The following is a 55,104-nucleotide window of genomic DNA, read 5'->3' as shown; positions in this document are numbered from 1 at the left end:
GCCGGAAGCCGATCCCCGGGACACGTTCGCCGATGCGCTCCCACAGCACTCGGGCCCTGGCGGCCGTCTCCAGTTCGGGGCCGGTGGCGCGGCCGCCGACCCAGACCAGGCCGAAGTTGCGCACCGACGCGCCCCTGGCCTCGGGTTCGCGTTCGATCTGGACGACGTCGTGGCCGCGTTCCACGGCCTGCCAGGCGTGCTGAGTGCCGAGCACTCCGCCGCCGATGATGAGGATTCGCACACCGCAGACGCTCGCCTGCGCGCACCAACGCTCCGTGACCGCGGTTCTAACTCCAGGTGAAGTACCTCCGAAATGTGGACCAGACCTGTTATCTTTGCGTTACATTTAACCGCCAGCAGTCCTCTGCTTGCGGTCGTTGAAAGTGCAAACACCGCATCCAGAGGACTAAATGCGCGGAGGGGTCACTCCACGCGGCCCAAGCGGGTCTCGAACGAAAGCCGGTCACCGCGGAACAGCGACCGGACGCGCTCGAACGGGACGCCGTCGGTCCCCCAGGAGGTCCGGTGCATCAGCAGCATCGGCAGCGCCGGGTTCGTCCCGATCAGCAGCGCCTCCCGAGGGGTGGCGAGCACGGTCTCGACCCGCTCCTCGGCGCCGTCGAAGACCACGCCCAGCCTTTCCCGCAAACACGCGTAGAGCGACTGTGTGGGATCGAACACATCCATGAGGGTCGGGAATCGCGCGGCGGTGAGATAGGTCGATTCCAGCCCGACCCGCTCGTCGTCGGCGAGCAGCACCCGTTCGATGTGGATGACGTCGTCTTCGGGGTCGATTTCCAGTTCCGAAGCCAGCGACGGGCCCGCCTCCCGACGTTCCAGAGAGATCAGATTCCGGCCCGGCTGAATGCCCTGCCTCCTGAGTCCTTCGGTGTAACTCACCAAAGCGAGCGGCTGGACGAGCTTGGGGCCCGCGACGTAGGTGCCGCTCCCCTGCCGCCTGCTGAGACGGCCTTCAAGCACCAGTTCGCCGACGGCCTGGCGGACCGTCGCGCGAGAAACCTCGAATCGTTCGGATAGTTCCCTTTCGGTGGGAAGTGCCGCTCCTTGCCCTAATTCGGAGATCACGTCGAGCAGATCGACTTTGACCGCGTAATAGCGAGGAATGCGGCCGTGTTCGGGAATTCCGTCCCGAACCGGGCCTTCGGCGGGCGGATGAAGTCTGGGCGAACGCGCTTTCACGATCCAGATCCTAGGCCGAATTCACCTTGCCTGTACTGACCCGAACGAAGTGTTCATGCCACGCTCACACTCGTGGACGAAACGGGCACCTCGTTCGGCGGATCGCCCCTCTCGCTCCGACGTTCAGCCTTCCGGCGGTTCCGGCGCCCACCGGTCCCGGAGTACCGGCGCTAGGCGCTCTGGGCTACGCCATTGGTCGGCAGTACGCGGCGAACGTCCGTTAATCACCATCATCGGTCGAAAGATCCGAAGAAAGTTGGTTGTCCCGACATCGGCGACCTGCTGTAGTCAGTTGGCCGCAGTCAGTCTCCCTGCCTCCACTGTGGACAGCCGGAAGGAATGAACCCTTGGACATCAAGCGTCGGTTCAGCCTGCTCAAAAAGACCCTGATCGCCGTCGCGGCGGCCGGAACCCTGGCGGGTCTCGCCACGGCTCCGCAAGCCGCGGCCGCTCAGCCGCCGTCCACCGACGTGGTCGGTGGAACCCGAGCCGCCCAGGGTGAATTCCCTTGGATGGTACGGCTTTCCATGGGCTGCGGCGGTGCGCTCTACACCTCGCAGATCGTGCTGACGGCCGCGCACTGTGTGTCGCGGACCGGGGCCAACACGAGCATCACCGCCACCCTCGGCGTGGTGGACCTGCAGAGCGGCTCGGCCAAGAAGGTCAAGTCGACCTACGTGCACCGGTCACCGACCTACCCCACCTCCACCGGCGGTGACTGGGCCCTGATCAAGCTCGCGAGCCCGGTCACCGGGATCGCGACGCTGCCGATCGCGACCACCACGGCCTACAACAGCGGCACGTTCACCGTCGCGGGCTGGGGTGCGGCGTCCGAGGGCGGGGCGCAGCAGCGCTACCTGCTCAAGGCCACCGTCCCGTTCGTCTCCGACGCGACCTGCAAGGCGCAGGGCGGCAGCTACGCCGACCTGATCGCCAACGCCGAGATCTGCGCCGGCAACATCAACTCCGGTGGCGTCGACACCTGCCAGGGTGACTCGGGCGGCCCGATGTTCCGCCGCGACAGCGCCAACGCCTGGATCCAGGTCGGCATCGTCAGCTGGGGTGAGGGCTGCGCGCGGCCGCGCGCTCCCGGCGTCTACGCCGAGGTGAGCACCTTCGCGACCGCCATCAAGAACGCGGCCGCCGGGTTGTAGCTTCGACGCACGGCATGCGCTGAAGGTCCCCTTCACCACAACGACGTGGTGGAGGGGACCTTCTCTTTGCGCGGGCTCGCGGTGTCGCGAAAGCCACTTTCGGGACGTCTGATGTCTCGAAAGTGGCTTTCGCGACACCCGAAGCAGCAGTGAGGCGTCAGCCGGGCTGACCTGCACGCGGATCCGCGCCGATGTGGTGCGAAAGCCACTTTCGCAACGTTCAAGGTTGCGAAAGTGGCTTTCGCAACCCGTCCCGGACCCGCGAACCCGAGCCCAGCACGCGTCAGCGGGTTTTGTCCAAACGCGACAGTGCTTCCTCGTAACCCGAGACCAGCTCCGCGATCACGTCGGCGACCGGGCGCACCCGGTCCATCCGCCCGACGATCTGGCCGACCGGCATCGAGACCACACTCGGATCCGCCGCGTGGTGGATCCGGTTGTGCGCGTGGGAGACCAGCAGGTTCTGCAAGGGCATCGGCAGCGGTTCGGGCGCGTCGGGCGAGGCCCACGCCTCGGTCCACCGCGTTTTGAGCAGCCGCGCCGGTTTGCCGGTGTAGATCCGTGTCCGGACGGTGTCGGACGAGCCCGCCGCGACGAGCGCGCGCTGCATCGCCTCGGACTCCCCCATCGTCTGGAGGTACTCCTCGGTGGCGAGCCAGAAGGAACCCATCCACACCCCGGACGCGCCCAGCGCGAGCGCCGCCGCGACCTGCCTGCCCGAACCGATCCCGCCCGCGGCGAGCACCGGCACGCGGTCACCGACGGCGTCGGCCACCTCGGGCAGCAGGACCATCGACGCGATCTCGCCGGTGTGCCCGCCCGCCTCGTAGCCTTGCGCCACAACGATGTCGACGCCGTTGTCGACGTGCCGGACGGCGTGCTCGGCCTTGCCCGCCAACGCCGCGACCGGCACACCCTTCGCGTGACACTGCTCGATGACGTCCACCGGCGGTGAGCCCAGGGCGTTGGCGATCAACCGGATGGGGTGTTTCAGCGCGACCTCGACATGCGACCGGGCGACCGAATGCAGCCAGCCCAGCACTCCCGCGCGTTCGTCGGTGTCGTCCGGCAGCGGCGGCACCGCGAGGTCGCGCAGCGTCCTCTCCACGAAGTCGCGATGCCCCTGCGGGATGTGTTTCGCGAGATCGATCGACGTCCCTTCGGCCGGGATCTTGGCGGGCATCACGATGTCGACGCCGTACGGTTTGCCGCCGGTGTTCTCGTCCATCCACGACAGGACGGCGTCGAGTTCGGCGGCGTCGTTGAACCGCACGCAGCCCAGCACACCCATGCCGCCCGCCCGGCTGATCGCCGCGGCGACGTGTTCGGACGGGGTGAACCCGACGATCGGCAGGTCGATCCCGAGCCGGTCGCACAGAGACGTCCGCATGAAACTCCTTTACGCCGGTTGGATGGTGACGGGCTCGTGCTCGGTCGCGTAGCGCTCCGCCCAGGGATAGTCCGGTTTCCCGCTGGGCGACCGGCCGATCTCCTCGGCGAGCCAGAGGCTGCGCGGCACCTTGTACCCCGCGATCTCGGTCCGCACATGCGCTTCGAGCGCGGCGAAGTCCAGTTCCTTGCCCGCCCTCGGCTGGATCACCGCGGCCACCCGCTGGCCGAGCCGGTCGTCGGGGATGCCGATGACGAGCGCGTCGAAGACGTCCGGATGCGACTTCAGCGCGCCCTCGACTTCCTCCGGGTACACCTTCTCGCCGCCGGTGTTCACGCACTGTGATCCCCGGCCGAGCAGCGTCACCGTGAGGTCTTCTTCGTAGCGCGCGTAGTCACCCGGCACGACGTACCGCTTGCCGTCGACCTCGACGAAGATCTTCTCGGTCTTCGCGGGATCCTTGTAGTAGCCGAGCGGGACGTGCCCGCGCCGGGCGATCAGCCCGATCGCGCCCGGCTTCGGATCGACGAGCGCGCCGTCGTCGTCCACCAGGATGGCGTCCTTGCCGAAGTTGACCCGGGGGCCGGCGGAATGGTCGCTGTCCTTGCTGACCATGCCGATCCCGGTGAACCCGCTTTCCGACGACCCGATCGCGTCGGTGATCACCACATGCGGGAGCAGCGCCAGGAATTCCTGCTTCACCGACTGGGAGAACAGGGCGGCGTGACTCGACACCGCGACGATCGACGACGCGTCGTAGTCGCCCTCGCGATAGGCGTCGATCAAGGGCCGCGCCATCGCGTCGCCGACGATCGTGAGCACCTGGACCTTGTTGTCCTGCACCGCTTTCCAGACCTCGTGCGCGTCGAACCGCGGGACGAACACGACCGGGCTGCCGGTGAAGAGCGCGCCGAACGCGGCCCACTGCGCGGCCCCGTGGATCAGCGGCGCCGCCGGGAGCCGGACCAGGCTGCCCGACTTGCCCTGTTCGGCGAGCGTCCATTCGTCGGGGACGTACTCGCCGGTGACGAAGTTGATGCCGCCGCCGAGCGCGCGCCAGATGTCCTCGTGGCGCCACAGGACGCCCTTCGGATACCCCGTCGTGCCGCCGGTGTAGAGGATGTAGATGTCGTCGGCGCTGCGCTCGGCGAAGTCGCGCTCGGGCGAGCCTTCCGCGAGCGCGGCTTCGTAGTCCACGCCACCATAGGACGAGCAGTCGCCGTCGCTTCCGTCGTCGACAACGACAACGTGTTTCAGTTTCGGCGTTTCCGGCAGAACGGCCGCGACCTTGTCCGAATACTGGCGCTCGTGGACCAGCGCCACGAGGTCGGCGTTGTCGAACAGGTACCGCAGCTCGCCGTGGACGTAGCGGTAGTTGACGTTGACCGCGATCGCGCGCAGCTTGTACGCGGCGATCATCGATTCCAGGGCTTCGATCGAGTTCCGGGAATAGACACCGATATGGGAGCCAGGTCCCACGCCGTGTGCCGCGAGGTGATGCGCCAGCCGGTTGGCGCGCTCTTCCAGTTCGGCGAAGGTGACCCGCCGATCGCCGCAGACGACCGCGATGCGCTCCGGCACGGCGTCGACGGCGTGCTCGAGTAGATCCGCGATGTTGAGTGCCACGTCCCCAAAGTAGAACATGTTATCGTTCCGGGCAATGGCCGCGATTTCAACGGAGGCTCTGGTGGGCGAACCGCACGCGCTGGTGGAAAAGATCGAACACACTCTCGTGGTCACGATGAACCGGCCCGAGGCCCGCAACGCGCTCAGCGGCGAGATGCTCGGGATCATGGTCGAGGCGTGGAACCGGGTGGACGAGGACGAAGACGTCCGGTGCTGTGTGCTCACCGGCGCGGGCGGCGCGTTCTGCGCGGGCGCGGACCTGAAGTCGATGTCGAAGAACTCGCCGAGCGACTCGTTCGAGAAGGGCACGTTCGACCCCAGCCGGATCGAGGGCCTGCTCAAGGGGCGAAGGCTGACGAAACCGTTGATCGCGGCCGTCGAAGGCCCGGCGATCGCGGGCGGGACGGAGATCCTGCAAGGTACCGATATCCGCGTCGCGGGCGAGAGCGCGAAGTTCGGCGTGTCCGAGGCGCGGTGGAGCCTGTTCCCGATGGGCGGTTCGGCCGTCCGGCTCCCCCGCCAGATCCCGTACACCGTCGCCGCCGACCTGCTGCTGACCGGACGGCACATCACTGCGGCCGAGGCGCTGGAGATCGGCCTGATCGGGCACGTCGTCCCGGACGGGAAGGCCCTGGACAAGGCGATGGAACTGGCCGGCCTGATCGCCGCGAACGGGCCGCTCGCGGTCCGCGCGATCCTCAAGACGATGCGCGACACCGAGGGCATGCACGAGGAAGAAGCCTTCAAGCTCGACGCCCAGTACGGCATCGAGGTCTTCAAGAGCGAAGACGCGAAGGAGGGCCCCCGCGCCTTCGCCGAGAAGCGCAAGCCCGTCTTCCGGAACCGCTGACGCGTTTCGTCCTCTGGATGCGGTAGTTCGCCGGTGAACTACCGCATCCAGAGGACTGATTGCGTCAGGGGGCCTGGTGGCCTTCCCAGTAGGGGTCGCGGAGCTTGCGCTTGTAGAGCTTCCCGTTCGGGTCACGCGGGAGTTCGGGCAAGTAGTCGACGGAACGCGGGAGCTTGAACTTCGCCAGCCGGGCGGAGGCGTACTCGAGGATCTCCGCGGTCAGCTCGTCGGAGGGCTCGATACCGTCCGCGGGCTGCACGACCGCCTTGATCGCCTCGCCCCAGTCCTCGTGCGGGACGCCGAACACCGCGATGTCGGCGATCTTCGGGTGCATCACCAGCTCGCCCTCGATCTCCGCCGGGTAGACGTTGACCCCGCCCGAGATGATCAGATCTGCCTTGCGGTCGTGCAGGAAAAGGTAGCCGTCTTCGTCGAGATGCCCGACGTCGCCGAGGGTGAACAGGTCCCCGACCCGCGCTTTGTCCGTCTTGGCCCGGTCCTTGTGGTACTCGAACTTCGAGTCGCCCATCTTCATGTACACGGTGCCGGTCTCGCCGGCGGGCAACTCCGCTCCCTCGTCGTCGAGGATCTTGATCGTCGAGCCCGGCCACGGCAGCCCCACCGAACCCGGCTTCTTCAGCCACTCCTCGCCCGAGATCGCGGTCCCGCCGCCTTCGGTGGCCGCGTAGTACTCGGTGACGACCGGGCCCCACCAGTCGAGCATCCGGCGTTTGACCTCGAGCGGACAAGGCGCGGCGCCGTGGATCATCACGCGCAGCGAGCTCAGGTCGTGGGCCGCGCGGACGTCGTCCGGCAGTCCGAGCAGGCGCCGGAACTGCGTCGGGACCATATGGCTGTGCGTGACGCGGTGCCGCTCGATCAGCCGCAGCATGTCCTCGGCGTCCCAGCGGTCCATCAGCACCGCGGTATGGCCCAGCTGCAGGGAAATCGCGACGAAGTTGAGCACGGCCGTGTGATAGAGCGGCGATCCGCACAGGTGCACGTGCTCGTCGTGCGGCGCCAGCCCGAAGATCCCGAAGAACCACGTCGACGCGCCGGGCACGGAATCGGGGTCGGCGCCGGACAACGGCCGCCGGACCCCCTTCGGCCGTCCCGTGGTCCCCGACGTGTACAGCATCGGCGAGCCCGCCGTACGCCTTTCGGGACGCCCGTCGCCTTCACCCGAACCGAGTTCCTCGATCCGCCTGAAGCCCGCGACGTCACCGACGGCGAACCGCCCTCGCTCGGGGATCCCGGCCTCGTCGGCCGCGGCGATCGCGACGTCGGCGAACCGTTCGTGCGCGAGGAACGCCTTGGCGCCGCTGTCGGCGAGGATGTAGGCGACCTCCGGCCCGACCAGATGCCAGTTGACCACCACGATGTACAGCCCGGATTGGATGGCGGCGAAGTAGGCCGCCACGAGTTCGTCGCCGTTGGGCTGCAGGACGACGACCACGTCCCCGGCCTCGAGCCCGAGGGCTTGCAGACCCCTGGCGTACGCGTTCGCTTTCGCGGCCAGGTCCCCGTAGCCGATCGAGCGGCCGTCCGGATCGACGAGCGCGACCCGCTCGGGCTCCTGCGCGGCGATGTTCCAGACCCCAAGTGTCCCGGTAGCAGTCGACATACCCGCGAATCTAGAACGCGTTCCACCCAAGGGCAACCACCAGGCGGGCCGAGATGGCCGATCTTGCCGTCAAATCGAGAACGTGTTTCACTCAGACGGTGAGCGCACCTGAACTCCCGCTGTCGGCCCCGCTCAACGTGGGCTTCGACTACACGCGTTCGGTCGGCCCGGTGCTCGGCCGGTTCGTCAACGCCCTGCGCGAGCGCCGTGTCGAAGGCGTCCGGGGCAGCGACGGCCGCGTCCACGTGCCGCCACTGGAATACGATCCCGTGACCGCCGAGGCGCTGTCCGAATTCGTGCCGGTGGCCTCCGAAGGCGAGATCGTCTCCTGGTCCTGGATCGCCGAACCGCTCGACGGCCAGCCGTTGTCGCGGCCGTTCGCGTGGGCGCTGGTCAAACTCGACGGCGCCGACACCGCGATCCTGCACGCCGTCGACGCCGGCAGCCCTTCGAACGTCCACACCGGACAGCGCGTGCGCGTCCGGTGGGCGGAGGAGACGGTCGGCCACATCAGGGACATCGCCTACTTCGTCCCCGCCGACGGTCCCGACACCGAGCCCACCGAGGCACCGCCGCCGGTCGCGAAACGCGAGGAGAACGCGCCCGTCAGCGTGGTGATCACACCGATCCACCTGCGCTACGAGCATTCCGCGTCCCCGGAGGAAAGCCGGTACCTGCGAGGGCTCGCCGAAGGCAAGCTGATCGGCCAGCGCTGCCCGTCCTGCGAGAAGGTCTACATCCCGCCGCGCGGCGCCTGCCCGACCGACGGCGTCCCGACCACCGACGAGGTCGAACTGCCCGACACCGGCATCGTCACCACGTTCTGCATCGTGAACGTGCCGTTCCTCGGCCAGAAGATCAAACCGCCGTACGTCGCCGCGTACATCCTGCTCGACGGCGCGGACATCGCGTTCCTGCACTTGGTGCTCGGCTGCGACGCCGCCGACGTCCGGATGGGCATGCGCGTGCGCGCCGCCTGGAAACCCCGGGACGAGTGGTGGACGTCGCTGGAGAACATCGGCCATTTCGCACCGACCGGCGAACCCGACGCGCCGTACGAATCCTTCGCCCACCATCTGTGAGGACCACAGTGCCAGATGTAGCTGTCGTGGGCTTCGCGCAGGCCCCCAACGTCCGCAGTACCCCGGGCACCACCAACGGCGTGGAAATGCTGGTGCCGATCTTCGCCGAGGTGCTCGAGCGCACCGGTCTGTCCAAAGAGGACATCGGATTCTGGTGCTCGGGTTCTTCGGACTACCTCGCGGGCCGCGCGTTCTCCTTCATCGCGGCCGTCGACGCCATCGGCGCCTTCCCGCCGATCCACGAGTCGCACGTCGAGATGGACGCCGCCTGGGCGTTGTACGAGGCGTGGCTCAAGATCCGGATGGGCGAGGTCGAAACGGCGCTCGTCTACGGCTTCGGGAAGTCTTCCGCCGGTCAGCTGCGGCGGGTGCTGGCCTTGCAGATGGACCCCTACGTCGTCGCGCCGCTGTGGCCGGATTCGGTGAGTGTCGCCGGGATCCAGGCGAGGCTGGGGCTCGAAGCGGGTCTCTGGTCCGAAAAGGATCTCGCCGAAGTCGCCGCGCGCAGCCGCGCCGACGCCACCGGGAACCCCGCCGCCCAGGTCTCGGGCACGGTCGAGGTCGCCGACCTTCTCGACGCCCCGTACTTCGCGGATCCCTTGCGGGCGCACGACATCGCACCCGTCACCGACGGTGCCGCCGTCCTCGTGCTCGCTTCGGCGGAGCGGGCGGCGGACCTCGTCGACAGCCCCGCGGTGATCACCGGGATCGAGCACCGGGTCGACTCCCCCGCGCTCGGCGTCCGGGACCTCACCCGGTCGCCGTCCACGGCGGCCGCCGGACGGGCGCTCGACCTCGACGGCGTCGAACTCGCCGAACTGCACGCGCCGTTCACCCATCAGGAATTGATCCTGCGCGACGCGCTGGGCCTCGGTGAGCAGGTGCGGATCAACCCCTCGGGCGGTGTCCTCACCGGCAATCCGATGTTCTCGGCGGGGCTGGCGCGGATCGGCGAGGCGGCGAACCACATCCTCGACGGCAGCGCGCGCAAGACCCTCGCCCACGCGACCAGCGGCCCCGTCCTCCAGCAGAACCTGGTCGCGACCTTGGAGGTCCTCTCGTGAAGCACCTCGCGGCCGTCTTGGGAACCGGCCAGACCCACCACAAGGCCAAACGCACCGACGTGTCCATGCCGGGGCTGCTCCGGGAGGCCATCGACAGGGCGATGCTCGACGCGCAGACCGGCTGGGACGACATCGACGCCGTCGTCCTCGGCAAGGCTCCGGACCTGTTCGAGGGCGTGATGATGCCCGAGCTGTTCCTCGCCGACTCGCTCGGCGCGAACGGGAAACCGTTGCTGCGCGTGCACACCGCGGGTTCGGTCGGCGGGTCGACAGCGCTCGTGGCGGCGTCGCTGGTGCAGGCGGGAGTGCACAAGCGGGTCCTCACGGTGGCCTTCGAAAAGCAGTCGGAATCGAACGCGATGTGGGGCCTGTCGATCCTTCCGCCGTTCCAGATGCCGGTGGGTGCCGGCGCGGGCGGCTACTTCGCGCCGCACGTGCGCTCCTACATCCGGCGGTCCGGCGCTCCCGATCACATCGGCGCGATCGTGGCGGCCAAGGACCGGCGCAACGGCGCCCTGAATCCGTACGCGCATTTGCGGCAGTCCGACATCACCGTGGAATCGGTGCAGGCGTCGCAGATGCTGTGGGATCCGATCCGCTACGACGAAACCTGCCCGTCTTCGGACGGCGCTTGCGCGATGGTGATCGGCGACGAAGCCTCGGGCGACGCCGTTTCCGGTGGGGCGGCGTGGATCCACGCGACCGCGATGCGCACCGAGCCGACGACGTTCGCCGGCCGCGACCAGGTCAACCCCCAAGCGGGGCGCGACGCCGCCGCCGCGCTGTGGCGCGACGCGGGGATCATCGACCCACTGTCCGAAGTGGACGCCGCCGAGATCTACGTGCCGTTCTCCTGGTTCGAGCCGATGTGGCTGGAGAACCTGGGGTTCACCGACGAGGGCCAGGGCTGGAAGCTCACCGAGGCGGGCGAAACCGCGCTCGGTGGCCGGTTGCCGATCAACCCGTCGGGCGGCGTGCTGTCGTCGAACCCGATCGGCGCGTCCGGGATGCTGCGGTTCTCCGAAGCGGCCAAACAGGTGATGGGCCGCGCCGGGGACTACCAGGTCGACGGCGCGCGGATCGCGCTCGGGCACGCGTACGGCGGCGGTTCGCAGTTCTTCTCGATGTGGGTGGTGGGTTCGGCCAAGCCTGGTTCCTGAGCCGAGCTAATCCCGGCGGCGGGGCCGGAGGCGTTGCGCGGCCAGTGTCGCGACCACCCCGGTCACCGCGCCCACCAGCACCGGTTTGAGGCCGTGCCGATCGGACCGCGCCACCACCGGCCGCACCACCACGGGCGGCGGCGGGCGGACCGGATCCGCCGGAGCGTCCCGCGCCGTCGCCGTCCAGGCCGTGACGAACACCAGCATCCTGGCCACGAGCGAGATGAAGAAGATGAGGCCGATGATGGAGCCGAACGCGACCCCGGTCGGCGAGTTCCCGATCAACCGCAGGTAGATTCCCCCGGCTTGCTTCAGCAGCTCGAAGCCCAGCGCCAGCGCGACCGCGCCGCGCATCGCGCTGCGGACCCCGACCGGTTTCCGCGGCAGCCGGGTGAGCACCCAGAGGAACACGAGCCAGTTGGCCAGCAGTGCCAAGGGAATCGAGATCGCCGACAGCACGTTGTGCCCCCAGGCGGTGTCGTCCACCCCGGCCAGTCCCAGCAGGTACCGGCCGAGCGCCGACCCGGAAATGGTGATGGCGAAGGACACCAGCAGCGCCGTCGCGAGGCCGAGCAGCGCGAGCAGGTCCGCGCCGATCGTGCGCAGCAGCGGGAGATCCGACCGGTTCTGGCCCCACAGCGCGGTGAGCGCGTCCCGCAGCGAGTTCATCCAGTTCCAGCCGGAGTACAACCCGATGATCAGACCGATGAGCCCGACGCTGGTGCGCTGCTCGACGAATCCGGTGAGCAGGTCCCCGGCCTTGTCGCCGAGGCCGCCGGGCAGCGTGCCGGTGATCGCGTTCAGCATCGACTCGATCAGCTGCGGCTGGCTCGCCAGCACGAAGCCCGCCACCGACACCGCGACCATGAGGATGGGCACCAGCGAGAACAGGCTGAAGTAGGTGATCGACGCGACGTAGTGGTAACCGCCGTACTCGATGTAGCGGTTCACCGCCCGCGCCACATGGTCCAGCCAGCGGTAGCGGGCGCGCAGCCGCTTCCATTTCGTCGGTGCTTGCTTCTCCCTCACACGCCAATGTCTACCCCAGCGAGGTCACGGCTCGTGGGCAACACGCGATCAAGCGAGCGCGATCAGCTCCGAGCCGTCGTCCTCGGGCAGGGACGGACCCGCTGTCGCCAGCACGGTGTTGCCGAGAAAGTCCAGCTCACAGCCGAGCGTGGAGAGGAACGCGGTGTCGGCGGCGTCCCGCCCGGTCGCGATCCGGCTCAGGCTCTGCCTCGGCGCGAGACCGGTGGCGTCGAATACGTACCAGCGGCCGTCGATCGCGGCCTCGAAGACGGCGTGGAAGTCCATTGGGGACAGTCCGGGCGCGTAGACCGCGACGAATCGGGCGGGGATGTCGATCACGCGGCACAGTGAGATGCAGACGTGCGCGAAGTCGCGGCACACCCCTTCGCCTGCCAGGTAGGTGTCGACGGCGTCGTCGGTCGGCGAGCCGGAACCGACCACATAGGACAGGTGCTCGCCCACATGCTCGACGATCGCCTCGACCTGGCTGCGCGCGTCGGGGAGCCGGCCGAACCGCGAAAGCGCGAGCCCGCCCATCCGGTCCGACGGGCAGTACCGGCTCGGCCGGGTGTAGCGGATGAGGTCTTCCATGCCGACGCGTTCGGCTTCGGCGTGGCCGAGCGCGCGTTCGGCCCGGTACCGCACGACGTGCTCACCGGTGGGCAGGTCGAGGACCTGGGCACGGGTCCCGTGTTCGAACACCACCTGGCGCGGCGGCGCGGGATAGGCGAACTCCTCCTGCTCGGCCCCGCCCGCGAACGCGACCACGAACGCGGCGGGGCCGGGTTTCGTGACCCGGAAGGACATTTCGACGTCGACCTGAACGTGGGGACCCATGGCCCCATGGTGCCCCACGGCGTCGCTCCGGGCTGATCAGGCGTAACGGACCTGGTAGTGCTTGATCCCGTTGAGCCAGCTCGACCGGAGCCGATCGGGCTGGGCGACTTCGCTGATGTTCGGCATGACATCGGCGATGGCGTTGAAGATCAGGTCGATCTCGAGCCGCGCGAGGTTGGCGCCGATGCAGTAGTGCGAGCCCGTGCCGCCGAAGCCGACGTGCGGGTTGTCCTCGCGGAGGATGTCGAACTTCTCCGGCTCGTCGAAGTGGTCCGGGTCGAAGTTCGCGGAGCTGTAGAACATCCCGACCCGGTCGCCCTTGCGGATGTGCTGCCCGCCGAGTTCGGTGTCCCTGGTCGCGGTGCGCTGGAAGGCGACCACCGGCGTGGCCCAGCGGACGATCTCGTCCGGCGCGGTCTTCGGCCGCTCCTTCTTGTACAGCTCCCACTGATCGGGGTGATCCAGGAACGCCTTCATCCCGTGGGTGATCGCGTTGCGCGTCGTCTCGTTGCCCGCGACGGCGAGCAGGATGACGAAGAAGCCGAATTCGTCGGAGGCCAGCGATTCGCCGTCGACGTCGGCCTGCACCAGCTTGGTGACGATGTCGTCCATCGGGCACTTGCGCCGCTCTTCGGCCATGTTCCAGGCGTAGCCGACGATCTCCGCGGACGCGGCGAGCGGTTCGACCTCGTACTCGGGATCGTCGTAGGAGACCATCTGGTTGGACCAGTCGAAGATCTTGAGCCGGTCTTCCTGCGGGATGCCGATCAGTTCGGCGATGGCCTGCAAGGGAAGTTCGCACGCGACGTCGACGACGAAATCTCCGGAGCCCTTTTTCTTGGCCTCGCTGACGATCCGCTCCGCGCGATCGCGCAGGGTGTCCTCGAGTTTCGAGATCGACCTCGGGGTGAAGCCCTTCGACACGATCCGGCGCAGCTTCGTGTGCTGCGGGGCGTCCATGTTGAGCAGGACCAGTCGATTGGCTTCGAGACTGTCATCCGTCATGTTCTCGTCGAACCGGATGATCGCGGTCTTCTCCCGGGACGAGAACAGCTCGCTGTCCCTCGACACCGCCTTGACGTCCTCGAGCCGGCTGACGACCCAGTAGCCGTCATCGCGGAAGCCCGCGGTGTTGTGCGGCTGCGGGTTCCACCAGACAGGTGCCGTACGGCGGAGTTCCGCGAACTCCGCCAGAGGCAGTCTGGTGGCGTACAGATCCGGATCGGTGAAATCGAAACCGGCGGGGATCAGGGGAGCGGCCACGGGCTACCTCCTACGCGGTTCGCCAATGAAACACGTTCTAGACCCGATTGAAGCATATGGCGCCCATCACGTGAAGGGTTTTAGTGAAACCCGTTAACTAAACCGAGTCGGCTCGCGGACCGCCTGCAAGAAGCGACAACGGCGACCAGTGATCAAAATAAGGCCGACCCTGGGACGACTTGCCCAAATCGAGAACGTGTTCTACTTTTTCCGTAGTGAACAGTGTTTCCCCAGGAGGCGAACGTGGGTAGTCCGGTGATCGTCGAGGCGGTCCGCACCCCTGTCGGCAAGCGCAGGGGTCACCTGGCGGGGCTGCATGCCGCCGAGATCCTCGGCGTGGCGCAGCGCGCCCTGCTCGAACGCGCGGGACTCGATCCCGCGCTGATCGAACAGGCGATCGGCGGCGCGGTGACCCAGGCCGGCGAGCAGGCCGGCAACGTCACGCGGACGGCGTGGCTGCACGCCGGACTCCCCGAGACCACCGGCGCGACCACCATCGACGCCCAATGCGGCTCGGCGCAGCAAGCGACGCATCTGATCGCCGGGCTCATCGCGGCCGGGGCGATCGACGCCGGAGTCTCCTGCGGCGTCGAGGCGATGAGCCGGGTACCGCTCGGCGCGAACCGCGGTGAGGGCATCGGCACGCCACGGCCGGAATCGTGGTCGATCGACATGCCGAACCAGTACGGCGCGGCCGAGCGGATCGCGGAACGCCGCGGCATCACCCGCCACGACGTCGACCGGTTCGGGACCGCCTCGCAGGTCAAAGCCGCCGCCGCGTGGGCGGCCGGACACTTCGACCGCGAGGTCGTCGCGGTGAAGGCACCCGTGCTCGGCGAGGACGGCGCACCGACCGGCGAGACCCGGCTGGTGACCCGCGATCAGGGCCTGCGCGACACGACCGTCGAGGGCCTCGCCAAGCTCAAGCCCGTCCTCGAAGGCGGCGTGCACACGGCGGGGACGTCTTCGCAGATCTCCGACGGCGCGGCCGCCCTCCTCCTGATGGACTCGGACCGGGCCCGGGCACTGGGCCTCGCGCCGCGAGCGCGGATCGTCTCGCAGGCCTTGGTCGGCGCCGAGCCGTACTACCACCTCGACGGTCCCGTGCAGGCGACCGAACGCGTTCTGGCCAAGGCGGGGATGACGATCGGCGACCTCGACCTCTTCGAAGTCAACGAGGCCTTCGCTTCGGTCGTGTTGTCGTGGCAACGGGTGCACCGGCCCGACGAGGACAAGGTCAACGTGAACGGTGGCGCGATCGCGCTCGGGCATCCCGTCGGCAGCACCGGCGCCCGCCTGCTGACCACGGCGCTGCACGAACTGGAACGCCGCGACGCGAGCACCGCGCTGGTGACGATGTGTGCCGGCGGCGCGCTGTCCACCGGCACGATCATCGAACGGGTTTAGTGAGGGGTAAGGCGAACGCAGGTCCGTGAAGGCGGCAGTGGGACTTCGGTACGAGGGGTCGTGAGTGGCGAAGCGGGTTAGCACGACTTTCCCCTCACGACCACCCGTGCACGTGTGTCCGAATGTCGTGAAGGCCCCCTTTGCGACGATCATCGTCCCGAAGGGGGCCTTCACAACCCCCTTGCCTTACCTCTCGACAGCACCTGGCCCGAGGTGACTCGAGCGCCAGGCTCGAGGCAGTGAGCATCCCGCGCGAGGCATCACTCAAGCTGAGAGGTGTGTGGAAACAGGGACAGTGAACGTCCCTGTTTCCACACATCCCTACCGCTTCTCCGCACTCACGACCCACTGTGTGGATTTCTGGTCATCCAACGCCCCGAAATCCACACAGTCCAAATCCACACAGTCGACGTTCTCGGCCCGGCGTCGCGCAGGGGTCACTGAACCGACCGCGGACACGCCACCTATGCCTTACCCGCCAAGGGAACCGCCTCACCGCTCACGCCTGGTCCAGCGCGACCTCGACCACCGGACCGTTGTCCGGCCTCGCGAGCCGTTTGCTCCCCTGCCCCTCCTTCCAGAAGTCGAAATAGATGGTGTTGCCCTCGACCCAGGTCAGCACCACCTCGGTGAGGTCGAGCCGGAACACGTGTGCCTCGCCGTCGTCACCCTGCAGGCGGGCGACCTCCGCCGGATCGGTGATCTCGACGGCGTTGCCCGCCACCTTCGCGTCCGCGCCGCCGTCGTCGATCGCCGAGGCGGCGTGGATCGCGAACCTGCCGTCACGTTGCAGGTCCTTCGCCTTCATCGCGTTGATCATCGAACCGATCAGCAGATCCTGTTCACGGAAATCGACCTCACTGCCGCTGACCCGGGGCGACCCGTCCTTCCGGATTGTCGCCAGCACATGCGACTTCTCCGCGGTGAACCGCTCTTTGACCTTCTCCGCCAGCGCGGGTGCCTCTTCACTGAATCGCTGCCACGTCGCCATGGGGAACAGCCTCCCACCGGGGTCCGACAGTTTCGAGCGGTCAGGGCTGTCAGGGTCTTGGCGCCCCCATCGGATTCGGCAGCGGGATCGCGCCGGCGTCGAAGACGCGGCGGCTCAACGGCACGGCGATCCGCAGGACCTCGGCGGCACCGTCTTCACCCAGCGCATCCAGAGGACCGGTGGCGAGCCTGTCGGTCTCGTCCTCGATCCGTTGGCGCAGCGCGATTCCCGAATCGGTGAGCCGTCGATCGCCGTCGAGGATGCCTCGGCCGGTCAAACGCGCGACGCTCTCATCCCAGTCTTCGTCGGACCAGCCCCGGTTGACCTGGATGACCTCGCGTGTCACCGCCCCGCTGCCGATGTGGGTCAGCGTGGTGTCGAGCCCGCGCAGCCCGGCGGCGACGGCGGAAAGCACGTGACCGTCCCCGCGATGCTCGCGCAAGACCGTCGCCGCCAGCCAGACCCTCCCGGCGGCCGTGGCGGGCCGCGCGACCGACGACCAGGCGGCGGCGAGTGGCCTTCCCGCGTAGTCGCAGCCGGTGACGGCCTGTTCGAGCAGCTCGGCGAGCTCCTCGAAAGGCTTGTCAGCGGGCAGGATCCGGCGCAGCGCGACCTCGACGGCGTCCATCCGGGCCTGGAGCACGACAGCCGGTTCGGCGTATTTCCAGGCGTCGGGCAGGGATCGCGCGACCATCCGCGGGGCGAACCCGAAGAGCATCGCGGTCACGGGTGGTTCCGGCAGCGGCCCGAGCGGTGCCACACGTCCGGCGAAATAGCCCATCCACCAGCTCGGCAGGCCCACCGCCTTGGCCGCTGCCGCCGTTTCCGGGGCGAAGTAGACGACGGCGTGCAAGGGCTCGACCGCTTCCCAGAAACGGCGCTGAAGTGACGTCACGCCTCCATCTTGGCCTCGCCGAAAATCGGATGCGACCGTTCGCGAGGTGGTGTCTGATCACGGACATGGCGATCATCGTGGAGAAGCCAGGCGTCGACGGGCTGGTCGAGGCCGTGGCCGCGTTGCGGGACTGGCAGTCCGAAGGGGTGGCGTGGCAACTGCATCCCGGTGACCTCGGCTGGTTCTGGCGCTCGGGGGCGGAAGCGACGGCCGCGGCGGTCCGGATCTGGCGCCGGGACGGCCGGATCCTCGCCGTCGGACTGCTCGACGGAGCCGACCTCCTGCGGGTCACGACCGCGCCGGACGTTCGCCGGGACGAGGAACTGGCGCGGCGGCTGGCCGACGACGTGATCGCACCGGAGCGCGGTGTCCTGCCCGCCGGGAAGGTGTCCGTCGAGGCACCGAAGGACGCGCTGCTCCAGGACCTGCTGCCAGGGCACGGCTGGCAGGTCGACGAGGAGCCGTGGACGCCGTTGAACCGGGATCTCTCCGAGCCGGTGAAGGCGCCGGACCTGCGGATCGAGACGATCGGACCGGACAAGGCCGCCGTGTGGGCCGACGTGATCGGAGCGGCGTTCGACGGATCGACGTTCACCGCCGGGAAGTGGCAGGCGATGGCGGCCGGAACGCCGTACGCCGACGGCCGATGCCTGCTCGGGTACGACGATCACGGTGACGCCATCGCGGCGGTGGCCGTGTGGTCGGCCGGTCCGGGCAAGCCCGGGATCCTCGAGCCGATGGGCGTGCACCGGGATCACCGCGGGCACGGTCACGGCAAGGCGATCACCCTCGCCGCGGCGGCCGCGCTCCAGGAGCTCGGGTCGTCGAGCGCGGCGCTGGGCACGCCGAGCTCCAACGTCGCCGCCGTCGAGACCTACAAGTCGGGCGGGTTCCGTGCGCAGCCCGAGGTCTGGGACCTGACCAGGGGCTGAAGGGGACTTTCAGGCTCCGTAAACAGCTTCAGGAACCGGAGCCTCGGCCAGCAACTCGGCCACGACCGGCCCGAGTTCGGCGGGCGCCCATCGGGATCCCTTGTCCCGCACCGTGCCGTGCCGCCAGCCTTGCGCGATCGAGACGCGTCCGCCGTCGACCTCGAACACCCGGCCGGTCACGCCGGACGACTCCTCGCTGCCGAGCCACACCACCAGCGGTGACACGTTTTCCGGGGCCATGGCGTCGAAACCGGCCTCCGGCGCGGCCATGTCGTCGGCGAACGCCTCTTCGGTCATCCGCGTGCGGGCGGCCGGGGCGATCGCGTTCACGGTGACGCCGTAGCGCCCGAATTCGGTGGCCGCGACCAGGGTGAGGCCCAGGATCCCGGACTTCGCGGCCGCGTAGTTCCCCTGCCCGACACTGCCGAGCAGACCCGCGCCGGAGCTGGTGTTGATCACCCGAGCGGCCCGCGTCCTGCCCGCTTTCGACTCCGCCCGCCAGTACTCGGCGGCGTGCCGTGTCGGCGCGAAATGCCCCTTCAGGTGGACGCGGATGACCGCGTCCCATTCGTCCTCGCCGAGGTTGACCAGCATCCGGTCGCGCAGGAAACCCGCGTTGTTGACCAGGACGTCCAGCCCGCCGAAGGTTTCGACGGCCGTCCGCACCAGTGCCGCGGCACCGTCCCAGGAAGCGATGTCGTCGGTGTTCGCGACGGCCTTGCCGCCGAGCGCCTCGATCTCGTCGACGACGTCCTGCGCCGGCCCCGCCGATCCGCCGCTGCCGTCGATCCCGGCGCCGAGGTCGTTCACCACCACCCGCGCGCCCTCGGCGGCGAACGCGAGCGCGTGTGCCCGTCCGATGCCGCGACCGGCACCGGTCACCACCACGATCCGGCCGTCGGCGATCCCGCTCACACCGGCTCCTTTCGTTCTTTGACCATCGAATTGGAAGCGGCGAGGAAAGCAGGAACCTCTCCCCCGCCGTGCACGGTCAGGCAGGCACCGCTGACGTAGGAAGCCAGCGGGGACGCCAGGAACACCGCGCAGGAACCGATTTCGTCCGGTTCGGCCAACCGTCCTAACGGGACTGTCGCGCCCACGGCCTCGATCCCGGCCTCGTCGCCGTAATGCAGATGCGAGTGCTCCGTCCGCACCATGCCGACGTCGAGAGCGTTGACCCGCACCTTCGGCGCCCACTCCACGGCGAGTGTCGCCGTCAGGTTGTCCAGGCCCGCTTTCGCCGCACCGTAGGACGCCGTCCCCGGCGACGGTCTCGTCGCGCTGACACTGCTGATGTTCACGATGACGCCGCCGTTTTCCTGGCGCTGCATGATCGTGTTCGCCGCGCGGGCGACGGTCAACGGCGCCAGCAGGTTCAGCGCGACGATCTTCTCGTGGAATCGCGGTGACGCGTTCGCCACCTCGGCGAACGGCGCGCCGCCCGCGTTGTTGACCACGACGTCGAGCCTGCCGTGACGCCGGACGATCTCGTCGACGAGCGCGTCGACTTCACCCGCGTCCCGGACGTCGCACGAAATGAACGTCGACGCCCTGTCCTCGGCGCGGACCGGGCGCTCGGGTTCGGTGCGGGCGCAGGTGACGACTTCGGCACCGGCACGCAGGAAAGTCCTGGTGACACCGGCGCCGACGCCGCGTACCCCGCCGGTCACCAGCACCACGGCGCCGTCGAGCCGGAGTTCGAGAGCCATACCGGGCCTCCTTCACGGTCGCTGTACCCGGGCCGGACGTCCTGCTAACGTACCAAGCAAGTGCTAGGTTTGGTAGCTGTGGAGGGTGCCCGATGACCGTTTCCACCCACTCACCGGAGCCAGGCATCGCCGTGGTCACGGTCGACGCGCCCCCGGTGAACGCGCTGAGCGTGAAGGGGTGGTTCGCCCTCGCCTCCGCCGTCACCGACGCCGGGCGCGATCCCTCGACGCATGTCGTGGTGCTGCGCGCGGAAGGCCGCGGGTTCAACGCCGGGGTCGACATCAAGGAGATCCAGCGCGATCCGGGCTACGGCGCGCTGATCGGCGCCAACGAAGGCTGCGCGGCGGCGTTCTCCGCCGTGTACGACTGCGCGGTCCCGGTGATCGCCGCGGTGCAGGGCTTCTGCCTCGGCGGCGGGGTCGGCCTGGTCGGCAACGCGGACGTCGTGGTCGCCAGCGAGGACGCGACCTTCGGGCTCCCCGAGGTCGATCGCGGCGCGCTGGGCGCGGCGACGCATCTCGCGCGGCTGGTCCCCCAGCATCTGATGCGGGCCTTGTACTACACGGCTTCGACGATCACCGCGGCCCAGTTGCACCACCACGGTTCGGTCTACGCCGTGGTCTCCCGGGAAGAACTCGACGAGACCGCGCTCGGCGTGGCACGGCAGATCGCGGCGAAGGACACCCGCGTGATCCGCGCGGCGAAACAGGCCATCAACGGCATCGACGTCCAGCCCGTGCATCGCAGCTACCGCTTCGAGCAGGGATTCACCTTCGAACTCAACCTGGCGGGCGTCTCCGACGGCGCACGCCAGGAGTTCCTGGACGGTAAGGGGAAGTGATGGCCGACAAGCGGATGACGCCGGACGAGATCGTCGCCGAACTCGAGGACGGCATGACGATCGGGATCGGCGGCTGGGGCTCCCGGCGCAAACCCATGGCGCTGGTGCGCGCGATCCTGCGCTCGCCGGTCAAGGATCTCACCGTGGTCTCCTACGGCGGCCCGGACGTCGGGCTGCTGGCCTCGGCGGGCAAGATCAAACACCTCGTCTTCGGTTTCGTCACCTTGGATTCGATCCCCTACGACCCGTGGTTCTCCCGGGCGCGGGAAACCGGGTCGATCACCGTCACGGAGTACGACGAGGGTGTCTTCGGCACCGGTCTTTCCGCTGCCGCGCAACGACTTCCGTTCCTGCCCACGCGTGCGGGCCTCGGCTCCGGCGTCATGGACCTGAACCCTTCGTTGCGCACCGTGCGATCCCCGTACGACGACGCCGAAGAGCTGCTGGCCGTGCCCGCACTGAAGCTCGACGCGGCCTTCGTCCACCTCAACCGCGCGGACGCCCGGGGCAACGCGCAGTACCTCGGGCCGGATCCGTACTTCGACGAACTGTTCGCTCTCGCCGCCGACAGGTGTTACGTGTCCACGGAAAAGATCGTGGAGACGGCCGAACTCGCCGAAGCGGGGCCGGTGCAAAGCCTTTTGCTGAGCCGGATGCTCGTCACCGGGGTCGCCGAAACCCCGAACGGCGCGCATTTCACCACCGCCGTCCCGGATTACGGACGCGACGAGCGCTTCCAGCGCCACTACGCCGAGGCGGCCAAGGATCTCGAGGCGTGGCCGAAATTCGTCGACCGGTTCCTGTCCGGGGACGAAGCGCGCTACCAGAAGGCCGTCGCCGAATTCGGGGAGTCCGCATGAGTGACGCAACACGCGCCGAGATCGCCGTCGTGGCCTGCGCCGAACTGTTCCGCGGAGACGGCGAAATCGTGGTGAGCCCCATGGGTTTCATCCCGTCGCTGGGCGCGAGACTCGCCAGGCTGACCTTCGAACCGGACATCCTGCTGTCCGACGGCGAGGCGTATCTGATGACGCCCGAAGCCGTCGTCGAGGGCTGGCAGCCGTTCCGCAAGGTCCTCGACACCGTGGTACCGCGCGGAAAACGCCATGTGGTGATGGGTGCCAACCAGATCGACGGTGAGGGCAACCAGAACATCTCGGCGATCGGCGACCATTCCCGGCCCAAGAAGCAACTCCTCGGCGTGCGCGGCGGACCGGGCAACACGGCCAACCACCGCACGAGCTACTGGGTGCCGAGGCACAGCAAGCGAATCTTCGTCGACCAGGTCGACATCGTCTCCGGCGTCGGGTACGCCAGGGCTCGCGAGGCGGGTTTGCGCTATCACGACGTACACCGTGTCGTCACCAACCTCGGCGTCCTCGACTTCGGCGGCAAGGGCCACGCTCCGAGGCTGATTTCCGTGCATCCGGGGGTCTCCGTGGACGAGGTCGTCGAGGCGACGTCGTTCCCGCTGATCACCGACGGGGTCGCGGAGTCCCGGCTGCCGACAGAGGCCGAGCTGCTCCTGATCCGGACCAGCCTCGACCCGAAGGCCAAGCGGGACAAGGAAGTCCCGTCGTGAAGACCGCGCTGACCGCACTGGCCGGGATCCGGCACCCGGTCGTGCAGACCGGGATGGGCTGGGTCGCCGGACCGCGGCTGGTGTCCGCGACGGCGGAAGCGGGCGGCCTCGGCATCCTCGCGTCCGCGACGATGACCTACGACGAACTGGCGGCGGCGATCAAGGAGGTCAAGAGCCGCACGTCGCGGCCGTTCGGCGTCAACCTCCGCGCGGACGCCGAAGACGCCCCTCGCCGGGTCGAGCTGCTCATCAGCGAGGAGGTCCGGGTCGCTTCTTTCGCGCTCGCGCCCAAGAAGGACATGATCGCGCGGCTCAAGGACAATGGCGTCCTCGTGGTCCCTTCGGTCGGCGCTGCCAGGCACGCGGAGAAGGTCGCGGGCTGGGGTGCCGACGCCGTCATCGTGCAGGGCGGCGAGGGCGGCGGGCACACCGGCGGCGTCGCGACGACCCTGCTGCTGCCCTCGGTACTGGACGCCGTCGACATCCCGGTGGTCGCGGCGGGCGGCTTCTTCGACGGCCGGGGGCTGGCCGCAGCGCTGGCCTACGGAGCGGCCGGCGTCGCCATGGGCACCCGGTTCCTCCTGACCCGGGAAAGCACCGTCCCCGACGAGATCAAGCAGGCGTACCTCGCCCGTGACCTCAACGGCACCGTCGTCACCCGCAAGGTGGACGGGATGCCGCATCGCGTCCTGCGGACGGAACTGGTCGACGCGCTCGAGTCCGCCGGGCCGGTGAGCGGGCTCGCCCGCGCCGCCCGCAACGCGGCGAAGTTCCGGAAGCTGAGCGGACTGTCCTGGCGTTCGCTGGCCACCGAAGGGCTGCGGATGAAACGCGGCGGCGACCGGACGTGGTCGCAGGTGCTGATGGCCGCCAACACGCCGATGTTGCTGCGCGCCGGGCTGGTCGAGGGCGACCGGAGCGCCGGGGTGCTGGCGTCCGGGCAGGTCGTCGGCCTGCTGGACGACCTGCCCGCGATCGGCGAGCTCATCGAAACGATCGTGGCCGACGCCGACGGCATCCTGCGGCGGCTGGCCTCCGGATGAGGGGGCGAGCCCGCTGTGCTTGACTTCGGCCATGATCTCGGAGAGTCGTTGTCCGGTCGAGGACGGTGAGCTGTACGTCCGCAGCACCGGCGAAGGGCCGCTGCTGCTCCTGATCGCCGGTGGGCTGGGTTCGGCGGACACCTTCCGGGCGATGACGAAGCTGCTCGCCGACGACTACACCGTCGTCACCTACGACCGGCGCGGCCACTTCCGCAGCACCGACACCAGCACCGGCCCGGTCAGCGTGCCGAAGCAGGCCGAAGACGCGTACGCCGTCCTTCAGCACGTCGGCGGCGGACCCGCGAGCGTGTTCGGGACCAGCGCGGGCGCCCTGATCGGCCTCGACCTCGTCGCCCGGCACCCGGACGCGGCGACCACGCTGGTCGCCCACGAGCCCCCCGCCATCCAGCTGCTCCCGGACGCGCTCGGCTGGCTCGACGAAGCCAACGCCCAGGTCCGGCTCGCGCAGGCGGGCGATCTGATGGGCGCGTTCAAGCGCTTCACCGACGGGATCGCGGGCGCCGCGCTGCCCGAACTGCGCGCGATCCGGCTGCCGAACGAAGAGGACTGGAAGCGGCTGTTCGGCCGCGAACTGGCCGAGATCCTCGACTACCTTCCCGACTTGCGAGCGCTGCGGCGGGCGAGGACCGAGATCTTCCCGGTGGCGGGCGTCGGCAGCCGGGGGCATTACCACTACCATCCCGCGAAAATCCTCGCGCTGGAGCTGGGGCTGCCGTTCACGGAGATGCCCGGCGCGCATCTGGCGCCCCAACGGAATCCGGCCCAGTTCACCGAAGCGCTGCGGGATCTCCTCGAGGGCTGAGGGTCACGCCATCAGGGGCAGTTTGCCGACCAGCTTGTCGATCCGGTTGCGCGGCCCGACGATGCCGATCGCGCAGAAGTCCATCTCCTCGGTCGGGATCTCCTTCATCGTCGCGAGGAAGTCGGTGTAGACGCGGATCTGCTGGGCGATCGCGGGCATGTCGGAGACGTGGCACCCCGGCGAGGCCGCGGCCTTGGCGCGGATGGCCCGCAGCTTTTCCGCGTCGGCTGTCAGGATCGAGCAGCCGACCCACGGCAAGCCGGTGTAGTGCTCTCCGCCCGCGTCGACAGCTTCGTCACCCAGAAGACCGGTCACGGCCTTCGTGGTGGCGACGGCGGTGCAGACCGCCGCGTTGACCGCGCGGCCGGGCGGCAGCTCGCTGTTGACCACGATGACCCACTTCAACCTGGCGGCTCGGGTGGACGCGGCGAAGTCGATCTCGTCGGGGGCGAACCCGATGGCCGTACCGTACTCGGACATTCAGCTGGTCTCCTGCTCACATCAACGGATGAACAACGCCAAGCTAAGAGGACATACGAGTAAGGTCCACCGTGTTCGTACTTAATCCGGCGAGAGGGCTGAAATGGCGCGCTTGGACGAACTTGATAAGGCGATCCTGGCGCAACTCCAGTCGGACGCACGGAAGACCAACCGCGAGGTGGCCGCCGCGGTGGGCGTTTCGCCGACCACAGCGCTCGACCGCACCCGTGCCCTGCGGGAACGCGGCGTGATCCGCGGCGCGCTGCTGGACGTGGATCTGCCGTCGATCGGCCGCGGGGTGCAGGCGCTCATCGCGGTGCGGGTGCGCCCGCCCTCGCGGCAGAACATCGAGAACTTCCGGAACTTCGTCAACGCGCTGCCCGACATCGTCGGGCTCTACGTGACCACCGGGACCGAGGACTTCATCCTGCACGTCGCGGTGCCCGACAACGACAGCCTCTACGCCTTCGTGATCGACAAGCTGACCGAGCGGCCCGAGGTGGCCGACGTGCGCACCTCCATGGTGTTCGAGCACAGCCGGCGCACCCGGATCACCCCGGTGGACAAGTGAGCCTCTACAGCTCCCGGATGACGCGTGCCGGGTTCCCCGCGGCGAACACCTTCGACGGCAGGTCGCGCGTGACGACGCTGCCCGCGCCCACCACGGTGTCGTCGCCGACGGTGACCCCGGCGCAGACGATGACCCCGCCGCCGAACCAGACGTTGTTCCCGATGGTGATCGGCGCGGCCGATTCCCAGCGCTGCCGCCGCGACTCGTGGTCCTCCATCGGATGCAGCGCCGTCAGCAGCTGGCAGCGCGGCCCGATCGAGCAGTCCGAGCCGATCTTGATCGGGGCGCAGTCGAGCAGGATGGCGTCGTAGTTGAGGAAACTGTTGGCGCCGATCTCGATCAGATAGCCGTAGTCGCACTGGAACCGCGGCATGATCCAGGAACTCTCACCGAGTTTTCCCAGCAGCTCACGCAGAATCGTGTCCCGCTCACCGGTCTCCTCGGCGCCCGTGCCGTTGAACCGGTCCACGAGCGCCTGCGCGCGCCTGCGATCCGCGACCAGTTCGGGGTCGTTGTCCCGGTACAGCTCACCGCGCAGCATGCGGTCCTTCTGCTCACCCATGCCGCCAACCTACCGAAAAAGCCCTGCCGGCGAGCTTCCCTCGGGAAGCCCACCGGCAGGGCGGGTGAATGCTGCGGAGCTTTCTTCAGTTGTGTCGATCGGTTTCCGAGTAGGGCCGGCCCGGCGGGTGGGTGAGGTGTAGGGGGGGGACCCGCCGGGCCGGAGTATCTTCCTCCTGTTCGCCGGTTCTCGCTTGGCGTTGAACGGCCCCGGCCGTCGGAGTGCGCCGAGGACGACTGTGACCCGATCGATTCGGGAATCTCTGGTGGAGTTGTCCTGAGGAAAACGATAAACCCGATCAGCCCTGATTGCCATGGTGATCCAGGTCACTTTAGGACTTAAAACCGTTGGGGCACAACAAAGTCAACCGAACAGAAAGTACATTGTGGACTCGTGATCCGCGCTTCATTCGCGGCACTCACGGCCCTCGTTGACGCACTCGACGAGGCGATCCATGATCTGATTCGGCATCACGTTCGCGAAATCGTCGTGGTCGGAGAAGGGGTTGTGATCCTCCTCGGGGAACGAGTCCACTTTGTACTGCCCGTTGACCTGGATCTGCCGTGGGATCTTGTAGGTCAGCGAGATGGTGAGCTCCGGGACGGCGGTCAGGCCGTTCGCGCACTCGCCGTTCTCGTTGGGGTACTTGATGTGGTCCCGATGGTTCTCGCTGTCGATGTTGTTGCCGTCGAGACAGCTCGGGAACGTGTGCACCCGCTTGACGTCACTGCCCTGAGGACAGATCGGGTACTGCTTGATGACGCGATCCTCGAAGCCGGTACAGGTCCAGCTTTCCCGCGCGTTGGCGGGCCCGTTCGCGGTGACCTTCGCGTCACCGTAAAGGATACGGAGGAACTTCGGCATCTCCTTCACCTTCTCCCGGGCGTTGCCCTTGAAGGTGATGTCGACGACGGCGGGACGCTGGATCTCGCCGTCGTTGCCGGCGAGTTCGTTGTCCGCGTTCGGCTCGTCCAGTTCGGCCTGATCCTGGTCGTCGTTCTGGTTGTCGTTCTGGTTGCCCTGGTTGCCGTTCCGGTTTTCGTCGTCCTGATTCCGGTCACGGCCCTGCCGGTCGCCGTTCTGATCGCGGCCGCCCTGGCGCTGCTGGTCCCGGCCACCCTGATCCTGCTGCCGGTCACCTTGCTGCTTGCCCTGGTTCTGGTTCTGGTCGCCCTGCTGCTGTTCGCCTTCCTCCTCGGTGTCGATCCGCACGACCGGCCAGAAGTACGCCGATTCGTCACCGTTGCGACAGGTGGTACCGGCGCCCAGCAGGCTGTTGTTGTTCGAATCCGCGTTCGTCGAAAGGTTTCCGACGTAGTCGTGCAGATGCTGGGCACCGTTGCGGATACCCGGCTGCGCGATGAAGTTGTCGGGATTGAAATGCCCGTTCTCGTTCTTGCCGCAGTCGACGGTGAACGAGCCCGTGGACGCGTTCTCACCCTGCTCCGGCTTGTCGACGTTCGGCTGGACCTTGGTGATGTCCACGAACTGCGACTTGTCCACCTCGTCCGCGGAGGCCTTGTCGGAGTCGCCGGTCGTGGTGGACACCACCAGTCCGCCGACCGCGATCGACAGGCCCAGCAACGCGGTCGCGATCTTGGTCCTGCGGGCGATACGATGGCGCCCTTGATTTCGTGCCATTGACTTGCTCACCTCATTCGTTTCCGGGCACGCGGGAAAACCACTCGCACCCAGTCATGAGTCACGCATTTGTCGAATACGCCGATTACCGAATTCGCGGCGAACCTGCTGTTCGCCCGCCGAGGGAGATCCGGCTACTGAGAGATACGGTTCCGGCCGGGGGTCGGTTCAAAACGCGATCCCGCCGTTATATTTCCGTTATAAACTTACCGGCGCACGATGGCCAGCACGGTGCCGTCCTGTTTGTGGACCTCGAAGCGTTCGATGTCGGCCTTCTGCAGCGCCGTCGAACCGGTGATGACGAGGGGGTCCGGGGAACCGGGGACGCCGTAGCCCTTGGACGGCACGCTCCAGTTGTTGACGACGTAGGCCTCTCCGCCGTGGGAGTAGGCGAACAGCTGGCAGGTCATCGGGCCGACGAGGCCGCGCAGTTCGAGCTCGACCGCGCTGCCCCATTCCTTCTCCTGGACCGTGACCTCGGCGGCGACCGCGTTGCCCGCCTCGGACCAGCCGAACGGGGCGGCGCCGCCGTCCGGGCCGGGCTTCCCGGTCGGCGACAACGGCACCACCGACGTGACGACGGTGGGCGCGGCCTGCGTGATGACCGGTTCACGGTCGGTGAGCGAAAGAACGACGAGCGGTCCGCCGACGACGAGCACGAGTACGGCGGCGGCCGTCGCGAGCCGGATGACCTTGCGACGGCGGCCCGCCTTGGCGGCGTCCGCGAGCAGCATCCGCAGCACTCGCGGCCCGGGGCCCTTCACGGGCGGATCCGGCCAGCTCTTCTTGACCATGTCCAGGATGTCGGGCAGGTGGTACATCTCCACGAGCTCGACCTGGCACTCGGGGCACTCCAGCAGATGCGCCTCGAACCCGGCGTGATCCTCCTCGCCGAGAACGCCGAGGACGTAGGCGGCGATATCCGTGTGCGGCGCTCCGGACACCTCGCTCACCCCCGCTCCTGCAACGCCCTGCGCAGCGCGCGCACAGCGTGGTGGATCCGCGATTTCACCGTACCCGGCGGAACCCCGAGCGTCGCCGCGACCTCGTTCACGGTGCGGTCACGCAGGTAGGTCTGCTGGACGGCTTCACGTTGCTCCGGGGAAAGATTGCGCAGGGCCTCGTAAACGATCATGGCCGCGAGCGTTTTCTCCGATTCGTCCGGCACTCCGATCGAATCCGACTCGAGTTCCTCCACCTCTTGAGGGCGGGCGCTCCGGCTCCGCCAGCCGTCGATGACGATGCGCCTGGCCACGGTGAAGAGCCAGGCACGCAGCATTTCCGGCTGCCGGTCGAGCTTGCCGGCGTTGCGCCACGCCTTGATGAGCGTCTCCTGGACCACGTCCTCGGCCCACTGGCGATCGTGGCCGGTCAACTTCAGCACGAACGCCATCAGACTCGATCCGAACTCCTGGTACAACGCCCTGATGAGGTCGTCATGCCCGTTCGACGCGGGTTCATGATCGACTATTGGCTGCAGTATCCGAGAGTGGCGTCCCACGCGGCACATCTTTGTGGGATCAGGGGCGATAAGTCCAGTACCAAAACCGTTCCGGCGCGGTTCTCGCCGCATGTGAAAGTTTTTTGAACCGTTCTCGACTCGTGACCGTATCCCCTACCGAAGACCCCGACCCGGCGCTGTCCCCCGCACCGCCGAATCCACTGTGGATCTTGACTGTCCACAGTGTACTCAACCCTGCCTGCGCACCGTCACCCCGCGGCGACTGCGCACTCCTCTGGCCCCGACAGGAGGATTTCCGTGAACCCCGTGTCACGCTCGGTCATACCTCTGACCCTCATCTTGGCCGTGGTCGCGTCGACCACGGCCTGCACCACCGGTACCGCGGGACCGAACGGCACTCCGGGCGCGGCCCCCGCCGCCGGTACGGCGGAAATCCCCGGAATGCCCGACCCCGCCGCCGAAGTGGCGCCCGGTGTCACCGCGGCGATCCTGTTCGACCTCGGACCGATCGTCACCGACACAGGAGGCTTCACGCTCTACCGCTACGACAAGGACACGGTCAACCCGCCCAAGTCGAATTGCGCCGAAACCTGCTCGCGGACCTGGATTCCCGCCAAGGCGGACGGCGACCTCGTGGTGACCGGCATCGATCGCGCGCTGGTCGGCGCCGTGACCAGGGACGACGGCACCGAGCAGATCACGCTCGCGGGCTGGCCGCTCTATCGCAACGCGAAGGACGCGATGCCCGGCAACACCGGCGGGCAGGGCGTCGACGACGCGTGGTTCCCGGTCAAGCCCGACGGGACGAAAGTGCTGCTCACCGCGGACACCTGGCAGGCCGATGACCTCGGCATCTGACACCCCCGGCGCGTTCTCCCGCCTCCTGGTCGTCCTGCTGACGATGGCCGCGGTGACGCTGCTCGGCCCCGCCGACGACGCGCGCGCCCAAGAACTCTCCCCGGCGGACAAGAACCTGATCGTCAACGTCAAATTGGCCGGGTTGTGGGAAATGCCCGCCGGGATGTGGGCGCAGGAACGCGGGAAGAGCAAGCGGACCCGCGAAGTCGGCCGGACGCTGATGATCGACCACGGCAGGCTCGACACCGCGACGCACGGCATCGCCGACCGGTTCGGCATCACCCTGCCGACCGAACCGTCGGATCAGCAGTCCGCGTGGCTCGGCGAGATGAAGGCCGCCCGTGACGACACCGAGTTCGACCGGATCTTCGCCAACCGGCTCCGGTACGCCCACGGTGTGCTGTTCCCCATCATCGCCCAGGTCAGGGCGGGTACCCGCAACGACGTCGTCCGCGACTACGCCACCACGGCCAACCAGGCGGTGCTGCGGCATATGACCCTGCTGGAGAGCACCGGCGTCGTCGATCAGTCGCTGATGCCGGAAGCGCCCGTGCCGCAGTCGAATTCGGCCAACTCGGCGATGGACGTCGGTTTCGGCGACTTCGCCCTCGGCCTGCTGCTCGCGGTGGTGCTCGGCGGCGGGCTGTTCTTCGCCATCCGGACCCTGCGCAGCAAGAACACCCGGACCCGCAAACGCGCGGCCGCCGCCGAACCGGAACTGGTTCCCAGTGCCCCAGGAGAGATCAATGTATGACCAGTGGTCCGAGGTGGTGATCGTCCTGACCCAGAAAACCGACACCGACCCCGGCATCAAGGGCATGGCGCAGACCTCCGCCCGGATCTCGTACGGCTTCATGTGCCTCACCCTGTGCTGGGGCGTGTTCACCGCGACCGGCTGGATCAAGTCGCTGACCGGGCGGAAGGCACTGCGCAACTCACATATGGTGCTCGGCATCCTGACGCTGTCGTTCGGCGTCGTGCACGCGATGTCGTTCCTGTTCCTGCCCGACGGTTTCACCCTCGCGCAGATCTCGATCCCGCTCCTGCCGGGCACGCTGGCGCGGCACGAACTCGGCGTCGTCGGGCTCGAGGTGATGATCGCCGTCGCGCTGACCGGCGGGATCAGCCGGTTCAGTTCCTACCGGCGGTTCCTGTGGATCCACCGGCTCGCCTATCCGGCGGTCGCGATCACGGCGCTGCACGCGTTCTTCGGCGCCATGGCCAACGGGCATCTCGGCCTCCTGTGGTTCGGCGGGATCACCCTGCTGGTCCCCGCGGTGCTGCTGACCGCGCTGCGGTTCACGCCCACCCGGTACCTCGAACGGCTGGGCCTGGTCGAGGAACTGGTCTGACGAGCCGCGAAACGACTTGGAGGAACGAAAAAATGATCTTCGGAAGCGTACGGCGCGGCACTCGCGTCAGCGTCGACAACGAGCGGTGCGAGATCTTCGGCTTCTGCGAGATGGAAGCGCCCGCGACGTTCAAGATCGGGCCGGACGGCAAGCTCCGCATCCGCCGGATGGTCGACCGGGACGGTCTGGACCAGGCCATTTCCGCCGCCAGGCTCTGTCCGAAACAAGCCATCAGAGTCAAGGGAGAAGGAGCGTACGACGATGAGTGACGGAGATCGGATCGTCATCGTCGGTGCGGGCGTCGCCGGGCTCCGCTCCGCGGAACGCCTGCGGGAACTCGGTTTCGACGGCGAGATCGTGCTGGTCGGCGACGAGCCGCGCAAGCCGTACCACCGGCCGATGGTGTCGAAGGAACTCGTCACCGGCGGCGTGAAACCGGTGGCCGCGAGCCTGGAGCCGTACCTCGACCTGGACGTCCACTGGCGGCTCGGCACCCGCGCGACCTGGCTCGACACCAAGGAACGCACGGTGCACCTGCCGGGCGGGGAATCCCTTTGGTACGACGGACTGATCGTCGCCACCGGCGTCTACCCCCGGCATCTGCCCGGCTCGCCGCGCCACGACCCCCGGGTCCGTGTGCTGCGCACCGTGGAGGATTCACTCGCCGTCCGGCGGGCTTTGGGGAACAGCAACAAATCCGTCGTGGTGATCGGCAGCGGCCTGATCGGGAACGAGTTCGCCGCGTCGATGCGGTACATGGGCCGCGACGTCACGCTCATCGGCCACGCGAAAGCGCCTCTGCACCGCTTCGGGGAGCGGATCGCGTCGGCGCTCACCAAGGAACACCAGCACCACCGCGCCAAGCTGGCGATGAACACCGAGGTGCGGAACTGGATCAGCACCAAGGAAACGGTCGGGCTGCACCTGACCAACAACCAGTTCCTCGTGGCCAGCTGCGTGGTGCTCTCGATCGGCAGCGTGCCCGCCGTGGACTGGCTGCGCGGCTCGGAGCTGACCATCGACGACGGCGTCCTGTGCGAATCGACCCTGTTCGCCGTCGGGGCGGAGGACGTCGTGGTCGCCGGCGACGTCGCGAAATGGCCGAACCTGCGGATCGACGAGACCCCGCGCCGGGTCGAGCACTGGATGAACGGCGTCGAATCCGGGCGCGCGGCGGCGGAAAGCCTGATGCTGGGCCGGGGCAACGCGCGGCCGTACACGCCGCTCCCCCGTGCCTGGTCTTCGCTGTACGACGCGCGGCTGCAGACCGTCGGGATGCCGTCGCTGGGCAAGGACACGATCGAACTTTCCGACGGGGTCACCGGTTTCGTCCGCGACGGCAGGCTCATCGGCGCGGCGGGCTGGGACCGGCCGAAGGCGATGATCCACTGGACCGCCGAACTCGACCGGCGGCTGCCGGTGCCCGAGCCGGTGTTCCCCACGCCCGCTCCCGCGGAACCGTCGTTCGCGGCTTCCGCCGCTTCGGGTGCCTCAGGCGAGCCGGCGCCGATCGGGGAGGACATCCTCGCCCCGTTCGAGCGGGACTTCCTGTCCGACACCCCGACCGCGGCCGTACCCGCACAGGAGGAGATGCCCTGGGCTCGCGTTCCCGCCGGGTGACCCGGGTTCGCGACCGGACCGGGGCCGCGCGCGGCGGCCGCGGTCCCCTCAGGTGGCGGTGGGTTGCTGGGCCTCCGCTCCCACCGCCACCCCCTGGGGACGCCGGGAGGATTCGGTACCGACGGTGATTCGGGCTCCGCCGGTACCGCCCTCCGGGCTCCCCGCATCCGGTCGGGGCCCTTCCGGGCTTGACTCACCTGGAAGGGCCCCGATCTACGCGGCGTCGGCCTCGTGAGTGGCCGCGTCAGGTGTCGCGAAAGCCACTTTCAGGACATCAGACGTCCCGAAAGTGGCTTTCGCGACACCTGAAGTCGGCCGGGTCACGAGGTCGGGGCTTTCACCACCACGGTGTCGTCCGGTCCGACGACACGTCCGTCCGCGGCGTGGACCTCGAGCCCTCGCAGCGGACGCCCGCCGTCGCGGTCCACCAGTTCCGACCGCGGTTCGCCCGCGGTGAAGAAATGCGCCTCGCCCCATTGCCGCAGCGCGACGATCACCGGGAACAGGTCGCGGCCCTTGGCCGTCAGGACGTACTCGCTGTACGTGCTCCCGTCCGAAGCCGGGACCACGTCGAGCACCCCGTGCCCGACGAGCGCCCGCAGCCTGGCGGAGAGGATGTTCTTCGCGACGCCCAGGCTCCGCTGGAACTCACCGAAGCGCCGGACGCCGTCGAAGGCGTCGCGCACGATCAGGAGTGACCACCAGTCGCCGATCGTGTCGACCGAGCGTGCCACCGGACACGGGGCTTCGTCGAACGTCGTCCTCTTCACCATGGTTGCATCTTACAACCGCAGTGCTCTACCGTCGCCAGTGGTAGCAAGTTGAAACCATTGGGAGGGATTCGTGCGTCGCGCAGTCGTCCTGTTGTTCGCCGTGGCCGCCGGGACGGCCGTCGCCACGATCTACTTCGCCCAGCCGTTGCTCGTCACCATGGGCGCCGAGCTCGGGATCGCCGCGTCGACCGTGGGCGGCATCGTCACGCTCACGCAGTTCGGCTACGGACTCGGCTTGTTCCTCCTGGTCCCGCTCGGCGACCTGCTCGACCGGCGGCGGCTCGTCGCCGGGATGCTGACACTGCTGGCGATCGCCGAGCTGGTCGCGGCGACCGCCGTGAACGGCGTGGCGCTGCTCGCCGGGATGGCGGCGATCGGCGTGCTCGCGGTGGTCACGCAACTCCTCGTCGCGTTCGCCGCGTCGCTGGCCGACCCCGTCGGACGCGGACGTGTGGTCGGTCTCGTGACGACCGGCGTCGTCCTCGGGATCCTGCTGGCGCGCACGGTTTCCGGCACACTGGCCGACCTCGCGGGCTGGCGCTCGGTGTACTTCGCGTCCGCCGCCGTGACCGTGCTGATCGCGATCGTGCTGTACCGCGTGCTGCCCGCCTCGGTCCCCGCCGGAACGGACATGACCTACGGGAAGCTGCTGCGTTCCACGGTGTCGCTTTTCGCGCGGGAGCCCGTCTTCCGGACGCGTGGAACGCTCGCGCTGCTGATCTTCGCCGCGTTCGGCACCCTCTGGAGTTCCGTCGCCTTGCCGCTCAGCGAGGACGGCCTGTCACACACCGCCATCGGCGCGTTCGGGCTGGCCGGGGCGGCGGGCGCGCTCGCGGCGGCACCCGCCGGACGGCTCGCGGACCGCGGCCGGGCACAGTGGACGACCGGGCTGGCGTTGGGTCTGCTCCTGTTTTCGTGGGTGCCGCTCGGTTTCACCCGCGTGTCACTGTGGGCGCTGGTGGCGGGCGCGATCCTGCTCGACCTCGCCGTCCAGGCCGTGCACGTCACGAGCCAGACGCTGATCTACCCGCTCCTGCCGGACGCGGGCAGCAGGCTGATCGGCGGGTACATGATCTTCTACTCGGCCGGCAGCGGCCTGGGCGCCATCGGCTCCACGGCCGTCTACGCCGTCGCGGGCTGGACCGGTGTCTGCCTGCTCGGCGCCGCCTTCAGCGCCTCGGCACTCGCCGTGTGGAGCGTCAAAGCCGCTCGATGATCGTGACGTTCGCCGTTCCGCCGCCTTCACACATCGTCTGGAGCCCGTAGCGCCCGCCACGCCGTTCGAGTTCGTGCAGCAGGGTCGCGAACAGTTTCGTCCCGGTCGCGCCGATGGGGTGACCGAGCGCGATACCGCCGCCGTTGACGTTGACGCGGTCCGGATCGGCTCCCGTCTCCTCGATCCACGCCAGGACGACACTCGCGAACGCCTCGTTGACCTCGAACAGGTCGATGTCGTCGATGCCCAGCCCGGTTTTCCGCAGCGCGTGCGCGGTCGCCGGAATCGGCCCGGTCAGCATCCACACCGGATCGGCCGCCCGCACCGCGAGGTGATGGATCCTGGCGCGCGGGGTGAGGCCGTGTTCCTCGACGAACTTCTCCGACGCGATGAGTGCCGCGCTGGCGCCGTCCGAAATCTGGCTGGCCACGGCGGCGGTGATCCGCGAACCCTCGCTCAGCGGCTTCAGCCCGGCCATCCGTTCCAAGCTGGTGTCACGCCTGGGCCCCTCGTCCAGGCCGACACCGGCGAACGGCGCGGTTTCGGCGGCGAACCGGCCTTCGTCGATGGCCGCGACCGCCCGCTGATGGCTCCGGAAGGCGTACTCCTCCATCGCTTCGCGCGTCAGATCCCAGTGCTCGGCGATCATGTCGGCACTGCGGAACTGCGAAACCTCGACGCTGCCGTACCGCTCCTGCCAGCCCTTCGAGCCGGAGAACGGGTCTTCGAAGCCGTACTCGCGTCCGGCCAGCATCGCCGCGCCGATCGGGATGGCACTCATGTTCTGCACGCCGCCGGCGAGGACGAGGTCCATCGTCCCGGACAGCACAGCCTGCGCGGCGAAATGCACGGCCTGCTGGCTCGAACCGCACTGCCGGTCGATCGTCACACCCGGCACGTGGTGCCCGAAGCCCGCCGCGAGCCACGCCGTCCGCGCGATGTTCCCGGACTGCGGCCCGAGGGTGTCGCAGCAGCCGAGGATGACGTCGTCGACCAGGTCGGCATCGACGCCCGCCCGTTCGACGACGGCTTGGATGACGTGGGCGCCGAGGTCGGCGGAATGGACCCCGCTGAGCGCTCCCCCGCGTTTGCCGACCGGTGTCCGGACGGCGTCCAGTACGTAGGCCTCAGCCACGGCGCCTCCTCTTTGTCGCGATTCCGTCCAAAAGGATCCCGAGGTACTGCTGGGCGACGTCGTCCGCGCTCAGCGATCCGTCGGGGTTGTACCAGCGCACCGCCACCCAGACGGTGTCGCGGATGAACCGGTAGGTGAGTTCGACGTCGAGGTCCTCACGGAACACGCCCGCCGCGATGCCGTCGGTGAGGATCGCGTTCCACAGTTTGCGGAATTCGGTGTTGCGGTCGTTGAGGTAGTCGAACCGCGGCAACTGCATCAGGTGCTTCGCTTCGGATTGGTAGATCGCCACCTCGGCGGGCCGCCGGTGAATGGATTCGAACGACGCCACGACGACGGCCTCGAGCGTTTCCCGCGGCCCTCTGCCTTCCGCGACGATCTCGGCGTAGGCGCCGAAAAGCTCGTCGAGGAATCCGGTGAGGATCTCGTCGGCCATCGACTCCTTCGAGTCGAAATGGTGGTAGAGGCTGCCCGAAAGGATTCCCGCCGCGTCCGCGATGTCCCGCACGGTGGTGGAGACGTAACCGCGCTCGGCGAACAGCTTCGCCGCCAGAGCGAGCAGTTCGGCGCGGCGGGACCCTGGGCTGGCTTTCATCGGAACCTCACGCATGCTGGGAACTCACGGACACGACCTCGCCGGTGAGGTACGACGAGTACTCACTGGCGAGGAACACCATCACATTCGCCACCTCCCAGGGTTCCGCCGCCCTCCCCGAGACCTCGCGCGCGGTGAGTTCGGTGAGCAGTTCCTCGCTGGTCACCTTGGCCAGGAACGGATGCATCGCCAGGCTCGGCGCGACGGCGTTGACCCGGATGCCGTGCTCCGCGACGTCGACGGCCGCGCACCGGGTGAGCGCCATGACGCCCGCCTTCGCCGCCGCGTAGTGCGCTTGCCCGGCCTGCGCGCGCCAGCCGATCACGGACGCGTTGTTGACGATCACCCCGCCGTCGCCCTGCGCGATGAACCGGTTCACCGCGGCCCTCGTCGCGCGGAACGTGCCGTTGAGGGTCACGTCGATGACGCGCGCCCATTCTTCGTCGGCCATGTCCACGATGGACTTGGTGCCGCCCAGACCGGCGTTGTTGATGAGCACGTCGACGCGGCCGTAGTGTTCGGCGGTGCCGTCGATGAGCGCTTGCACCTGGTCTTCCTGTGTGACGTCACAAGGAATCGCGTGGACGTCGCCGAGTTCGGCGGCCTTCTCGCCCAGGCGCCGCTCGTGCCAGTCGCTGATCACGACGCGGGCGCCTTCCTCCAGCGCGCGTTTCGCCACGGCGGAACCGATCCCGGTGCCGGCCGCCGCCGTCACCACGACCACCTTGTCCCGCAGGAGGTTCGCCCCCTCGGGGTACTTCGGAACCGGAATCACGGTCGCACCTCCCTTGGCAGGCCGAGTACTCGCTCGGCGATGACGTTGCGCTGGATTTCGTTGGAGCCGCCGTAGATCGTGTCGGCGCGGGTGAAAAGGAAGAGCCGTTGCCAGGCGTCGAGCCCGTCTTCGGCGAGCATGCCGCGAGCGCCGCGGACGAGCATCGCCAGTTCCCCGAGGTCGCGGTGCCAGTTCGCCCAGACCAGTTTGGACACCTCCGCCACTCCCGGCGACGAGTCGCCCAGTGTGCGGATCGCGTGTGCCCGCATGACTTCCAGGCCCACCCAGGCCCTGTCGATCCGCTCGGCGACGACCGGGTCTTCCGGCGCGATCCTGGTGAGCTCTTCGAGTTCGCGGCGGAAGCCGACCTGCTGGCCGAGCGTCGCGACCCCGCGCTCGAAGGCGAGGGTGCCCATGGCGACCCGCCAGCCGTCGCCGGGTTCGCCGACGACCAGGTCCTTCGCCGTACGGGCGCCGTCGAAGAAGACCTCGTTGAACTCGGAGGTTCCGGTGAGCTGCTGGATCGGCCGCACTTCGACGCCGGGCTGTCTCATCGGAACGAGCAAATAGGACAGTCCTTTATGGCGTTTCGAACCCGGCTCGGTGCGGGCGAGGACGAAGCACCAGTCGGCCACGTGCGCGAGCGACGTCCACACCTTTTGGCCGTTCAGCACCCATTCGTCGCCTTCGAGGGTCGCCGTGGCCGACACCGCGGCGAGATCGGAACCGGCGCCGGGTTCGGAATAGCCCTGGCACCACAGCTCTTCGACGGCCACGATCGGCGGCAGGAACCGCTTCCGCTGTTCCGGTGTACCGAAAGCGATCAGGGTGGGGCCCAGGAGTTCCTGGGCCAGGTGGCTCACTCTCGCCGGGGCACCCGCTCGCGCGTACTCCTCGTGGAAGACGACCTGCTGTTCGAGCGTCGCGCCCTGCCCGCCGTGCTCGACCGGCCAGCCGACGCAGGTCCAGCCCGCCGCGGCGAGCCGTCGTTCCCACTCCACGCGTTCTTCGAAGGCCTCGTGTTCGCGCCCCGGACCGCCCAAGCCGCGCAAACCCGGCGGCAGGTTGTCCGCCAGCCAGGTGCGCACACGGTCGCGAAAGCCGTCCTCTGTCACGCACGCCTCCTCTAGCCAAACCAGAGCCTGCTGCGTAGGCTACCCTACCAAGCACTTGCTAGGGAGGCTTGATGTCCGAGGGGACCATCCCGGCGGCGCTCGACAGGGCCGCGGAACGCTTCGCCGGACGAGAAGCACTCGTCGACGGCGAAGTCCGGCTCACCTATGCAGAACTCACGCGGCGGGTACGGCAGGCGGCACGGTTCTTCGAGGGCCACGAACGGGTCGCGATCTGCTCCCCCAACACCTGGCACTGGGTCGTCGCCGGGCTCGGCGCGCTGTACGCCGGCGCGACGCTCGTCCCGGTCAACACCCGGTTCACCGCCCACGAAACACTCGACATCCTCGGCCGCGCACGGGTTTCCGCGCTCGCGATCACCGGCACGTTCCTCGGCACGGACAGGCTGGCCGCCCTCGGCGGCGAACGCCCCGGAACCATCCTGCGGATACCCGTCGAAGGCACGGAAGAGCCTGTCGACGGCGTCACGGAATGGGACGCGCTCACCGGTCTCGGCAGTGATTTCGTCAGCCCCGCCGAACCGGGCGACGTCAGCGACATCCTGTTCACCTCCGGGACCACCGGCCGCAGCAAGGGCGCGATGAGCAGCCACCGGCAGGCGCTGAGCGTCGCCGAAGCGTGGGCGGACTGCGGTGAACTGACCGAACAAGACCGGTACCTCGTGATCAACCCGTTCTTCCACAGCTTCGGCTACAAGGCCGGGATCCTCGCCGCCGTGCTGCGCGGGGCGGCGATGCTGCCGCAGCGCACCTTCGACGTCCGGGAAACCCTGCGGCTCATCGAAACCGAACGCGTCACCGTGCTGCCGGGCGCGCCGACGATCCATCAGGTGCTGCTGGACGCGCCGGAACGCGCGAACCACGACCTGTCCAGTCTCCGGCTCGCGGTCACCGGCGCCGCCACTGTGCCTGTCGCACTCGTCGAACGAATGCAGACGGAACTGAGTTTCGACACCGTCCTCACCGCGTACGGACTCACCGAAGCCGTGGTCGCGACGATGTCCCGCCCCGGCGACGACGCGAAACTGGTGGCGAACTACAGCGGCCGCGCGACGGCGGGATTCGAGGTGGAGCTCGGCGAGCACGACGAGGTCCTGGTGCGCGGGCCGAACGTCATGCTCGGCTATCTCGACGACCCGGAGGCGACCGCGAAGGCCGTCGACGCGGACGGCTGGCTGCACACCGGCGATGTCGGCGTGCTCGACGAGCGCGGCTATCTCAAGATCGTCGACCGGATCAAGGACATGTACGTCTGCGGCGGATTCAACGTCTACCCGGCCGAAATCGAGCAGGTGCTCAGCAGGCTGGACGGGGTCGTGGAGTCCGCCGTCGTCGGTGTGCCGGACCAGCGGCTCGGCGAAGTCGGCAAGGCGTTCGTCGTGCTGCGCCCCGGCGCCGCTCTGTCCACAGAGGACGTCCTGGCGCGGTGCGAGGGCGAATTGGCCAACTACAAGATTCCTCGATTTGTCGACTTCGTGGCGGAACTTCCGCGCAACCTGTCGGGGAAGGTGCTGAAACGCGTGTTGCGGGAGGAGAACGGATGACCGTCGAGTACGAGCGACGCGGGCCGGTGGCCGTCGTCACGATGAACCGGCCGGAGTACCGGAACGCGCAGAACTCGGCGATGACCTACGCGCTCGACGCCGCGTTCACCCGCGCCGTCGACGATCCCGAGGTCAAGGTGATCGTGCTGGCCGGAGCGGGCAAGCATTTCTCCGCCGGGCACGACATCGGGACCCCGGAACGCGACGTGGACGTGTCTTTCGAGCGCAAGGCTGTGCTGTGGTGGGACCACGTCGGCGCCGAGGGTGGCGACCAGCGGTTCGCCCGCGAGTCGGAGGTCTATCTCGGCATGTGCCGCCGGTGGCGCGAGATCCCGAAGCCGACCATCGCGAGCGTGCAGGGCGCGTGCATCGCGGGCGCGCTCATGCTGGCTTGGGTGTGCGACCTGATCGTCGCCTCCGACGACGCGTTCTTCGCCGATCCCGTGGTGCGCATGGGAATTCCGGGGGTGGAGTACTTCGCGCACCCTTGGGTTCTCGGCCCTCGAGCGGCCAAGGAGGTGCTGTTCACCGGTGAGCGTTTCACCGCACAGCAGGCCAAGGAATGGGGCATGCTGAACCGCGTCGTCCCCCGCGCCGACCTCGAGATCGAGACGATGGCGCTGGCCGAGAAGATCGCGGTGATGCCGCGGCTGGGTCTCGCCCTCGCCAAGAAGGCCGTCAACCAGGCCGAGGATCTGATGGGGTTGCGGTCCGGAATGGACTCCGTGTTCGGGCTGCACCATTTCGCGCACGCGCACAACGCCGAACTGTCCGGCGGCGATTCCTTGGGCGGACAGGACGCACGCTCGATGCGAGACGCGAGCTCGTGATGAACCTCGATCTGGACGAGCAGACGCTCGCTTTCCGCGACGAAGCACGCTCCTGGCTCGCCGCGAACATCCCGGCCGAGCCGCTGAAGTCGTTCGACACCGCCGAAGGTTTCGCGCAGCACCGTGAGTGGGAGGCGAAGCTGACCGATGCCCGCTGGTCGGTCGTCTCCTGGCCGCGCGAATTCGGCGGCCGGGACGCGAGTCTCCTGGAGTGGGTGCTGTTCGAGGAGGAGTACTACGCGGCGGGCGCGCCGCTGAGGGTCAACCAGAACGGCATCTTCATGCTCGCGCCCACGCTGTTCTCCCATGGCACCGAAGAGCAGCAACGGCGCATCCTGCCGAAGATGGCGCGCTCGGAAGAGGTCTGGGCGCAGGCCTGGTCGGAACCCGAGGCGGGCAGCGACATCGCCGCCCTCCGGAGCACCGCGACCCGCTGCGACGGCGGCTGGCGAGTCAGCGGGCAGAAGACGTGGAGCTCCCGGGCGACCTTCGCCGACCGGGCCTTCGGCCTGTTCCGCAGCGATCCGGAATCGGCGCGGCACAAGGGGCTCACCTATCTGATGGTGGATCTGCGATCCGAGGGCGTCACCGTCCGGCCGATCCCCCAGCTCGACGGCGAACCGGGGTTCGCGGAGATCTTCTTAGACGACGTCTTCGTCCCCGACGAAGACGTGATCGGCACGCCGGGCGAGGGCTGGCGGGTCGCGATGACGACGGCGAACAACGAACGCGGGCTGTCCTTGCGCAGTCCCGGCCGGTTCCTCGCCGCGGCGGACAGGCTGGTCTCGCTCTGGCACGACGCCGATCGTCCCGCCCACACCGCGGACAGGGTCGCCGACGCGTGGATCGGCGCGCGGGCCTACCAGCTGTACACCCTAGGCACGGTCACCCGGCTCGCGGACGGCGCCGAACTCGGGCCGGAATCGAGTGTCAACAAGCTGTTCTGGTCTCACCTCGACGTCGCCCTGCACGAAACCGCGCTCGACGTCCTCGGCCCGGACGCCGAACTGCGCGGCCGGTGGAGTGACGGATGGCTGTTCTCCCTCGCGGGGCCGATCTACGGCGGGACCGACCAGATCCAGCGGTCCATCGTCGCCGAGCGGCTGCTCGGCCTGCCGAAGGGGGCTCGATGAGGTTCGCTCTCTCCGGTGAGCAGGAGCAGTTCTCCCGCAGCCTGCACGACCTTCTGTCCAGTTTGGACACCGACACGGCCAACCGGTCCTGGGCGGCGGGCGATCACGGCCCCGGTCTCAAGATCTGGCGGCGGCTGGCGGAACTCGGGGTCACCGCGCTGGCGGTCCCCGAACGGTACGACGGACTCGGTGCCACCCCGGTCGATCTGGCCGTCGGCTTCGAACGGCTCGGGTACCACTGCGTTCCGGGCCCGTGGACCGACACCGTGGCCGTGCTGCCGTCCTTGCTGGACGACGAGCTGCTGACCTCGGTCGCGTCCGGTGAGACGCTGGCTTCGGTGGCATACGCGCCACACGTGCCGTACGCCTTGGATTCCGACGTCGCCGACGCGCGTCTCGCCGTCGGGAACGGCAGGCTGCGCGCGTTCACCCCCGGCACTCTTTTGTCCTCTGTGGACAGTTCACGGCGGTTGTTCCCGCCGGTGACCGGAGACGACCTGGGCACGGCTCTCGACGCGGACCGGGCGTTCGAGCTGGGCTGCCTCGCCACGGCCGCGCAGCTCCTCGGTGCCGGACGGTGGCTGCTCGACACGTCGGTGGCGTATGCCGCGCAACGCAAGCAGTACGGTCGGGAGATCGGCGGATATCAGGCGGTCAAACACCTGCTCGCCGACGTCGCGACCGGATTGGCGCTGGCCGAACCGCTGGTGCACGGCGCCGCCGTCACCCTGGATCGACGCGACATCTCCGCGGCCAAGGTGGCATGCGGCGACGCGGCGCACCTAGCCGCCCGGACCGGGCTCCAGGTGCACGGCGCGATCGGCTACACCGCCGAACACGCGCTCGGCCTGCGGCTGACCAGGGTCCGGGCACTGGTCGGCGCCTGGGGAACGCCGCGTTTCCACCGGGAGCGGGTGCTGTCATGACGTTCACCGCCGAGCAGGACGCGCTGCGGGACAGCGTCCGGAAACTGCTCGACCGGGAGGCGGATCCCTGGCCGGAACTGTGCGAACAGATCGGCGTGGCGGCGCTGGCCGTTCCCGAGCGGTTCGGCGGCCTCGGCGCCGGGACGGCGGAGCTGCAGGTGGTCGCCGAAGAACTGGGCCGGGTCCTCGCCGACGTCCCGTTCCTCGGTTCGGCCGTGCTCGCCGTGCACGCTCTGCTGGCCACCGGCAACGAAGACGCTTGTGAGCGCCTGCTCCCCCGTCTCGCCGAGGGGGCCGTCGGCGCCGTGGCCTGGACGGATGCCGATGGCCGATGGGACGCCCCGGCGTGCCACGCTCGTGAGTCCACTGTGGACGGCGAAGCACACTACGTCCTCCATGGCGACGAGGCCGAGGTCCTGCTGGTGCTCGCAGGAGACTCGCTGTATGAGGTGTCCCCCGTCTCTGGTGTGCGGACCATCGCGATGGACGAAACGCGACGGCTGGCTCGCGTGACCTTCGAGCGCACCCCTGCCCGGTTGATCGGCCCCGTCGACCTCGCCGCGCTGCGAGACGTCGCGTGCGCCGTACTCGCCGCCGAGCAGGCCGGGGCCGCGGCACGCGCTTTCGAACTGACGGTGGAGTACAGCAAGCAGCGCCACCAGTTCGGCAGGCCGATCGGCGGTTTCCAGGCGCTGAAGCATCGGATGGCGGATCTCCACGTCCTGGTGGAGACGGCGCGTTCGGCGGCCTACGCGGCTCCGGAGTCCAGCAGGCTGGCCGCGGTCGCGAAGGTGCATTGCTCGGAGTCGCTGGCGACGGTGGCGGGCGAGATGATCCAGCTGCACGGCGGGATCGCGATCACCTGGGAACATCCGGCGCACCGCTATTTCAAGCGTGCGCACGGGGCGGCGCATCTGTTCGGTTCGCCCGGCGATCACCTGGGGCGGGTGCGACCCCGGCTTGCCGGGGGTTAAGGCGTCTCAGGTGAGGTGAAGGGGTCTTTTCCCGCATCACATGTGGGGAAAGACCCCTTCGCGTCGCGGCTGCCGGTTCACGGGCGCCGTGGGTGCTGCTGCGGGGTCGACGGTGTTGCGAAAGCCACTTTCGCAACGTTGAAGGTTGCGAAAGTGGCTTTCGCAACACCCGCAGCCAGCACGCCGGCGAGCGAGCCCCTTTGCCTTACCCCTCAATGCTCCAGGAATCGGGTGACGGCGCGGATGCGGTCGCCGTCGAGCGTGAGGACCATCAACCCGGCCGGTGTCGCGCCGTGGCGACAGTGGAACGCGGGCTGGTTGTTCGCCCGCGTCGGCGTCATGGTGAAGCCCTCCGGGACCGGCACCGCCATGGTCACGCGGAGGAAGCCGCCGATCGCGTCGAGGCCGTGGTACTCGTGCGGCGCCGGCGGCATGGCGAGCCACGCGTCGTCGGTGAGCAGGCGGAGGACGCCGTCGAGGTCGCCCGCGGTGAAGGCGTCGGCGAACCGCCTGGTCAGCTCGCGCTCCTGGGGTGACGGCCGGTGCGCGGCACTGTCACGATGCTTGTCGAGCGAGGCGCGGGCGCGCTGGAGGATGCCTTTGACCGCCGTCTCGGTGGTCCCGAGCATGCCCGCGACCTCACCGGCGGGGAAACACAGGACGTCCCGCAGGACGAGCGCGGCCGCCTGCCTCGGTGGGAGGAGCTGGAGACCGGTGACGAAGGCGAGTTCGATCGCCTCCCTGGCGGTGTAGCGCGCTTCGGGGCCGGGCTCGCTGTCGGCGACGCGCTCGAGGAGCTCGTCCGGGTACGGCTGCAACCAGGTCACCTCGCCGCGGCGGCTGGGTTCCGGCGGGTCGAACGGGGGCACCGGCTCGGGTGGACGGCGGCGGCCCGCGTCCCGCAGTGCGTTGAGACAGCGGTTGGTGGCGATGCGGTACAGCCAGGTGCGCAGCGACGAGCGCCCCTCGAACCCGTCGAGGCCACGCCACGCGGCCAGGAGCGTCTCCTGGACGGCGTCCTCGGCGTCGGTGAGGGAGCCGAGGATCCGGTAACAGTGCAGGTGCAGCTCACGCCGGTAGGTGTCCGTGAGCTCGCGAAACGCGTGCTCGTCCGTTGTCCTCACGGGAGTGATCCTGTCATTTCGCGGGGCACCGTTCCCTTTCGGGCGGGGATGGTGTCTGACGAAGTGAAGGTCGACGAAAGGAACCATCATGACCAGTCCCGCCTTGGACATCGCGCTCGCCTACCACCACGCGTGGACCGGCAAGGACTTCGAGAAGGCGATGACCCACGTCGCCGACGACATCGTCTGTCACGCGCCCGCCGGGAAGCTTTCCGGCGCGGAGGCGTTTCGCGGGTTCATGGGCCCGTTCACCGAGATCCTGACCGGGTCGAACCTGCTCTCGGCGTTCGGGGACGAGACGACGGCGCTGCTGATGTACGACACGGCGACGCTGCCCGTGCCGAGTGCGCCCGGGGCCGAGCTGGTCACCGTTCGGGACGGGAAGATCGTGGAGTTGCGGATCGTGTTCGACAGGGCTCCTTTCGATGCGGCGAGGGCGGCGGCTGCCGGGGTGTAGGCAGCACCGCCTCCGCCATCACCCCGCCGACCGCCGTCGGGTGGTGGTGGCGTGGCGAGTGAACCCGCCTGCGCCCTTGGATCAGGCTCCTCCACAGGTCGGGCAACTGCTCACGATGTCCTGAAACAGGCACCGGTCAGAAGGGTGGGGTGTCGTCCTCGGGTTCTGGTCGTGGTTCGTGGAGTGGTTCGGGTGTGGCGTGGTAGGTGTGTCCGGTGGGGGTGGTGATGGTCATGCCGCCGTTGCCGGTGGGTTCCGCGGTCCAGCCGGGTTCTTCTTTGAGGAGGTTGTGGGTTTTGCAGGCGCCGTGGCAGTTGTGGTGATCGGTCTTGCCGTTCCGCGCCCAGGTGGTGATGTGGTCGATCTCGGAGAACTCGGCGGGGCGGTGGCAGCCGGGGTGGGTGCATTCCCGGTCCCGTGCCTTGATCAGCCTCGCCAGTGAGGCCGGTGGCCGGTAGGTGCCGGCGCCGGCTTCCAGGAGTTGCCCGGTGGCGGGGTCGGTGATCAGCCGCGACCAGGTCGAGCCGGGGTCCGCCGCGATCTCGCGGACCAGCCAGTCCGGGATCGGCCCGTATCCGGCCAGGGTCGCGGGATCCTCACGCGCCCCGGCCAGGGTCAGGAAATCGACGTAGACGTGGATATGCGCGCGAGGTTTTCCGTGTCCGTCCTCGGCGAGCAGTCGTTCGGCGAACACGTCGGCACGATGCTGGTCCAGGGTCCGGGACTTGTCCCGCGCCCGGCGTGCCCGCGCGGCACGGCTCATCGACGCGTAGATCGAGGACGCCACCTCGGACGGCAGGAAGCCGGACAGGGTGGACATGGTCTCGTCGTCGTGTTCCAGCGAGACATGCCGTCGCGCGCGTTTCTTCTCCGCCCGTTCCTTATATCCCGCCCGGTCGAACTTCTGCACCGCACCGTTCACCGATTTACGGATCGCCCCGGCGTCACGCTTGGCGAGCCGGCCGGCCATGAACGCGTCCACCTGCGCGGCGACCTCGTCCGAGACCTCACGGGTCAGCTGACTGACCTTCGACGCCTTGTACAGATCGATGTCACCGTCCTCCAGCGCCGCCAACGTATTCGGCAAACGCGACACCAAAGCACACGAGATCTCCAGCAGCAAGGACGCTTGATTGCGAGAGACCGAGAAGCGCAACGCGACCTCCTCGGTCACCGATCTTCGCGAACCACCGGCTTCAGCGAACCTGGCCAACGCACGCACCTGACGGCCCTGTGTCCGTCGTAGCGACACCTCCTCGGCAAACGCGGTATCGAGAAAACAAGCGGCTTTCGGGTTAAAAGCAAGAGATGTGGTCATAACCATGATCATACTCGAACATGAGTTCGACCGCCATGAATGCTGTCACCATTACGGTCAACCTCGCGAGACACCACCGAATGATCCCGCCCAAGCCAAACCCCGATCTCCCGAAACGACTTCTCCTGCTTTAACCCGAACGCGATCAACTCGCGCTCCAGCCGGTGCACTGACCATCTGAGCCCAAGGTGTCGTCTAAGCACCCGTCCCGCCCGCATTGCGGATCAGTCGCTTGAGCACTTTCATCGTCGTGACGTAGTCCGCGTCGTCGATGCCCTCGTGGAGTGCGGCGCGGATGGCGGGGGCGTTGCGCGCGAGGTCGAGGCGGGCCCGTTCTCCCTCCTCGGTGAGCCATAGCCGGTCCTCGGTGTCCCGGGCCAGCCATCCACGTTCCAGGAGCACTTCGGCCTCTGCGGCCAGATCGTCCTCGGGGCGGATGTAGGAGACCATCGCCTCTCGCAACTCGGCCAAGGTCATTCCGTGGGCGTCGGGCGAAATGTCGTTCGCCGACAGGTTTCGGAGCAGCCAGAACTGGGGCTGGGTGTAGCCTTTCTCGGCCTGCCGAGCCCGGGTGTACGCGATGAGCGCTTCGTAGGCGACACCGGTCCAATACGCGGCGGGCTGTCCGGCCAGTTCGACGTCGGACATCTGGCGAGTCGTCATGTCATGCCCCCTCTGGGTACTTCCGTGCGGAGACCACACCGTGCAGGTCACGAGAAAACGGTAAAACTTCGAGTGCGGTCGAGGGCAAGGGAAATCGTGACGACACGCCACCCACCGGTCACGAGGGTAGGGCCAACCCCCGCACCGACCCACCTGCGCACCACATTCACCCCGCCCCCACCCCAAGCCAGACTCACAACGGTGACCGCAAACCTTCGCACAGGCAGCGATTTCGCCCGCCTGTCCCGCCGCATCAGCGAAGCGGGCCTTCTCGACCGCCGCCCCGGCTACTACGTGTTCCGCATCGGCCTGGTCGCCACTCTCTTCGTCGCCGGGTGGGTCGCCTTCTTCGCGATCGGGGATTCCTGGTGGCAGCTGGGGATCGCCGCCTTCCAGGCGGTGATGTTCGGCCAGATAGCCTTGCTGTCGCACGATCTCGCGCACCGCCAGGTGTTCCGGACCCGCCGTCCGAGTGAGATCGCCGGCCGGATCGCCGGGAACCTCGGCGTCGGCATGAGTTACGGCTGGTGGATGGACAAGCACACCCGCCACCACGCGAACCCGAACCACGAGGACCTCGACCCCGACGTCGATCCGGACATCCTCGTGTGGTCGAAGGAGCAGGCGAGGGCCAGCAAGGGGCTCCCCCGGTTCATCGGCCGCTACCAGGCTTTCCTGTTCTTCCCGCTGCTCACCCTCGAAGGCTTGAACCTGCACTTCTCCGGCATCCGCGCGGTCTCGAAGCCGGGCATCCGGCGACGCGGGATCGAAGCGGCCCTGCTGCTGGCGCATTTCGCGCTCTACTTCAGCGCGCTGCTCGTCGTCCTCTCCCCCGGTAAGGCGCTCGTGTTCTTCATCGTCCACAAAGCACTGTGGGGTGTCTACATGGGATCGATCTTCGCGCCCAACCACAAGGGGATGCCGATCCTGTCCGGCGACACCGAACTCGACTTCCTCCGCAAGCAGGTGCTCACGTCGCGCAACGTCTGCGGCGGCAGGGTGGTCGACGTCGCGCTCGGCGGGCTCAACTACCAGATCGAGCACCATCTGTTCCCGAGTATGCCGTCGCCGCATCTTCGCCGCGCCCGGCCCATCGTCCAAGGATACTGCGCGGAAATCGGCGTCCCGTATCACGAGACGGGGCTGATCGAGTCGTACGCGCTCGCGTTGCGCAGCCTGCACGAAGCGGGTGAGCCGATCCGACTTTCGGAGGGTTCACCGGCTGAGACGACCACTGAACGCCGTTGACACTCCAGATACGGCTTCTTACTTTCAGTGCATGACGCCCCCGAAGATCTTCCCCGGCGCCACCCTGCATCCAGAACCGTTCCCGCGAGCTCTCCGCGCGGCGATCACGGCCAGCGGGCTGCCGTTGGACCGGATCCGCCACCGCCTCGAACTCCGCGGCGTCTCCATCAGTGTGCCGACGCTGAGCCATTGGCAGTCCGGCAGACGCAGACCGGAACGCCCGGAATCCCTCCGGGCGCTCGCCGAACTCGAACAGCTGTTGTCCTTGCCACCTTCGGCTTTGCGTTCCCTGCTCGGCCCTCCCCGGCCGCGGGGACGAAAGAGCTCGGTCCCGGCGCAACGCCGGGACCGAGCCACCACCGAGGGAACCTACCCGACGTAGAGCGTGCGGTTCGGGCTACCGCTACCGGGGTTGGTGACCTTCCCCGGAGTCGAAGCGCTGATCAGCGCCTGTGCCACCTGCGACGCGGTGGCGCCGGTGTGCGACGACAGGTACAGCGCCGCGGCACCGGCCACGTGCGGAGCGGCGAACGAAGTACCGTCGCCGGTGTAGGTCGCGGTGTCGTTGTCCTTCCAGGCCGAGGTGATCGAGACGCCCGGCGCGAACAGGTCGATCACGGAACCGTAGTTGGAGAAGGAAGCGCGGCGGTCGGTGCGGTCCGCCGCGGCGACCGTGAGTGCTTCGGTGACCCGGGCGGGCGAGGTGTTGGCGGCGTTCACGTTGGAATTACCCGCGGCGACAGCCCAGGTGATACCCGCCTTGATGGAGTTCCGCACCGCGGTGTCCAGCGCGGTCGACGCGCCGCCGCCCAGGCTGGCGTTGGCCACGGCGGGCTTCTTGGCGTTCTGGGTGATCCAGTTGACGCCCGAGATCACGCCCGCTGTCGTGCCGCTGCCATCGGAACCGAGGACCCGCACCGGGTACAGCGAAGCACCCTTGGCGACACCGTATTTCGCACCGGCGATGGTGGCGGCGACATGCGTGCCGTGACCGTAACCGTCGTCCGCGTTCGTGTCATTGTCGATGAAATCGTAGCCCTGCTTCACGCGACCGCCGAAATCCGTGTGCGTGGCGCGAATACCGGTGTCGAGAACGTACACGTTCACATTCGAAGCTGTCGTCGAGTAAGTGTACTTGTTGTCCAGCGGAAAATTGCGCTGATCGATGCGGTCGAGCCCCCAGGACGGCGGGTTCGTCTGTGTCGCTTCGGCGTGCAGCACCTTGTTCTGCTCGACGAACGCGACCGCCGGATCGGCCGCGAGACGCTTCGCCTGCCGCTCGCCCAGCGCCGCCGAGAAACCGCTGATTCCCTGCGTGTACTGCCGTTCGATGGTCCCACCGAACTTGCTTGCCAGCGAAGGCTTGTCGGCGGTGGAACCGTCCTTGAGCACGACGATGTAGCTGTCGGCGATGACGCCGTCCGCACCGGCGCCGACGATCGCGCCCTCGGCGGCTTGTGCCGGCGTCACACCCGCCAAGACCGTGACGACGGCGGCCAAGCCGATTCCGGCCAGTCTGCGAGAATTCACGTTGCTGTCCCCATTCCTTGGTGAGCTTCCGCCGAAAACGCTAAGCGGAAGCACCGGGAAAGGACAGCTTTACATTTTTTCAGTTTTACAGTTAAAGCCAATCATCAGGACGTGGCCAAGGCATCAAAGCGGCGAGCGCGTCCGTCACCGGTTCCGTCACGGTGTACCGCCCGCGGTGGAACAACAGGGGCCGGTCATCGGACGGTTCCCCGAGGGCGGTGACCCTGCCGACGACGACGTAGTGGTCTCCCGCCTCGTGCACGGTCTCGAGCGTGCAGTCGATCCACGTCAAAGCCCCTGCCAGCAAAGGAGATCCGGACGGCGCGGGTGTCCAGTCGATCGACGCGAACTTGTCCGCGCCCCGTGCACCGAACACCGCGCTGACGTCCTGCTGGTGCTCGGCGAGCACGTTGACGGCGAACTTCCCGGACTCGGCGAGCACCGCCCACGTCCGCGAAGTCTTGGCAGGGCAGAACAACACCAGCGGCGGATCCAGGGAGAGCGCCGCAAACGACTGGCACGCGAACCCCACCGGTGCCCGGCCGTCGTGCCCGGTCACCACGGCGACACCGGTGCAGAAGTGCCCGAGCGCCGTCCGGAACCGCGCCGCGTCGATCCCCGATCCGACATCCGTCACCGGGGTCACGACTGCCCCGGAGGCCGGGCGCCGACTGAAAAGTCGTGTCCCCACAAGGAAACCGCCGTACTTTCTCGAGCGATCCAGCTCTCGTCGTCCACTTGCCTTCCCTCGCAGCCGTATTCGACGTCGAATCCGCCGGGGGTCTTCATGTAGAACGAGAGCATCAGATCGTTGACGTGCCGCCCGAGGGTCGCCGACATCGGCACCTTCCGGCGGATGGCCCTGTCGAGGCAGAGGCCGACGTCGTCGGTGTTCTCCACTTCGACCATGAGGTGCACGATGCCGCTCGGAGTCGGCATCGGCAGGAACGCGAGACTGTGGTGACGCGGGTTGCACCCGAAGAACCGCAGCCACGCGGGCGCGCCGTCGGCGGGCCTCCCGACCATCTGCGGGGGCAGTTTCATCGAGTCCCGCAGCCGGAACCCCAGGACGTCGCGATAGAAGCGCAGGGACGCGTCATCGTCGTGAGTGGACAGGACGACGTGGCCGAGCCCTTGCTCACCGGTCACGAACTTGTGGCCGTATGGGCTCACCACGCGCCGATGCTGCAACGCCACCCCGTGGAACACTTCGAGCGTGTTGCCCGACGGGTCCTCAAAGGACACCAGACCGTCGACACGGCGATCGGCCAGCTGATCCGGAGTGCCCTCCTTGTACGGCACGGAATGTGCGTCGAGCGAGTCCCGGATTTCGTCGAGTTCGCCGGCGGTGGCGACCTCCCAGCCCGCCACGGCGAGCCTGTCGTGCTCACCGGGGAAGACCACCAGCCGTGCCGGGAAGTCGTCCATGCGCAGGTACAGCGCTTCCGGATTCGTGCCGGAGCCTTCCACCATGCCGAGGACCTTCAGCCCGTATTCGCGCCACGCGGCCATGTCCGTGGCTTCGATGCGGAGGTAGGCGAGCGAACGGATACCCATCAGGAGGCTCCCAGGAAGTCGAGTGCCAGCCGGTTGAACTCGTCGAACTTCTCCAGTTGCGCCCAGTGGCCGCAGCCGCCGAACACGTGCAACTGGGCACGCGGGATGGCCTTGAGCGCGAGCAGGGCACCGTCGAGCGGGTTGACCCGGTCTTCCCGGCCCCAGATGAGCAGCACGCGCTGGCGCAGGCGATGCGCCTCACGCCACAGCATGCCCTCCTCGTAGGTTTCGGGCTGGGCGAACGACTTGCCCATCGCCTTCATCGCGGCGAGGGACTCCGGCGCGCTCGCGGCGGCGAACCGCTCGTCGATCAGTTCGTCGGTGATCAAGGACTGGTCGTGCACCATGATCCGGAGGAAGGCTTCGAGCTTTTCCCGGCTGGGCCCCGGTGGGGCGCTGAACCGGCCGAGGTTCTTGATGCCTTCGGTGGGATCGGGCGCGAACAGGTTGAGGCTCAGCCCGCCCGGACCCATCAGCACCAACCGCCCGGTACGTTTCGGATGGTTGAGCGCGAGCCGCACGGACGCGCCGCCGCCGAGCGAGTTGCCCACGAAATGCGCCCGCTCGATGCCGAGTTCGTCCATCAGCCCGACGACGGCGTCCGCGCTGTGGCGGAAGTACTGCGGATGTTCGGTCGGCTTGCCGGAGCGGCCGAATCCGGGCTGGTCGATCGCCAGCGTCCGGTAGTTCTTGGCGAACACCGGCAGGTTGCGGCCGAAGTTGCTCCACGCCGACGCGCCAGGACCGCCGCCGTGCAGGAGGATCACCGTTTCCGGATGCTCCACACCCGCTTCGTGGTAGTGCAGCTTGAGTCCATCTTGGACGGTGACGTACTTTCCTTCGGTCATCAGACCATCGCATTCTCGACGGGCAGCCCGAAGGCGCCGGTTCCGAACATGACGTAGGCGCGTTCGGCGTCGTTCGCCGCGTGCACCCGGCCGGCGTGGGCGTCGCGCCAGAACCGCTGGATCGGGGTTCCGGCCTGCAAAGCCCGGCCGCCGGAGTTTTCGAAGAGCCTGTCGATCGCGAAGATCGCGCGCTCGGTCCCGCGAACCTGGTCACGGCGGACCCGCAGCCGCGTGGGGAACGGCAGCTTCTCCCCCTTGCACGCCAGCTGGTACAGCTCGTCGATGTTGTGCGTCAACTGGAGCCAGGCCGCGTCGATCTCGCTCGCCGCCTCGGCGATCCGCACCTTGGCGAACGGGTCCTCTTTGGACTGTTCGCCCGCATAGGCCGCGCGGACCCGCTTGCCCTGGTACTCGACGTGCGCGTCGTAGGCGCCCTGCGCCATCCCGATGATGGGCGCGGTGATCGTGCTCGGGTGCACCGAACCGTAGGGCAGCATGTACAGCGGCCCCGGGTTGATCTCCTGGCCGGGCGTCTTGCACTTCGACGTCGCGATGAAGCTGAGCGCGCGGTGCTTGGGGACGAAGACGTCGTTCACGATGATGTCGTTGGACCCGGTGCCACGCAGGCCCACGGTGTCCCAGACGTCTTCGATCGTGTAGTCGGAGATCGGCACCAGGTACGTGCAGAAGTCGACGGGTTTGCCGTCCTTGAACACCGGCCCGCCCAGCAGCACCCAGGTCGCGTGGTCGCAGCCCGAGGAGAAGCTCCAGCGTCCGCTGAGCCGGTAGCCGCCGTCGACGACGTCCGCCTTGCCCATCGGCGCGTACGAAGAGGAGATCCGGACCTCGACGTCGTCGCCCCAGACGTCCTGCTGCGCCTGCGCCTCGAACAGGCCGAGGTGCCACGGGTGGACGCCGAGGATGGAGGCGACCCAGCCCGTGGACCCGCACGCGCTCGCGATGAGTTTGACCGCGGTGTAGAAACTCACCGGGTCGGTTTCGAGACCGCCGAAGGTCTTCGGCTGCAACATCTTGAAGAATCCGGTCTCCTGCAGGGATTTGACGGACTCTTCGGGAACGCGCCGGGCGTCCTCCGCCTCCTGCGCCCGCTCCCGCAGGACCGGCAGCAGCTCCCGGATTCCCGCGATCACGTCCTGCGCGGCGTGCTCGCTCATATGCGTTCCCTCTCTCGCCATCCACCGTGATCCGGATCCAAGACTAGAACACGTTCTCGTTTTTGTCGACTGATCCCCGGTCGAGCGCACTGTGCGCTCCGGCACGCCGCCCGGAAAACACGCAGTCGGCCAGCGACAGACCGCTAACGTAGGACCTAGAACAGATTCCCACCGCGGTCCGGCCCGCCGCATAAAGCCCGCGAATCGGAGCACCGGACGACGCACGGACGGCCCCGGTTCCCTCGTCGACGACCAGGCCGCCCAGCGTCAGCATCGGACACGGATAGCCCAGGTTCGGTTTGATCGAGACGTCGATCAGCGAGTACGGCGCCCGATCCAGCGGCCGCGCGAACTCGGCGGGTTTACCCGTCGGATCGGCACCGGATCGCGAAGCCTCGACACTGGCGGCCAGCCCGCCGGGATCGACACCGGCCTTGCGCGCGACGTCCTCGAGCGAATCGGCGACGACCCGTTGCCGCAGCAGGTAGCGCACCTGAAGCCCTTGGAACCACTGGCTTTGCTTCCGCGCGTCACGGCGTACGTCACGCACGATGGCGTCGTCGACCAGCAACCAGCCCCGCCCCTCGTGCTCGGTGATCATGCGTTCACCGACGGCCGCGCCGTAGCGGGATTCGTCGATGATCCGGCCGCCCGCCTTGTCGACGAGCAGGCCGCCGAGGAACGCCGACGGCGGGGTGATGAACCGCCAGGCGGAGATCCGTCCCAGTTCGGCGGTGGCCCCGCCCGCCTCGACCCCCATGCGGATCCCGGATCCGTCGTCGGCGGAGGTCCCGAGCGCCAGGCCGCCGCGATACGCGGGCGCGTGCTCACGCACCATCTCCCGGTTCGCGATGAACCCGCCCGCCGCGAGAACGACCCCGCGCGAGGCCGAGATCCGCAGCTCACGGCCGTATCGGCGTTCGATTCGCTCCACGCGCCGATGCAACGACTTCCGCAGCGACGGCACATAGATCCCCGGCTTCGCGGCATACGCGGCCAGCTTCCGGTGTGTCGCCCGCACGCGAGCGGGCGCGTCTCGCAGGGTGGACACGACGACTCCGGTCACGACTCCATCGGCGTCCACGATCAGATTTCGAGCGG

At 68.2% G+C, this 55,104-nt stretch carries 59 protein-coding genes (2 of these 59 cut by a window edge); 27 read left to right on the top strand and 32 right to left on the bottom strand.

Features of this window, described 5'->3' with window-relative positions; all coding sequences use genetic code 11:
* Both HDA45_RS34725 and HDA45_RS34720 read right to left on the bottom strand, forming a co-directional pair.
* A protein-coding gene (locus tag HDA45_RS34725) for a TIGR03364 family FAD-dependent oxidoreductase (RefSeq protein WP_184902598.1) crosses the window boundary here: on the bottom strand, window positions 1–241 show its 5' end (the start). The gene continues 872 nt to the left of window position 1, outside the view; 241 of the gene's 1,113 nt are visible here — the first part of the coding sequence; it begins with the start codon at window positions 239–241; its stop codon lies beyond the left edge, outside the window.
* Window positions 242–423: 182 nt separating this feature from the next.
* Window positions 424–1,200 carry a UTRA domain-containing protein gene (locus tag HDA45_RS34720; RefSeq protein ID WP_184902596.1) on the bottom strand — a complete coding sequence of 259 codons (777 nt, stop codon included), beginning with the start codon at window positions 1,198–1,200 and terminating at the stop codon, window positions 424–426.
* Window positions 1,201–1,547: 347 nt separating this feature from the next.
* Between HDA45_RS34720 and HDA45_RS34715 the strand changes: the two genes are divergently transcribed.
* Window positions 1,548–2,354, top strand: a complete 807-nt coding sequence (locus HDA45_RS34715; RefSeq protein WP_184902594.1) for a S1 family peptidase — start codon at window positions 1,548–1,550, stop codon at window positions 2,352–2,354.
* Window positions 2,355–2,637: 283 nt separating this feature from the next.
* Here the strand turns inward: HDA45_RS34715 and HDA45_RS34710 are convergent, their stop codons facing one another.
* Window positions 2,638–3,744 carry an NAD(P)H-dependent flavin oxidoreductase gene (locus HDA45_RS34710; protein WP_184902592.1) on the bottom strand — a complete coding sequence of 369 codons (1,107 nt, stop codon included), beginning with the start codon at window positions 3,742–3,744 and terminating at the stop codon, window positions 2,638–2,640.
* A 9-nt stretch (window positions 3,745–3,753) separates the two neighbouring features.
* A complete protein-coding gene (locus tag HDA45_RS34705; RefSeq protein ID WP_184902590.1) occupies window positions 3,754–5,370 on the bottom strand; it encodes an AMP-binding protein in 1,617 nt (538 codons plus the stop codon).
* A gap of 61 nt (window positions 5,371–5,431) precedes the next feature.
* Here HDA45_RS34705 and HDA45_RS34700 point away from each other — a divergent pair, with 61 nt between their 5' ends.
* Window positions 5,432–6,220: a crotonase/enoyl-CoA hydratase family protein gene (locus tag HDA45_RS34700; protein WP_184906341.1), complete on the top strand. Its 789-nt coding sequence runs from the start codon at window positions 5,432–5,434 to the stop codon at window positions 6,218–6,220.
* Window positions 6,221–6,284: 64 nt separating this feature from the next.
* Here HDA45_RS34700 and HDA45_RS34695 read toward each other — a convergent pair whose 3' ends face one another.
* A complete protein-coding gene (locus tag HDA45_RS34695) occupies window positions 6,285–7,844 on the bottom strand; it encodes an acyl-CoA synthetase (RefSeq protein WP_184902588.1) in 1,560 nt (519 codons plus the stop codon).
* A 53-nt stretch (window positions 7,845–7,897) separates the two neighbouring features.
* Between HDA45_RS34695 and HDA45_RS34690 the strand changes: the two genes are divergently transcribed.
* The 3 genes from HDA45_RS34690 to HDA45_RS34680 are packed head-to-tail and all read left to right on the top strand — an operon-like array spanning window position 7,898 to window position 11,150.
* A complete protein-coding gene (locus tag HDA45_RS34690; protein ID WP_246480888.1) occupies window positions 7,898–8,926 on the top strand; it encodes a Zn-ribbon domain-containing OB-fold protein in 1,029 nt (342 codons plus the stop codon).
* A gap of 8 nt (window positions 8,927–8,934) precedes the next feature.
* Complete coding sequence (locus tag HDA45_RS34685; RefSeq protein ID WP_184902584.1) at window positions 8,935–9,990, top strand: thiolase domain-containing protein; 1,056 nt, start codon at window positions 8,935–8,937, stop codon at window positions 9,988–9,990.
* Entirely contained in the window at window positions 9,987–11,150 is a 1,164-nt protein-coding gene (locus HDA45_RS34680) for a thiolase domain-containing protein (protein ID WP_184902582.1), read from the top strand. The genes HDA45_RS34685 and HDA45_RS34680 overlap by 4 nt, the downstream gene beginning before the upstream one ends.
* Before the next feature lie 6 nt (window positions 11,151–11,156).
* Here HDA45_RS34680 and HDA45_RS34675 read toward each other — a convergent pair whose 3' ends face one another.
* From HDA45_RS34675 to HDA45_RS34665, 3 genes are read right to left on the bottom strand one after another with little or no spacing between them, the layout of a single operon-like run.
* Complete coding sequence (locus tag HDA45_RS34675) at window positions 11,157–12,179, bottom strand: YhjD/YihY/BrkB family envelope integrity protein (RefSeq protein ID WP_184902580.1); 1,023 nt, start codon at window positions 12,177–12,179, stop codon at window positions 11,157–11,159.
* Between the two features lie 48 nt (window positions 12,180–12,227).
* Entirely contained in the window at window positions 12,228–13,016 is a 789-nt protein-coding gene (locus HDA45_RS34670) for a transglutaminase-like domain-containing protein (RefSeq protein ID WP_184902578.1), read from the bottom strand.
* 36 nt (window positions 13,017–13,052) lie between these two features.
* The gene (locus HDA45_RS34665; RefSeq protein ID WP_184902576.1) at window positions 13,053–14,279 is read right to left on the bottom strand and encodes a cytochrome P450; all 1,227 of its coding nucleotides are present in this window, start codon (window positions 14,277–14,279) and stop codon (window positions 13,053–13,055) included.
* A gap of 243 nt (window positions 14,280–14,522) precedes the next feature.
* Between HDA45_RS34665 and HDA45_RS34660 the strand changes: the two genes are divergently transcribed.
* The gene (locus HDA45_RS34660) at window positions 14,523–15,686 is read left to right on the top strand and encodes a steroid 3-ketoacyl-CoA thiolase (RefSeq protein ID WP_184902574.1); all 1,164 of its coding nucleotides are present in this window, start codon (window positions 14,523–14,525) and stop codon (window positions 15,684–15,686) included.
* Window positions 15,687–16,185: 499 nt separating this feature from the next.
* Here HDA45_RS34660 and HDA45_RS34655 read toward each other — a convergent pair whose 3' ends face one another.
* Together HDA45_RS34655 and HDA45_RS34650 are read right to left on the bottom strand one after the other, a co-directional pair.
* Window positions 16,186–16,677 carry a pyridoxamine 5'-phosphate oxidase family protein gene (locus HDA45_RS34655; protein ID WP_184902572.1) on the bottom strand — a complete coding sequence of 164 codons (492 nt, stop codon included), beginning with the start codon at window positions 16,675–16,677 and terminating at the stop codon, window positions 16,186–16,188.
* 49 nt (window positions 16,678–16,726) lie between these two features.
* Entirely contained in the window at window positions 16,727–17,572 is an 846-nt protein-coding gene (locus HDA45_RS34650; RefSeq protein ID WP_184902570.1) for an SCO6745 family protein, read from the bottom strand.
* Window positions 17,573–17,637: 65 nt separating this feature from the next.
* Between HDA45_RS34650 and HDA45_RS34645 the strand changes: the two genes are divergently transcribed.
* Complete coding sequence (locus HDA45_RS34645; protein WP_184902568.1) at window positions 17,638–18,504, top strand: GNAT family N-acetyltransferase; 867 nt, start codon at window positions 17,638–17,640, stop codon at window positions 18,502–18,504.
* A gap of 9 nt (window positions 18,505–18,513) precedes the next feature.
* On the opposite strand, the gene HDA45_RS34640 is transcribed toward HDA45_RS34645, so the two are convergent.
* Together HDA45_RS34640 and HDA45_RS34635 are read right to left on the bottom strand one after the other, a co-directional pair.
* Window positions 18,514–19,419 carry an SDR family oxidoreductase gene (locus HDA45_RS34640; RefSeq protein ID WP_184902566.1) on the bottom strand — a complete coding sequence of 302 codons (906 nt, stop codon included), beginning with the start codon at window positions 19,417–19,419 and terminating at the stop codon, window positions 18,514–18,516.
* Window positions 19,416–20,213, bottom strand: coding sequence for an SDR family oxidoreductase (locus HDA45_RS34635; protein ID WP_184902564.1), 798 nt, complete (start codon window positions 20,211–20,213; stop codon window positions 19,416–19,418). Before HDA45_RS34635 ends, HDA45_RS34640 begins: the two co-directional genes overlap by 4 nt.
* Window positions 20,214–20,305: 92 nt before the next feature.
* On the opposite strand from HDA45_RS34635, the gene HDA45_RS34630 reads away from it, so the two are divergent.
* The 5 genes from HDA45_RS34630 to HDA45_RS34610 are packed head-to-tail and all read left to right on the top strand — an operon-like array spanning window position 20,306 to window position 24,503.
* On the top strand, window positions 20,306–21,055 hold the full coding sequence (locus HDA45_RS34630; protein WP_184902562.1) for an enoyl-CoA hydratase family protein: 750 nt from the start codon (window positions 20,306–20,308) through the stop codon (window positions 21,053–21,055).
* A complete protein-coding gene (locus HDA45_RS34625) occupies window positions 21,055–21,915 on the top strand; it encodes a CoA transferase subunit A (protein ID WP_184902560.1) in 861 nt (286 codons plus the stop codon). Before HDA45_RS34630 ends, HDA45_RS34625 begins: the two co-directional genes overlap by 1 nt.
* Entirely contained in the window at window positions 21,912–22,637 is a 726-nt protein-coding gene (locus HDA45_RS34620; RefSeq protein WP_184902558.1) for a CoA-transferase subunit beta, read from the top strand. Before HDA45_RS34625 ends, HDA45_RS34620 begins: the two co-directional genes overlap by 4 nt.
* Window positions 22,634–23,680, top strand: a complete 1,047-nt coding sequence (locus HDA45_RS34615; RefSeq protein ID WP_184902556.1) for a nitronate monooxygenase — start codon at window positions 22,634–22,636, stop codon at window positions 23,678–23,680. Before HDA45_RS34620 ends, HDA45_RS34615 begins: the two co-directional genes overlap by 4 nt.
* A gap of 31 nt (window positions 23,681–23,711) precedes the next feature.
* Entirely contained in the window at window positions 23,712–24,503 is a 792-nt protein-coding gene (locus tag HDA45_RS34610) for an alpha/beta fold hydrolase (protein ID WP_184902554.1), read from the top strand.
* A 3-nt stretch (window positions 24,504–24,506) separates the two neighbouring features.
* Here the strand turns inward: HDA45_RS34610 and HDA45_RS34605 are convergent, their stop codons facing one another.
* Window positions 24,507–24,983: a DUF2000 domain-containing protein gene (locus tag HDA45_RS34605; protein ID WP_184902552.1), complete on the bottom strand. Its 477-nt coding sequence runs from the start codon at window positions 24,981–24,983 to the stop codon at window positions 24,507–24,509.
* Between the two features lie 103 nt (window positions 24,984–25,086).
* Here HDA45_RS34605 and HDA45_RS34600 point away from each other — a divergent pair, with 103 nt between their 5' ends.
* The gene (locus HDA45_RS34600; RefSeq protein WP_184902550.1) at window positions 25,087–25,554 is read left to right on the top strand and encodes an Lrp/AsnC family transcriptional regulator; all 468 of its coding nucleotides are present in this window, start codon (window positions 25,087–25,089) and stop codon (window positions 25,552–25,554) included.
* Between the two features lie 4 nt (window positions 25,555–25,558).
* Here HDA45_RS34600 and HDA45_RS34595 read toward each other — a convergent pair whose 3' ends face one another.
* From HDA45_RS34595 to HDA45_RS34580, 4 genes are all read right to left on the bottom strand, one after another.
* Window positions 25,559–26,116 carry a sugar O-acetyltransferase gene (locus HDA45_RS34595; RefSeq protein ID WP_184902548.1) on the bottom strand — a complete coding sequence of 186 codons (558 nt, stop codon included), beginning with the start codon at window positions 26,114–26,116 and terminating at the stop codon, window positions 25,559–25,561.
* Window positions 26,117–26,521: 405 nt separating this feature from the next.
* A complete protein-coding gene (locus HDA45_RS34590; protein WP_184902545.1) occupies window positions 26,522–27,757 on the bottom strand; it encodes a DUF1996 domain-containing protein in 1,236 nt (411 codons plus the stop codon).
* A 206-nt stretch (window positions 27,758–27,963) separates the two neighbouring features.
* Entirely contained in the window at window positions 27,964–28,710 is a 747-nt protein-coding gene (locus tag HDA45_RS34585; protein WP_184902543.1) for a zf-HC2 domain-containing protein, read from the bottom strand.
* Window positions 28,707–29,258, bottom strand: a complete 552-nt coding sequence (locus HDA45_RS34580; RefSeq protein ID WP_034317190.1) for a sigma-70 family RNA polymerase sigma factor — start codon at window positions 29,256–29,258, stop codon at window positions 28,707–28,709. The genes HDA45_RS34585 and HDA45_RS34580 overlap by 4 nt, the downstream gene beginning before the upstream one ends.
* A gap of 258 nt (window positions 29,259–29,516) precedes the next feature.
* Between HDA45_RS34580 and HDA45_RS34575 the strand changes: the two genes are divergently transcribed.
* The 5 genes from HDA45_RS34575 to HDA45_RS34555 are packed head-to-tail and all read left to right on the top strand — an operon-like array spanning window position 29,517 to window position 33,049.
* On the top strand, window positions 29,517–30,077 hold the full coding sequence (locus HDA45_RS34575) for a hypothetical protein (RefSeq protein WP_184902541.1): 561 nt from the start codon (window positions 29,517–29,519) through the stop codon (window positions 30,075–30,077).
* Window positions 30,061–30,831, top strand: coding sequence for a DUF4142 domain-containing protein (locus tag HDA45_RS34570; protein WP_184902539.1), 771 nt, complete (start codon window positions 30,061–30,063; stop codon window positions 30,829–30,831). The genes HDA45_RS34575 and HDA45_RS34570 overlap by 17 nt, the downstream gene beginning before the upstream one ends.
* The gene (locus HDA45_RS34565) at window positions 30,824–31,429 is read left to right on the top strand and encodes a ferric reductase-like transmembrane domain-containing protein (RefSeq protein WP_184902537.1); all 606 of its coding nucleotides are present in this window, start codon (window positions 30,824–30,826) and stop codon (window positions 31,427–31,429) included. Before HDA45_RS34570 ends, HDA45_RS34565 begins: the two co-directional genes overlap by 8 nt.
* Before the next feature lie 32 nt (window positions 31,430–31,461).
* Complete coding sequence (locus HDA45_RS34560) at window positions 31,462–31,698, top strand: ferredoxin (RefSeq protein ID WP_005164337.1); 237 nt, start codon at window positions 31,462–31,464, stop codon at window positions 31,696–31,698.
* Window positions 31,691–33,049, top strand: a complete 1,359-nt coding sequence (locus HDA45_RS34555) for an NAD(P)/FAD-dependent oxidoreductase (RefSeq protein WP_184902534.1) — start codon at window positions 31,691–31,693, stop codon at window positions 33,047–33,049. Before HDA45_RS34560 ends, HDA45_RS34555 begins: the two co-directional genes overlap by 8 nt.
* A 320-nt stretch (window positions 33,050–33,369) precedes the next feature.
* Here the strand turns inward: HDA45_RS34555 and HDA45_RS34550 are convergent, their stop codons facing one another.
* Window positions 33,370–33,822: a winged helix-turn-helix transcriptional regulator gene (locus HDA45_RS34550; protein WP_184902533.1), complete on the bottom strand. Its 453-nt coding sequence runs from the start codon at window positions 33,820–33,822 to the stop codon at window positions 33,370–33,372.
* Between the two features lie 70 nt (window positions 33,823–33,892).
* On the opposite strand from HDA45_RS34550, the gene HDA45_RS34545 reads away from it, so the two are divergent.
* Window positions 33,893–35,038, top strand: coding sequence for an MFS transporter (locus tag HDA45_RS34545; protein ID WP_184902530.1), 1,146 nt, complete (start codon window positions 33,893–33,895; stop codon window positions 35,036–35,038).
* Here the strand turns inward: HDA45_RS34545 and HDA45_RS34540 are convergent.
* The 4 genes from HDA45_RS34540 to HDA45_RS34525 are packed head-to-tail and all read right to left on the bottom strand — an operon-like array spanning window position 35,022 to window position 38,658.
* Window positions 35,022–36,173: an acetyl-CoA C-acetyltransferase gene (locus HDA45_RS34540; protein ID WP_184902529.1), complete on the bottom strand. Its 1,152-nt coding sequence runs from the start codon at window positions 36,171–36,173 to the stop codon at window positions 35,022–35,024. The two genes, HDA45_RS34545 and HDA45_RS34540, sit on opposite strands and share 17 nt — an antisense overlap.
* Window positions 36,166–36,768: a TetR/AcrR family transcriptional regulator gene (locus HDA45_RS34535; RefSeq protein WP_184902527.1), complete on the bottom strand. Its 603-nt coding sequence runs from the start codon at window positions 36,766–36,768 to the stop codon at window positions 36,166–36,168. The genes HDA45_RS34540 and HDA45_RS34535 overlap by 8 nt, the downstream gene beginning before the upstream one ends.
* A 7-nt stretch (window positions 36,769–36,775) precedes the next feature.
* Entirely contained in the window at window positions 36,776–37,543 is a 768-nt protein-coding gene (locus tag HDA45_RS34530) for an SDR family oxidoreductase (RefSeq protein WP_184902525.1), read from the bottom strand.
* Window positions 37,540–38,658: an acyl-CoA dehydrogenase family protein gene (locus HDA45_RS34525; protein WP_184902522.1), complete on the bottom strand. Its 1,119-nt coding sequence runs from the start codon at window positions 38,656–38,658 to the stop codon at window positions 37,540–37,542. The genes HDA45_RS34530 and HDA45_RS34525 overlap by 4 nt, the downstream gene beginning before the upstream one ends.
* A 71-nt stretch (window positions 38,659–38,729) precedes the next feature.
* Here HDA45_RS34525 and HDA45_RS34520 point away from each other — a divergent pair, with 71 nt between their 5' ends.
* The 5 genes from HDA45_RS34520 to HDA45_RS34500 are packed head-to-tail and all read left to right on the top strand — an operon-like array spanning window position 38,730 to window position 44,083.
* Window positions 38,730–40,220, top strand: a complete 1,491-nt coding sequence (locus HDA45_RS34520; RefSeq protein ID WP_221471319.1) for a FadD3 family acyl-CoA ligase — start codon at window positions 38,730–38,732, stop codon at window positions 40,218–40,220.
* Complete coding sequence (locus tag HDA45_RS34515) at window positions 40,217–41,050, top strand: enoyl-CoA hydratase (protein ID WP_184902519.1); 834 nt, start codon at window positions 40,217–40,219, stop codon at window positions 41,048–41,050. The genes HDA45_RS34520 and HDA45_RS34515 overlap by 4 nt, the downstream gene beginning before the upstream one ends.
* The gene (locus HDA45_RS34510; protein WP_184902517.1) at window positions 41,050–42,183 is read left to right on the top strand and encodes an acyl-CoA dehydrogenase family protein; all 1,134 of its coding nucleotides are present in this window, start codon (window positions 41,050–41,052) and stop codon (window positions 42,181–42,183) included. Before HDA45_RS34515 ends, HDA45_RS34510 begins: the two co-directional genes overlap by 1 nt.
* Window positions 42,180–43,109, top strand: a complete 930-nt coding sequence (locus HDA45_RS34505) for an acyl-CoA dehydrogenase family protein (protein WP_184902515.1) — start codon at window positions 42,180–42,182, stop codon at window positions 43,107–43,109. Before HDA45_RS34510 ends, HDA45_RS34505 begins: the two co-directional genes overlap by 4 nt.
* The gene (locus HDA45_RS34500) at window positions 43,106–44,083 is read left to right on the top strand and encodes an acyl-CoA dehydrogenase family protein (RefSeq protein ID WP_184902513.1); all 978 of its coding nucleotides are present in this window, start codon (window positions 43,106–43,108) and stop codon (window positions 44,081–44,083) included. The genes HDA45_RS34505 and HDA45_RS34500 overlap by 4 nt, the downstream gene beginning before the upstream one ends.
* 212 nt (window positions 44,084–44,295) lie before the next feature.
* Here the strand turns inward: HDA45_RS34500 and HDA45_RS34495 are convergent, their stop codons facing one another.
* On the bottom strand, window positions 44,296–45,207 hold the full coding sequence (locus HDA45_RS34495; RefSeq protein ID WP_184902511.1) for an RNA polymerase subunit sigma-70: 912 nt from the start codon (window positions 45,205–45,207) through the stop codon (window positions 44,296–44,298).
* 88 nt (window positions 45,208–45,295) lie between these two features.
* Here HDA45_RS34495 and HDA45_RS34490 point away from each other — a divergent pair, with 88 nt between their 5' ends.
* A complete protein-coding gene (locus tag HDA45_RS34490; protein WP_184902509.1) occupies window positions 45,296–45,664 on the top strand; it encodes a nuclear transport factor 2 family protein in 369 nt (122 codons plus the stop codon).
* A gap of 136 nt (window positions 45,665–45,800) precedes the next feature.
* On the opposite strand, the gene HDA45_RS34485 is transcribed toward HDA45_RS34490, so the two are convergent.
* The 3 genes from HDA45_RS34485 to HDA45_RS34475 are packed head-to-tail and all read right to left on the bottom strand — an operon-like array spanning window position 45,801 to window position 47,645.
* Complete coding sequence (locus tag HDA45_RS34485; RefSeq protein WP_184902507.1) at window positions 45,801–46,982, bottom strand: HNH endonuclease signature motif containing protein; 1,182 nt, start codon at window positions 46,980–46,982, stop codon at window positions 45,801–45,803.
* 8 nt (window positions 46,983–46,990) lie between these two features.
* On the bottom strand, window positions 46,991–47,200 hold the full coding sequence (locus tag HDA45_RS43285; RefSeq protein WP_378317075.1) for a helix-turn-helix domain-containing protein: 210 nt from the start codon (window positions 47,198–47,200) through the stop codon (window positions 46,991–46,993).
* Entirely contained in the window at window positions 47,178–47,645 is a 468-nt protein-coding gene (locus HDA45_RS34475; protein ID WP_184902503.1) for a MarR family winged helix-turn-helix transcriptional regulator, read from the bottom strand. Before HDA45_RS34475 ends, HDA45_RS43285 begins: the two co-directional genes overlap by 23 nt.
* Before the next feature lie 201 nt (window positions 47,646–47,846).
* Between HDA45_RS34475 and HDA45_RS34470 the strand changes: the two genes are divergently transcribed.
* Both HDA45_RS34470 and HDA45_RS34465 read left to right on the top strand, forming a co-directional pair.
* The gene (locus HDA45_RS34470; RefSeq protein ID WP_184902501.1) at window positions 47,847–48,893 is read left to right on the top strand and encodes a fatty acid desaturase; all 1,047 of its coding nucleotides are present in this window, start codon (window positions 47,847–47,849) and stop codon (window positions 48,891–48,893) included.
* A 31-nt stretch (window positions 48,894–48,924) separates the two neighbouring features.
* The gene (locus HDA45_RS34465) at window positions 48,925–49,275 is read left to right on the top strand and encodes a transcriptional regulator (RefSeq protein WP_184902499.1); all 351 of its coding nucleotides are present in this window, start codon (window positions 48,925–48,927) and stop codon (window positions 49,273–49,275) included.
* Here the strand turns inward: HDA45_RS34465 and HDA45_RS34460 are convergent.
* The 6 genes from HDA45_RS34460 to HDA45_RS34435 form a co-directional block, all read right to left on the bottom strand.
* Window positions 49,263–50,423 (bottom strand): S8 family peptidase, encoded by a 1,161-nt coding sequence (locus HDA45_RS34460; protein ID WP_343072216.1) that lies wholly within the window; start codon window positions 50,421–50,423, stop codon window positions 49,263–49,265. The genes HDA45_RS34465 and HDA45_RS34460 overlap by 13 nt on opposite strands.
* A 91-nt stretch (window positions 50,424–50,514) precedes the next feature.
* Window positions 50,515–51,069, bottom strand: a complete 555-nt coding sequence (gene hsaB / locus HDA45_RS34455; protein WP_184902496.1) for a 3-hydroxy-9,10-secoandrosta-1,3,5(10)-triene-9,17-dione monooxygenase reductase subunit — start codon at window positions 51,067–51,069, stop codon at window positions 50,515–50,517.
* Entirely contained in the window at window positions 51,066–51,980 is a 915-nt protein-coding gene (gene hsaC / locus HDA45_RS34450) for an iron-dependent extradiol dioxygenase HsaC (RefSeq protein ID WP_184902493.1), read from the bottom strand. The genes hsaB and hsaC overlap by 4 nt, the downstream gene beginning before the upstream one ends.
* A complete protein-coding gene (hsaD, locus tag HDA45_RS34445) occupies window positions 51,980–52,828 on the bottom strand; it encodes a 4,5:9,10-diseco-3-hydroxy-5,9,17-trioxoandrosta-1(10),2-diene-4-oate hydrolase (protein WP_184902491.1) in 849 nt (282 codons plus the stop codon). Before hsaD ends, hsaC begins: the two co-directional genes overlap by 1 nt.
* A complete protein-coding gene (hsaA, locus tag HDA45_RS34440) occupies window positions 52,828–54,003 on the bottom strand; it encodes a 3-hydroxy-9,10-secoandrosta-1,3,5(10)-triene-9,17-dione monooxygenase oxygenase subunit (protein ID WP_184902488.1) in 1,176 nt (391 codons plus the stop codon). Before hsaA ends, hsaD begins: the two co-directional genes overlap by 1 nt.
* A gap of 43 nt (window positions 54,004–54,046) precedes the next feature.
* Window positions 54,047–55,104: the 3' portion of an FAD-binding protein gene (locus HDA45_RS34435; protein WP_184902486.1), read on the bottom strand. 541 nt of this gene lie beyond the right edge of the window; the window shows 1,058 of its 1,599 coding nt (coding positions 542–1,599); the start codon falls outside the window, past its right edge; the stop codon is at window positions 54,047–54,049.

The organism is Amycolatopsis umgeniensis (genome assembly GCF_014205155.1).
In the GTDB taxonomy this organism is placed as follows: domain Bacteria; phylum Actinomycetota; class Actinomycetes; order Mycobacteriales; family Pseudonocardiaceae; genus Amycolatopsis; species Amycolatopsis umgeniensis.
This window is presented reverse-complemented; position numbering and strand designations above follow the sequence as displayed.

What these genes read in the sequence shown, in the direction of transcription:
- HDA45_RS34710 (WP_184902592.1), bottom strand. Translation starts at nt 3,744, where the DNA reads ATGCGGACGTCTCTGTGCGACCGGCTCGGGATCGACCTGCCGATCGTC.
- HDA45_RS34695 (WP_184902588.1), bottom strand. Translation starts at nt 7,844, where the DNA reads ATGTCGACTGCTACCGGGACACTTGGGGTCTGGAACATCGCCGCGCAG.
- HDA45_RS34690 (WP_246480888.1), top strand. Translation starts at nt 7,898, where the DNA reads ATGGCCGATCTTGCCGTCAAATCGAGAACGTGTTTCACTCAGACGGTG.
- HDA45_RS34670 (WP_184902578.1), bottom strand. Translation starts at nt 13,016, where the DNA reads ATGGGTCCCCACGTTCAGGTCGACGTCGAAATGTCCTTCCGGGTCACG.
- HDA45_RS34655 (WP_184902572.1), bottom strand. Translation starts at nt 16,677, where the DNA reads ATGGCGACGTGGCAGCGATTCAGTGAAGAGGCACCCGCGCTGGCGGAG.
- HDA45_RS34645 (WP_184902568.1), top strand. Translation starts at nt 17,638, where the DNA reads ATGGCGATCATCGTGGAGAAGCCAGGCGTCGACGGGCTGGTCGAGGCC.
- HDA45_RS34635 (WP_184902564.1), bottom strand. Translation starts at nt 20,213, where the DNA reads ATGGCTCTCGAACTCCGGCTCGACGGCGCCGTGGTGCTGGTGACCGGC.
- HDA45_RS34630 (WP_184902562.1), top strand. Translation starts at nt 20,306, where the DNA reads ATGACCGTTTCCACCCACTCACCGGAGCCAGGCATCGCCGTGGTCACG.
- HDA45_RS34625 (WP_184902560.1), top strand. Translation starts at nt 21,055, where the DNA reads ATGGCCGACAAGCGGATGACGCCGGACGAGATCGTCGCCGAACTCGAG.
- HDA45_RS34620 (WP_184902558.1), top strand. Translation starts at nt 21,912, where the DNA reads ATGAGTGACGCAACACGCGCCGAGATCGCCGTCGTGGCCTGCGCCGAA.
- HDA45_RS34610 (WP_184902554.1), top strand. Translation starts at nt 23,712, where the DNA reads ATGATCTCGGAGAGTCGTTGTCCGGTCGAGGACGGTGAGCTGTACGTC.
- HDA45_RS34605 (WP_184902552.1), bottom strand. Translation starts at nt 24,983, where the DNA reads ATGTCCGAGTACGGTACGGCCATCGGGTTCGCCCCCGACGAGATCGAC.
- HDA45_RS34600 (WP_184902550.1), top strand. Translation starts at nt 25,087, where the DNA reads ATGGCGCGCTTGGACGAACTTGATAAGGCGATCCTGGCGCAACTCCAG.
- HDA45_RS34595 (WP_184902548.1), bottom strand. Translation starts at nt 26,116, where the DNA reads ATGGGTGAGCAGAAGGACCGCATGCTGCGCGGTGAGCTGTACCGGGAC.
- HDA45_RS34590 (WP_184902545.1), bottom strand. Translation starts at nt 27,757, where the DNA reads ATGGCACGAAATCAAGGGCGCCATCGTATCGCCCGCAGGACCAAGATC.
- HDA45_RS34570 (WP_184902539.1), top strand. Translation starts at nt 30,061, where the DNA reads ATGACCTCGGCATCTGACACCCCCGGCGCGTTCTCCCGCCTCCTGGTC.
- HDA45_RS34565 (WP_184902537.1), top strand. Translation starts at nt 30,824, where the DNA reads ATGTATGACCAGTGGTCCGAGGTGGTGATCGTCCTGACCCAGAAAACC.
- HDA45_RS34560 (WP_005164337.1), top strand. Translation starts at nt 31,462, where the DNA reads ATGATCTTCGGAAGCGTACGGCGCGGCACTCGCGTCAGCGTCGACAAC.
- HDA45_RS34555 (WP_184902534.1), top strand. Translation starts at nt 31,691, where the DNA reads ATGAGTGACGGAGATCGGATCGTCATCGTCGGTGCGGGCGTCGCCGGG.
- HDA45_RS34550 (WP_184902533.1), bottom strand. Translation starts at nt 33,822, where the DNA reads ATGGTGAAGAGGACGACGTTCGACGAAGCCCCGTGTCCGGTGGCACGC.
- HDA45_RS34535 (WP_184902527.1), bottom strand. Translation starts at nt 36,768, where the DNA reads ATGAAAGCCAGCCCAGGGTCCCGCCGCGCCGAACTGCTCGCTCTGGCG.
- HDA45_RS34520 (WP_221471319.1), top strand. Translation starts at nt 38,730, where the DNA reads ATGTCCGAGGGGACCATCCCGGCGGCGCTCGACAGGGCCGCGGAACGC.
- HDA45_RS34515 (WP_184902519.1), top strand. Translation starts at nt 40,217, where the DNA reads ATGACCGTCGAGTACGAGCGACGCGGGCCGGTGGCCGTCGTCACGATG.
- HDA45_RS34510 (WP_184902517.1), top strand. Translation starts at nt 41,050, where the DNA reads ATGAACCTCGATCTGGACGAGCAGACGCTCGCTTTCCGCGACGAAGCA.
- HDA45_RS34505 (WP_184902515.1), top strand. Translation starts at nt 42,180, where the DNA reads ATGAGGTTCGCTCTCTCCGGTGAGCAGGAGCAGTTCTCCCGCAGCCTG.
- HDA45_RS34500 (WP_184902513.1), top strand. Translation starts at nt 43,106, where the DNA reads ATGACGTTCACCGCCGAGCAGGACGCGCTGCGGGACAGCGTCCGGAAA.
- HDA45_RS34490 (WP_184902509.1), top strand. Translation starts at nt 45,296, where the DNA reads ATGACCAGTCCCGCCTTGGACATCGCGCTCGCCTACCACCACGCGTGG.
- HDA45_RS34485 (WP_184902507.1), bottom strand. Translation starts at nt 46,982, where the DNA reads ATGACCACATCTCTTGCTTTTAACCCGAAAGCCGCTTGTTTTCTCGAT.
- HDA45_RS43285 (WP_378317075.1), bottom strand. Translation starts at nt 47,200, where the DNA reads ATGCGGGCGGGACGGGTGCTTAGACGACACCTTGGGCTCAGATGGTCA.
- HDA45_RS34475 (WP_184902503.1), bottom strand. Translation starts at nt 47,645, where the DNA reads ATGACGACTCGCCAGATGTCCGACGTCGAACTGGCCGGACAGCCCGCC.
- HDA45_RS34465 (WP_184902499.1), top strand. Translation starts at nt 48,925, where the DNA reads ATGACGCCCCCGAAGATCTTCCCCGGCGCCACCCTGCATCCAGAACCG.
- hsaC (WP_184902493.1), bottom strand. Translation starts at nt 51,980, where the DNA reads ATGGGTATCCGTTCGCTCGCCTACCTCCGCATCGAAGCCACGGACATG.
- hsaD (WP_184902491.1), bottom strand. Translation starts at nt 52,828, where the DNA reads ATGACCGAAGGAAAGTACGTCACCGTCCAAGATGGACTCAAGCTGCAC.
- hsaA (WP_184902488.1), bottom strand. Translation starts at nt 54,003, where the DNA reads ATGAGCGAGCACGCCGCGCAGGACGTGATCGCGGGAATCCGGGAGCTG.